General features: G+C 69.2%; 54 protein-coding genes and 1 pseudogene (1 of these 55 only partly in view). 30 read left to right on the top strand and 25 right to left on the bottom strand.

The window, feature by feature from the left end:
- Positions 1–208, bottom strand: the 5' portion of a protein-coding gene (locus ABD908_RS03280) for an LLM class flavin-dependent oxidoreductase (protein ID WP_344990788.1). It extends 692 nt beyond the left edge of the window; only the first 208 of its 900 coding nucleotides appear in the window; the start codon lies at positions 206–208; the stop codon falls past the left edge of the window.
- Positions 209–415: 207 nt separating this feature from the next.
- On the opposite strand from ABD908_RS03280, the gene ABD908_RS03275 reads away from it, so the two are divergent.
- Complete coding sequence (locus tag ABD908_RS03275; RefSeq protein WP_344990785.1) at positions 416–1,420, top strand: aldo/keto reductase; 1,005 nt, start codon at positions 416–418, stop codon at positions 1,418–1,420.
- A gap of 71 nt (positions 1,421–1,491) precedes the next feature.
- On the opposite strand, the gene ABD908_RS03270 is transcribed toward ABD908_RS03275, so the two are convergent.
- Positions 1,492–1,746, bottom strand: coding sequence for a helix-turn-helix domain-containing protein (locus ABD908_RS03270; protein ID WP_344990880.1), 255 nt, complete (start codon positions 1,744–1,746; stop codon positions 1,492–1,494).
- A 38-nt stretch (positions 1,747–1,784) separates the two neighbouring features.
- Between ABD908_RS03270 and map the strand changes: the two genes are divergently transcribed.
- Positions 1,785–2,552: a type I methionyl aminopeptidase gene (gene map / locus ABD908_RS03265; protein WP_344990782.1), complete on the top strand. Its 768-nt coding sequence runs from the start codon at positions 1,785–1,787 to the stop codon at positions 2,550–2,552.
- 76 nt (positions 2,553–2,628) lie between these two features.
- Positions 2,629–3,201 (top strand): TetR/AcrR family transcriptional regulator, encoded by a 573-nt coding sequence (locus tag ABD908_RS03260; RefSeq protein WP_344990779.1) that lies wholly within the window; start codon positions 2,629–2,631, stop codon positions 3,199–3,201.
- A gap of 66 nt (positions 3,202–3,267) precedes the next feature.
- Here the strand turns inward: ABD908_RS03260 and ABD908_RS03255 are convergent, their stop codons facing one another.
- Positions 3,268–4,152: a class I SAM-dependent methyltransferase gene (locus ABD908_RS03255; RefSeq protein ID WP_344990877.1), complete on the bottom strand. Its 885-nt coding sequence runs from the start codon at positions 4,150–4,152 to the stop codon at positions 3,268–3,270.
- An 82-nt stretch (positions 4,153–4,234) separates the two neighbouring features.
- Positions 4,235–4,831 (bottom strand): TetR/AcrR family transcriptional regulator, encoded by a 597-nt coding sequence (locus tag ABD908_RS03250; RefSeq protein ID WP_344990776.1) that lies wholly within the window; start codon positions 4,829–4,831, stop codon positions 4,235–4,237.
- 123 nt (positions 4,832–4,954) lie between these two features.
- On the opposite strand from ABD908_RS03250, the gene ABD908_RS03245 reads away from it, so the two are divergent.
- The 3 genes from ABD908_RS03245 to ABD908_RS03235 all read left to right on the top strand — a co-directional run bounded on the left by ABD908_RS03245 (position 4,955) and on the right by ABD908_RS03235 (position 7,048).
- Positions 4,955–6,115 (top strand): serine hydrolase domain-containing protein, encoded by a 1,161-nt coding sequence (locus ABD908_RS03245; protein WP_344990773.1) that lies wholly within the window; start codon positions 4,955–4,957, stop codon positions 6,113–6,115.
- 402 nt (positions 6,116–6,517) lie between these two features.
- On the top strand, positions 6,518–6,673 hold the full coding sequence (locus ABD908_RS03240) for a DUF6131 family protein (RefSeq protein ID WP_344990770.1): 156 nt from the start codon (positions 6,518–6,520) through the stop codon (positions 6,671–6,673).
- A gap of 156 nt (positions 6,674–6,829) precedes the next feature.
- The gene (locus tag ABD908_RS03235; RefSeq protein WP_344990874.1) at positions 6,830–7,048 is read left to right on the top strand and encodes a hypothetical protein; all 219 of its coding nucleotides are present in this window, start codon (positions 6,830–6,832) and stop codon (positions 7,046–7,048) included.
- A 978-nt stretch (positions 7,049–8,026) separates the two neighbouring features.
- Here ABD908_RS03235 and ABD908_RS03230 read toward each other — a convergent pair.
- The 5 genes from ABD908_RS03230 to ABD908_RS03210 are packed head-to-tail and all read right to left on the bottom strand — an operon-like array spanning position 8,027 to position 12,558.
- Complete coding sequence (locus tag ABD908_RS03230) at positions 8,027–9,205, bottom strand: THUMP-like domain-containing protein (protein WP_344990767.1); 1,179 nt, start codon at positions 9,203–9,205, stop codon at positions 8,027–8,029.
- A gap of 3 nt (positions 9,206–9,208) precedes the next feature.
- The gene (locus ABD908_RS03225; protein WP_344990764.1) at positions 9,209–10,171 is read right to left on the bottom strand and encodes a class I SAM-dependent methyltransferase; all 963 of its coding nucleotides are present in this window, start codon (positions 10,169–10,171) and stop codon (positions 9,209–9,211) included.
- Between the two features lie 11 nt (positions 10,172–10,182).
- On the bottom strand, positions 10,183–10,971 hold the full coding sequence (locus ABD908_RS03220; protein WP_344990761.1) for an enoyl-CoA hydratase/isomerase family protein: 789 nt from the start codon (positions 10,969–10,971) through the stop codon (positions 10,183–10,185).
- Positions 10,972–10,981: 10 nt separating this feature from the next.
- Positions 10,982–11,719, bottom strand: a complete 738-nt coding sequence (locus tag ABD908_RS03215) for an NUDIX hydrolase (RefSeq protein ID WP_344990758.1) — start codon at positions 11,717–11,719, stop codon at positions 10,982–10,984.
- Entirely contained in the window at positions 11,716–12,558 is an 843-nt protein-coding gene (locus tag ABD908_RS03210; protein WP_344990755.1) for an ABC transporter ATP-binding protein, read from the bottom strand. Before ABD908_RS03210 ends, ABD908_RS03215 begins: the two co-directional genes overlap by 4 nt.
- A gap of 97 nt (positions 12,559–12,655) precedes the next feature.
- Here ABD908_RS03210 and glgX point away from each other — a divergent pair, with 97 nt between their 5' ends.
- Positions 12,656–14,830, top strand: a complete 2,175-nt coding sequence (gene glgX / locus ABD908_RS03205) for a glycogen debranching protein GlgX (protein WP_344990752.1) — start codon at positions 12,656–12,658, stop codon at positions 14,828–14,830.
- A gap of 175 nt (positions 14,831–15,005) precedes the next feature.
- On the opposite strand, the gene serB is transcribed toward glgX, so the two are convergent.
- Entirely contained in the window at positions 15,006–16,229 is a 1,224-nt protein-coding gene (gene serB / locus ABD908_RS03200; protein ID WP_385924074.1) for a phosphoserine phosphatase SerB, read from the bottom strand.
- Positions 16,230–16,388: 159 nt separating this feature from the next.
- Complete coding sequence (ctaD, locus tag ABD908_RS03195; protein ID WP_344990746.1) at positions 16,389–18,110, bottom strand: aa3-type cytochrome oxidase subunit I; 1,722 nt, start codon at positions 18,108–18,110, stop codon at positions 16,389–16,391.
- A gap of 303 nt (positions 18,111–18,413) precedes the next feature.
- On the opposite strand from ctaD, the gene ABD908_RS03190 reads away from it, so the two are divergent.
- The 5 genes from ABD908_RS03190 to ABD908_RS03170 all read left to right on the top strand — a co-directional run bounded on the left by ABD908_RS03190 (position 18,414) and on the right by ABD908_RS03170 (position 23,896).
- Positions 18,414–19,379, top strand: coding sequence for a TroA family protein (locus tag ABD908_RS03190; RefSeq protein WP_344990743.1), 966 nt, complete (start codon positions 18,414–18,416; stop codon positions 19,377–19,379).
- Positions 19,380–19,620: 241 nt separating this feature from the next.
- Positions 19,621–20,607 (top strand): AurF N-oxygenase family protein, encoded by a 987-nt coding sequence (locus tag ABD908_RS03185; protein WP_344990871.1) that lies wholly within the window; start codon positions 19,621–19,623, stop codon positions 20,605–20,607.
- A gap of 90 nt (positions 20,608–20,697) precedes the next feature.
- Positions 20,698–22,233: an FAD-dependent oxidoreductase gene (locus tag ABD908_RS03180; RefSeq protein ID WP_344990740.1), complete on the top strand. Its 1,536-nt coding sequence runs from the start codon at positions 20,698–20,700 to the stop codon at positions 22,231–22,233.
- Positions 22,234–22,262: 29 nt separating this feature from the next.
- Positions 22,263–23,207 (top strand): non-homologous end-joining DNA ligase, encoded by a 945-nt coding sequence (gene ligD, locus ABD908_RS03175; RefSeq protein ID WP_344990737.1) that lies wholly within the window; start codon positions 22,263–22,265, stop codon positions 23,205–23,207.
- A 197-nt stretch (positions 23,208–23,404) separates the two neighbouring features.
- On the top strand, positions 23,405–23,896 hold the full coding sequence (locus tag ABD908_RS03170) for a beta-class carbonic anhydrase (protein ID WP_344990734.1): 492 nt from the start codon (positions 23,405–23,407) through the stop codon (positions 23,894–23,896).
- On the opposite strand, the gene nrdF is transcribed toward ABD908_RS03170, so the two are convergent.
- On the bottom strand, positions 23,893–24,897 hold the full coding sequence (gene nrdF, locus ABD908_RS03165) for a class 1b ribonucleoside-diphosphate reductase subunit beta (protein ID WP_344990731.1): 1,005 nt from the start codon (positions 24,895–24,897) through the stop codon (positions 23,893–23,895). The genes ABD908_RS03170 and nrdF overlap by 4 nt on opposite strands.
- Before the next feature lie 128 nt (positions 24,898–25,025).
- On the bottom strand, positions 25,026–25,775 hold the full coding sequence (locus ABD908_RS03160) for a maleylpyruvate isomerase family mycothiol-dependent enzyme (RefSeq protein WP_344990728.1): 750 nt from the start codon (positions 25,773–25,775) through the stop codon (positions 25,026–25,028).
- Between the two features lie 38 nt (positions 25,776–25,813).
- Here ABD908_RS03160 and ABD908_RS03155 point away from each other — a divergent pair, with 38 nt between their 5' ends.
- Together ABD908_RS03155 and ABD908_RS03150 are read left to right on the top strand one after the other, a co-directional pair.
- The gene (locus tag ABD908_RS03155) at positions 25,814–26,440 is read left to right on the top strand and encodes an LON peptidase substrate-binding domain-containing protein (protein WP_344990725.1); all 627 of its coding nucleotides are present in this window, start codon (positions 25,814–25,816) and stop codon (positions 26,438–26,440) included.
- A 29-nt stretch (positions 26,441–26,469) separates the two neighbouring features.
- Positions 26,470–27,387 (top strand): uridine phosphorylase, encoded by a 918-nt coding sequence (locus ABD908_RS03150; RefSeq protein ID WP_344990722.1) that lies wholly within the window; start codon positions 26,470–26,472, stop codon positions 27,385–27,387.
- A 48-nt stretch (positions 27,388–27,435) separates the two neighbouring features.
- Here ABD908_RS03150 and ABD908_RS03145 read toward each other — a convergent pair whose 3' ends face one another.
- Entirely contained in the window at positions 27,436–28,335 is a 900-nt protein-coding gene (locus ABD908_RS03145) for a DUF5995 family protein (RefSeq protein ID WP_344990719.1), read from the bottom strand.
- A 192-nt stretch (positions 28,336–28,527) separates the two neighbouring features.
- On the opposite strand from ABD908_RS03145, the gene ABD908_RS03140 reads away from it, so the two are divergent.
- The 4 genes from ABD908_RS03140 to dhaL are packed head-to-tail and all read left to right on the top strand — an operon-like array spanning position 28,528 to position 32,617.
- Positions 28,528–29,523: a zinc-dependent alcohol dehydrogenase gene (locus ABD908_RS03140; RefSeq protein ID WP_344990716.1), complete on the top strand. Its 996-nt coding sequence runs from the start codon at positions 28,528–28,530 to the stop codon at positions 29,521–29,523.
- Between the two features lie 34 nt (positions 29,524–29,557).
- Complete coding sequence (locus ABD908_RS03135; RefSeq protein WP_344990713.1) at positions 29,558–30,901, top strand: MFS transporter; 1,344 nt, start codon at positions 29,558–29,560, stop codon at positions 30,899–30,901.
- Positions 30,901–31,899 carry a dihydroxyacetone kinase subunit DhaK gene (locus ABD908_RS03130; protein WP_344990710.1) on the top strand — a complete coding sequence of 333 codons (999 nt, stop codon included), beginning with the start codon at positions 30,901–30,903 and terminating at the stop codon, positions 31,897–31,899. Before ABD908_RS03135 ends, ABD908_RS03130 begins: the two co-directional genes overlap by 1 nt.
- A gap of 13 nt (positions 31,900–31,912) precedes the next feature.
- Positions 31,913–32,617: a dihydroxyacetone kinase subunit DhaL gene (dhaL, locus tag ABD908_RS03125; protein WP_344990707.1), complete on the top strand. Its 705-nt coding sequence runs from the start codon at positions 31,913–31,915 to the stop codon at positions 32,615–32,617.
- Positions 32,618–32,671: 54 nt separating this feature from the next.
- On the opposite strand, the gene ABD908_RS03120 is transcribed toward dhaL, so the two are convergent.
- Entirely contained in the window at positions 32,672–33,451 is a 780-nt protein-coding gene (locus ABD908_RS03120) for a GntR family transcriptional regulator (protein ID WP_344990704.1), read from the bottom strand.
- 243 nt (positions 33,452–33,694) lie between these two features.
- On the opposite strand from ABD908_RS03120, the gene ABD908_RS03115 reads away from it, so the two are divergent.
- From ABD908_RS03115 to ABD908_RS03075, 9 genes are all read left to right on the top strand, one after another.
- Positions 33,695–34,477: a class I fructose-bisphosphate aldolase gene (locus tag ABD908_RS03115; protein WP_344990701.1), complete on the top strand. Its 783-nt coding sequence runs from the start codon at positions 33,695–33,697 to the stop codon at positions 34,475–34,477.
- Positions 34,478–34,516: 39 nt separating this feature from the next.
- Complete coding sequence (locus ABD908_RS03110; RefSeq protein ID WP_344990698.1) at positions 34,517–35,866, top strand: FGGY-family carbohydrate kinase; 1,350 nt, start codon at positions 34,517–34,519, stop codon at positions 35,864–35,866.
- 74 nt (positions 35,867–35,940) lie between these two features.
- Positions 35,941–37,092: a TetR/AcrR family transcriptional regulator gene (locus tag ABD908_RS03105; protein WP_344990696.1), complete on the top strand. Its 1,152-nt coding sequence runs from the start codon at positions 35,941–35,943 to the stop codon at positions 37,090–37,092.
- A 94-nt stretch (positions 37,093–37,186) separates the two neighbouring features.
- Positions 37,187–38,380: a lipid-transfer protein gene (locus ABD908_RS03100; RefSeq protein ID WP_344990693.1), complete on the top strand. Its 1,194-nt coding sequence runs from the start codon at positions 37,187–37,189 to the stop codon at positions 38,378–38,380.
- Positions 38,377–38,841 (top strand): MaoC family dehydratase N-terminal domain-containing protein, encoded by a 465-nt coding sequence (locus ABD908_RS03095; protein ID WP_344990690.1) that lies wholly within the window; start codon positions 38,377–38,379, stop codon positions 38,839–38,841. The genes ABD908_RS03100 and ABD908_RS03095 overlap by 4 nt, the downstream gene beginning before the upstream one ends.
- The gene (locus ABD908_RS03090; protein ID WP_344990687.1) at positions 38,838–39,248 is read left to right on the top strand and encodes a MaoC/PaaZ C-terminal domain-containing protein; all 411 of its coding nucleotides are present in this window, start codon (positions 38,838–38,840) and stop codon (positions 39,246–39,248) included. The genes ABD908_RS03095 and ABD908_RS03090 overlap by 4 nt, the downstream gene beginning before the upstream one ends.
- A 42-nt stretch (positions 39,249–39,290) precedes the next feature.
- Positions 39,291–40,118, top strand: coding sequence for an SDR family NAD(P)-dependent oxidoreductase (locus ABD908_RS03085; protein WP_344990684.1), 828 nt, complete (start codon positions 39,291–39,293; stop codon positions 40,116–40,118).
- A gap of 5 nt (positions 40,119–40,123) precedes the next feature.
- On the top strand, positions 40,124–41,281 hold the full coding sequence (locus ABD908_RS03080) for an acyl-CoA dehydrogenase family protein (protein ID WP_344990681.1): 1,158 nt from the start codon (positions 40,124–40,126) through the stop codon (positions 41,279–41,281).
- A gap of 38 nt (positions 41,282–41,319) precedes the next feature.
- Positions 41,320–42,840: a long-chain-fatty-acid--CoA ligase gene (locus ABD908_RS03075; protein WP_344990679.1), complete on the top strand. Its 1,521-nt coding sequence runs from the start codon at positions 41,320–41,322 to the stop codon at positions 42,838–42,840.
- Positions 42,841–43,055: 215 nt separating this feature from the next.
- On the opposite strand, the gene ABD908_RS03070 is transcribed toward ABD908_RS03075, so the two are convergent.
- On the bottom strand, positions 43,056–43,355 hold the full coding sequence (locus tag ABD908_RS03070; protein WP_344990676.1) for a hypothetical protein: 300 nt from the start codon (positions 43,353–43,355) through the stop codon (positions 43,056–43,058).
- 270 nt (positions 43,356–43,625) lie between these two features.
- Entirely contained in the window at positions 43,626–44,198 is a 573-nt protein-coding gene (locus ABD908_RS03065; RefSeq protein WP_344990673.1) for a hypothetical protein, read from the bottom strand.
- Positions 44,199–44,533: 335 nt separating this feature from the next.
- Between ABD908_RS03065 and ABD908_RS03060 the strand changes: the two genes are divergently transcribed.
- A complete protein-coding gene (locus tag ABD908_RS03060; protein ID WP_344990670.1) occupies positions 44,534–45,736 on the top strand; it encodes an iron-containing alcohol dehydrogenase in 1,203 nt (400 codons plus the stop codon).
- A gap of 107 nt (positions 45,737–45,843) precedes the next feature.
- Here ABD908_RS03060 and ABD908_RS03055 read toward each other — a convergent pair whose 3' ends face one another.
- Positions 45,844–46,461: a TetR family transcriptional regulator gene (locus tag ABD908_RS03055; RefSeq protein ID WP_344990667.1), complete on the bottom strand. Its 618-nt coding sequence runs from the start codon at positions 46,459–46,461 to the stop codon at positions 45,844–45,846.
- Positions 46,462–46,588: 127 nt separating this feature from the next.
- Between ABD908_RS03055 and ABD908_RS03045 the strand changes: the two are divergent.
- A pseudogene (locus ABD908_RS03045) lies at positions 46,589–47,403 on the top strand (SDR family NAD(P)-dependent oxidoreductase).
- A 356-nt stretch (positions 47,404–47,759) separates the two neighbouring features.
- On the opposite strand, the gene ABD908_RS03040 reads toward ABD908_RS03045, so the two are convergent.
- The 6 genes from ABD908_RS03040 to ABD908_RS03015 form a co-directional block, all read right to left on the bottom strand.
- Positions 47,760–48,101: a site-specific integrase gene (locus tag ABD908_RS03040; RefSeq protein WP_344990660.1), complete on the bottom strand. Its 342-nt coding sequence runs from the start codon at positions 48,099–48,101 to the stop codon at positions 47,760–47,762.
- A gap of 243 nt (positions 48,102–48,344) precedes the next feature.
- The gene (locus ABD908_RS03035; RefSeq protein ID WP_344990658.1) at positions 48,345–48,767 is read right to left on the bottom strand and encodes a hypothetical protein; all 423 of its coding nucleotides are present in this window, start codon (positions 48,765–48,767) and stop codon (positions 48,345–48,347) included.
- Between the two features lie 325 nt (positions 48,768–49,092).
- Entirely contained in the window at positions 49,093–51,276 is a 2,184-nt protein-coding gene (gene nrdE, locus ABD908_RS03030) for a class 1b ribonucleoside-diphosphate reductase subunit alpha (RefSeq protein ID WP_344990655.1), read from the bottom strand.
- 39 nt (positions 51,277–51,315) lie between these two features.
- Positions 51,316–51,777 carry a class Ib ribonucleoside-diphosphate reductase assembly flavoprotein NrdI gene (gene nrdI / locus ABD908_RS03025; RefSeq protein ID WP_344990652.1) on the bottom strand — a complete coding sequence of 154 codons (462 nt, stop codon included), beginning with the start codon at positions 51,775–51,777 and terminating at the stop codon, positions 51,316–51,318.
- Positions 51,774–52,025 (bottom strand): glutaredoxin-like protein NrdH, encoded by a 252-nt coding sequence (nrdH, locus tag ABD908_RS03020; protein WP_344990649.1) that lies wholly within the window; start codon positions 52,023–52,025, stop codon positions 51,774–51,776. Before nrdH ends, nrdI begins: the two co-directional genes overlap by 4 nt.
- A gap of 425 nt (positions 52,026–52,450) precedes the next feature.
- Positions 52,451–52,996 carry an NADPH-dependent FMN reductase gene (locus ABD908_RS03015; protein WP_344990646.1) on the bottom strand — a complete coding sequence of 182 codons (546 nt, stop codon included), beginning with the start codon at positions 52,994–52,996 and terminating at the stop codon, positions 52,451–52,453.
- A 136-nt stretch (positions 52,997–53,132) separates the two neighbouring features.
- On the opposite strand from ABD908_RS03015, the gene ABD908_RS03010 reads away from it, so the two are divergent.
- Positions 53,133–53,738: a TetR/AcrR family transcriptional regulator gene (locus ABD908_RS03010; RefSeq protein WP_344990643.1), complete on the top strand. Its 606-nt coding sequence runs from the start codon at positions 53,133–53,135 to the stop codon at positions 53,736–53,738.
- A gap of 21 nt (positions 53,739–53,759) precedes the next feature.
- Here ABD908_RS03010 and ABD908_RS03005 read toward each other — a convergent pair whose 3' ends face one another.
- On the bottom strand, positions 53,760–54,662 hold the full coding sequence (locus tag ABD908_RS03005) for an SDR family oxidoreductase (protein ID WP_344990641.1): 903 nt from the start codon (positions 54,660–54,662) through the stop codon (positions 53,760–53,762).
- Positions 54,663–56,013: the final 1,351 nt, after the last annotated feature.

The following is a 56,013-nucleotide window of genomic DNA, read 5'->3' as shown; positions in this document are numbered from 1 at the left end:
CGGCGACCGTGGGGTCGATACCGTCGGCCGACACGTGCGGCCGTGCGTCGAAGACGAGGTCCGCGCCGAGGACCACCGCGTCCGCCACCGCCTCCAGTCGCTGCGCCGACCTGGGAAGTTCCGCCGCGTGCTGCGGCGCGAGGAGTTCGGCGAGTGCCGCCCTGGATATCACGACCAGGACCGGCGGTCGTTCGTTCGGGATAGTCATCCCCCGACAGTGCGGCCATATCGGCGCGCGAACAAGCAACCGCCGCTACATGATCTGTGAAGCTCCCGGCCACCTGAGCCACCGGGCCGCGGTAAGAAGATCTGAAGGAATCCCGTAGCGCCGGTGCCTGGTTCCGCTGCGCGGGACGGCGGAGAGTGTGTGGGGGCGTAGCCCCTGGGGCACATCGACACGCGAGGAGAGCACCACATGACTGAGACCGCACAGCAGCGGCGACTGGGCGCGAGCGGCCCCCTGGTATCACCGATCGGGCTGGGGTTCATGAGCTTTCGTACCGGCTCGGGGCCGGACGATCAGCGGCAGGCGACCGCTGTGGTCGACGCGGCGCTGGACTCCGGCATCACCTTCTTCGACACCGCCGACGTGTACGGCCCCGAGCACAGCGAGATCCTGCTCGGCCGCGCCATCCGGGGTCGTCGCGATCGGGTCGTGCTCGCCACCAAATTCGGCAACGCCCTCGACCGGGACTCGAATCCCGGTCACCGTCGGATCGACGGCCGCCCGGAGTACATCCGCACCGCCATCGAGGCGTCGCTGCGCCGGCTGGGCGTCGACCACGTCGACCTCTACTACCAGCATCGCGTGGACCCGACGGTGCCGATCGAGGACACCGTCGGCGCGCTCGCCGAGCTGGTGGCGGCGGGTAAGGTCCTGCACCTCGGCCTGTCCGAGCCCGGTCCGCAGACGATCCGCCGCGCGCACGCGGTGCACCCGATCGCCGCGATCCAGAGCGAGTGGTCGGTGTTCACCCGCGACATCGAGACCGATACCGTCCCCGTCGCGCGCGAGCTCGGCATCGCGCTGGTTCCGTACTCGCCCCTCGGGCGGGCCTGGCTCACCGGCGCGGTCCACTCCCGGGGCGACGTCAGCGGCCAGCGCACCGCGCATCCCCGCTTCGCCGAGGAGAACTTCGCCACCAACCACGCCCTCGCGGAGGAGGTCTCCGCCCTGGCCGCCGCACTCGGGGTCCGACCCTCGCAGGTCGCGCTCGCGTGGCTGCTGGGCCGGGGCGACGACGTGATCCCCATCCCCGGCACGCGACACCCGGAGTACGTGCGGGAGAACGCCGGCGCCGTCGGGATCCGGCTCACCGAGGACCAGCAGGAGCGGCTCGGCAAGCTCGCCGAGCAGGTCGCGGGTGAACGGTCGATCCGGCCCGAGAGCCTCGGCACGGAGGCGCCGCCGAAGGCCTGACAGCCGCCGGCCCGAGAATTCGAGACCGAAGCGATGCGTGCGCGATGCGCTGGTCAGGGTGTGCGACGGCATTACGCGGGGACGCTGCGCGAGTACTCCTGCGCCAGCGCGTCGACCGAGATCCCGAGGGCCGCGGCCAGGGCGACGACGGTGCCGAACGCCGGGGACGGCAGGCGGCCGGCCTCGATCTTGCGCAGCGTCTCCGGGGAGATCGCCGCCGCCCGCGCGACGTCGTCGAGCGACCGCTCGCCGCGAGTTCGCCGCAGCTCGCCGCCGAGGCGGCGGCCGGCCTCGATCTGCTCGTCGGTCAGGGGCTTGCGCACCATCATGCGATCCACCATACCCAGTCTGGTATAAAAATACCGTGATGGAGCTGAAGACCGCCGCCGAGATCGAGAAGATGCGCACCACCGGTGCTTTCATCGCCGAGCTGCTCGACGCTCTCACCTCGCGGGCGAAGGTGGGCGTCAACGTCCTCGACCTCGAGGACCACGCGCGCGGGATGATCGCGGCCCGCGGCGCCGAGTCGTGCTACTGGGACTACGCGCCGTCGTTCGGCAGCGGCCCGTTCCGCAACGTCACCTGCCTGTCGGTCAACGACGCCTGCCTGCACGGGCTTCCGCGCGATCACGTGCTCGCCGACAGCGACGTGCTGTCCGTGGACATCGCCGTGTCGATCGACGGATGGGTCGCCGACGCGGCGCGCACCGTCATCGTCGGCACCCCGCGGCCCGAGGACGCCCGGCTCATCGCGACCACCGAGGCCGCACTGGACGCGGCCATCGCCGCCGCGCGGCCCGGGAACCGGCTGGGCGACGTGTCGCACGCGATCGGCCGGGTCGCCGAGGCTGCGGGCTACACCGTGAACCTGCAGTTCGGGGGCCACGGCCTGGGCCACACGATGCACGAGGACCCGCACGTGCCGAACAACGGGCGGCCGGGCCGCGGGCTGAAGCTGGTGCCCGGCATGACCTTCGCGCTCGAGCCGTGGCTGTGCGCCACCACGGACAGGATCGTCTTCGACGACGACGGCTGGACCATCCGCTCCGCCGACGGCTCGCGCACCTCGCACAGCGAGCACACCGTCGCGATCACCGACGACGGTGCCCGGGTGCTCACGCTGCCCCGGTGACCGGAAACGACGACGATCTGTAGCGGGCGACCGGTGTCATATCTGTTTGGTAGTTATTAATTGGTAACTTGTCGGCATGGCTGAACGGATGAGCGGGACCGCACGGCGAGCCCAGGTGCGGGACATCGCAGCTCGGGAGTTCGCCGCACACGGGCTGCACGGGGCCTCGACCGAGGCGATAGCGAGAGAAGCGGGAATCACGCAGGCGTACGTCTTCCGGATGTTCGGAACGAAGAAGGCCCTGTTCCTAGAGCTGGTCCGAGGGGCGTTCGAACGACTCAGCGACGCGATGCGAGACGCGGGCGAAGGGAGATCCGGCCTGGAGGCGCTCTCGGCGATGGGTACCCGGTACTTCGACTCGCTTGCCGACCAGACCGGATTGCTGTTGCAGCTTCAGGGCTTCGCCGCATGCGGGGACCCGGAGGTCGGGGACGCGGTGCGCGCGTGCTTCGCACGGCTGTGGGACACGACCGAGGGCGGTACCGGGCTCGAGCCGCTGACCGTGAAGTCCTTCCTCGCGTTCGGGATGCTCCTCAACGCCACTGCCGCGATGGACGTCGAGCACGTCGATGCGGCGTGGGCCGATGGCGTCCGTACCCGGGTCCAGTCCGGATTGTTCGCGCACATCACCTCCGAGACGAACCGATGACCGCACGGTTCATTCCGCGACGCACGTCGGAACCCGCGCGACTCGCCGGTCGGCAGTGCGCAGCAGTCACTGGCCGCCGGCGCGGAGGATGCGGCTCGCGCGTAGCGCGTGGGGGGTCTCGTTCTGGAATTCCGCTGGTCCGTCGATGAAACCGTCGATGAGCTGCGCAGCGGAGTGGTCCTCGATCACCGTCAGCCCCAGTGCGCGGAGCTGCGCAGCGATGTCGGTCGGTGCGAAGTAGCTCAACCAGGGCTCACCGGCGGCGGCCACGCGGGCTTCGCGTTCCTGTAGCTGCTCACGCTCCTCGTCGTCCTCTGCCGGTTGCAGGTAGTCGAAGACCACCTCACTCGGCTGAGCCTGGGTGGCGATGTAGCTCAACGTCGTTCGCACGGCGACCGGGGTCAGATAGAACACCACGCCAAGCCAGACGAACACCGCCGGATCAGTGCGACTGAATCCGGCAGACGCTAATCCCGTTGCCAGAGTATCGGTTTCGAAATCCACGGGGACAAAGGTCAGTGACTGCGGGATCTCGATCCCGGACTCGGCGAGGCGATCACGTTTCCATGCCTGGGTGGCGGGATGGTCCACTTCGAAGACCCGCAGACCGGGGTGCGGATTGCGATAGGCGAAGGTGTCCAACCCCGCCCCTAGGATCACGACCTGCCGTACGCCCACAGCAGCAACCGCCGCTATCCGATCTTCGGCGAACCGTGCACGAGCGGCGAAGAACAGACGGCGCGGCCGATACGTGGCGCCGCTACCGGGTCGATCCTCGGTCGGCGCCGCCCGGTCGGCCAGCTCGTCGGTGGTGACACCGAGCAGCGATGCCACCACCGGGTCGGTGAGGATGCGAGGATCGTCGGCGACCTGGTGATACGCACGTCCGTATGCCGTCGCCAGCGCAGTGCGACTCGGTCCGCCGCGATCAAGGCGCCGTCCGTCGCTCATCATGCCAGGGATGCTACACGACACTAGTTAGTAACTAGTAACCAATAACTCAGATTGCCGGCGCCGCCGCGGCCCGCAGCGGCTATCCGCCGCGTGCAGGTCTGGGCGCCCGCGGCTCACGGGCCGGCAGGCCGCGCAGCAGAGCCTCGAGGAACAGGTCGAACCGGGGTTCCGCGGCCCCCAGCTGCAGCGGGTTCTCATGGCCGGCAAGCCAACCGACCATCGAGCTGATGAAGATGTACCAGCTCTGCTCCGCCAGCTCGTCGCCCACTCCCGCGTCGATGAACGCCGCGACCATCTCGCCCCGCATCCGCTCGAAGGCACCGGGTGTGTGGCGGTGCGGTCGCGACAGGTGGGTGGCATACCCCGGGGCCGCTAGGTATTGATCGTGCATCGCCCAGCCGACGGCGGCGAGCCAGCTCCGCCATCGCCGCGGGCTGCGGGTGCCGGCCGCGCCGAGGACCCGCTCGATCATCACCTCGTTGACCAGGTCGAAGAGCTCGTCGCGGTCACGGACCCACCAGTACAGGGCGCTGTGTGTGACGCCGAGCCGAGCCGCGAGGTCGCGCATCGTCAGCGCATCGAGGTTCTCGGCCGCGAACGCCGCATCGACGATGCGCTCGCGGCTGATCTGGGTGGGACGACCGCGCCCGCGCCTGACCCGCCCGTCGTCTGCCATGGCTGCGACTATACGAAGCTCTGGACACACATTTATTGACCATTGGATGATAAATACCTACGCTGCAGGAAGAGCATCGCTGCCGGCACATCCGCCGCAGCGGCCGACCCTGTGGAGGGCGAGATGACCGATGGGAACGTCGTCAACGGCACGGTGGAGGCCGGGTTCGACTCGGTACGTGAGGAATTCGCGGCGGCGGCCGCAAGCGAAGGGGTGGGCGGGCTGTCCGCCCAACTGGTTGCCTACCACCACGGTCGACCGGTCGTCGACTTGTGGTGCGGACCGGAGGTCACCGGCGATTCGCTGCTCGGTATCTACTCGGCCGGCAAGGGCGCGGCCCACCTGGTCGTCGCCACGCTGGTGCAGGACGGTGTGCTCGATCTCGATCAACGGGTGTGCCACTACTGGCCGGAGTTCGCCGTGCATGGCAAGGACGATCTATCGCTGCGCGAGCTCATGTCCCACCGCTCGGGGCTGGTCGGCGCCGACGGCGGATTCACCGTGGCGCAGCTCGCCGACGACCACGTCGTGGCGCAGCGGTTGGGCGCGCAGCGCCCGTACTGGCGGCCGGGTAGCACCTTCGGCTACCACGCACTGGTCATCGCCGCCCTCACCGGCGAGGTCGTGCGGCGTGCCACCGGGAAGACCATCGGCGAACACTTCACCGAGCGGATCCGGGTGCCGCACGGCGTCGACCTGTACTTCGGCCTGCCCGAAGACAAGGAGCACCTGTTCTTGTCCGCGGAGCCGCCGGTACAGACACCGGAGCGGCTCGCGGCGGCGACAGCCGCGCTGACCCCACCGAACAGCATCAACGGCATCGCCTTCAACCGCAACCACCCGGACAATCCGCCGGTGTGGCAGCTGCCGAACATCGCGGTGGTCCGGCGGATGGGCCCCGCGTCGTTCGGTGCGGTCGCGTCCGCGCGCGGCCTGGCGAGGATGTACGCGGTGGCCATCGGCGCCGTCTGCGGCGCCGCACCCCTGCTCACGCCCGACACCGCCGCGACATTCGGCCAGATCCAGTCGACGGGCCACGACATGGTCCTCCGCCAGCACAAGTCGTTCGCGGTGGGCTTCCACGCCACCTCCGAGGTGTATCCGGTGCTCGCGCAGGGCGCGTTCGGGCACAGCGGCGCGGGCGGTCAGCAGGCCTTCGCCGATCCACGCAACGGCCTCGCCTACGCGTACAGCCGCCGTCGGACGCCGCACCCAGCCGCCCCGGCGCCGGAGAACGACCGCATCATCGCCCGACTGGTGCAGAGCGCCCAGCGGTTCGACTAGACGTCGGCTGGGCGCGCCGTCCCGTAACGCGTTCTTCCGCTTGGGATTCCGCCTCTTCGCTCGATACCGTCGTCGTCGCAGTCCGCACACCATCTGCTTGTCAACAGCGTTAAGCATCACCGTTGACCAACAGTGTTGACATGCGCTGCGGACAAGCGTTGAATAATACCTATAGCGCATCGTTTTACGAGGGTCTCGCACGACGACGAGCGGCACGGGGCGCGGGCCGCGGCTGAGACTGCGCCCATATCCGGCCGGTCACCCGGTCCGGAGGTTCACATCGCAATCGTTCGACGGAGTTCGACGAAGGGGGTGCCTTCACACACTGACCGATCGAGGCCGCGTCCGCGATCATCATTCATTCTTCAACCAATCATGTACAGACACTGAAATGGAGTCACCATGATCGTCCTCGGAATAATACTCCTCATCGTCGGATTCGTGTTCAAGATAGCGATCGTCTGGACCATTGGGATCGTCGCCCTGATCATCGGTCTGGTCCTGCTGGCACTGGGCTCGTTCGGCCACGCCGTCGGCGGGCGCCGACACTACTACTGATCCCAGACCCCACCGCTGGATCCACTGCGTGCCGCCCACCGGACGACATCAGCGCACAGCAGAAGTTAGGAAATAGAAATGCGTTATGAAAACAGTCGTGGGATGGGCTACGGAGGCGGGGGGTATGGCCGCCGAGGCGGCTATGCGGGAAGGAATGTGATCGGGGTGATATCGGTACTGGTGCTCGCCTGGCTGATCATCGGCGCGATCGCCGCCGGCCAACGTGGATATTTCACACATGCCGCGCAGAACTGTGCCAGTAGTGCCACCACCGCGATGACAGTGATCGCGGGGCCGTTGAACTACATGGGCACCAACCCCAAGGTGGCGGGTTGCGATATCCCGCATCCCAGCATGCCGCAACCCAGCCGATAACGATCATCAGCAATCACCGGCGCCCGCTGTGACGCCGAAGATGCCTGCTCCAGACATGTCTAAGGAGCCATAATTGCTACCACTTCCATAATCCTCATCGTTGCGATCGCGGTGGTGGTGGTCGCCGCACTCATCGCCGACCCCGCGGTGACCCGACGCAGACGCGCAGAACACCACCGGGTCGAGGCCACCGAGATCCGCGAGCGGGCCGGCGGGCAAGCGCACCTGGTGGCGCGGCGCGAAGCCCTCGCCACCGAGACCGCAGCCCGGGCCCGGGCCGCCCCGGCACAAGCCGACGTGAGGGGCCGCGGAGGCGTCGGGCCTGGCCCACCGCGCAGCCGAACAACGTGGTCAGGCGGTCGCCTCGCGGACCGAGGTGAACCGCGAGTTCGCGCGGGCCGACACGATCGACCCCGACACCGAGTCGGCCGACGCATCCCGCCAGTAGCGGGACGGGCCGGTGTCGACACCGTACCGAGCTCCGACCTCGGCGCCCCGAGCTCACCCTTCGATCACCTAGTCACCGGACACCTGCGCACCATCGACTTCTCCCGCAGGCACGGCCGGCGGGAGAAGTCCGTCCGTCGACGTCTGTCGAGCGGCCTGTCCCACGACCCCTGCTCGCCGGACAGCGGCAACCAGTCGCCGTCACCGGGACGAGGGCCTTCATCCTGACCGCCTTCCCGACGCTCACCTGTATCGAGGTCGACCGGGCCCTCGGATCGACGGCCGGCCGCAACACAGTGGGTCAGCTGCGGCACGAGGGGACCGTCATCGGACTGCACACGGCGCGGCGATTCCTCTACCCGGCGTTCCAGTTCGACATACAGCGGCACCGGGTACGACCGGTGGTCGCCCGACGTCCAACGCCATGATCGACGCCGCACGCGACCTCTGGGGCGCTGCCTCGTGGTGGCTGACCGCACCTACCTCTGAGGCGCGTCGGACCGACGGGCCGGCGCTACGCACCGGCCTCGCCTACGCGTACAGCCGCTCGGCGCGGGTGGGGCGGCAGACCCACGCCGTCACGCCGCGGCCGATCCGCGCGATGACAACCGAATATGCCTCTCCCCCATCGAGTTTCAGTCGCCTACGCAGCACGTCCGGATCGATTGCGGCGCCCCGCGTGAGGATCTCGACGGTGCCGGCGCCGCGCGCCCGCAGCGCCGCGCGCAGCGCCTTCTCGGAGTACTTCAGCTCGTCGAGCACCGCGAAGCCGCGGACACCCGCCGGCACCGAGTCGCCGGACAGATAGGCGATCCGGGGGTCGAGCTGCCACAGGCCGTGCCGGAATCCGTAGTGCCGCACCAGGCCCGCGCGGATCACGGCACCGTCGGGCTCGATCAGGAACCGTCCGGCCGGGGCGACCGGCACGTCGTCGGGCTCTGCCGAGGTGATCTCGAAACCGTTGCCGCCCAGCACCGTCGCCCTACGCAGCCCGCACGCGGCGATCGGCCCCGCCCACAGGCACGCCTCGCGCACTCCCCCGTCGAGGGAGACCAACTCGACCTCGCCTCCGAAATCCACATCGCCGCAGCCGTTTCGATACAGCCTCTCGTAGTCGATGCCGGGTGCGGTCTTGACTGCCAGGGAGCGGCCGCGATAGGCGTCGAGCAAGGCGCTCAACGGCGGCAGCATCTGCTCGGGGTCGACGATGCGCCGTCCACCGGCCCGGCGGGCGGGGTCGGCGATCACGACCTCGGCGGTCGACGACGGGGCGAGAGCATCGGCCCGGAAGACCAACGCGCCCGGGCAGTTCCGGCCGGCGATCGCCGCCCGGATCGGGTCCAGGTCGCTGCCGAGGACCGCCGGGCAGCGGGCCAGCAGGGCGCGCAGCTCCGCTCCGACGGAGCAGGTCACGTCGTGCACCGACAGCCCCGCCAGGCGGTCCGCCCGGTGCATGGCGACGGCCGATGGGGTCGCCTGCTGCAGCGATTCCGAGTCCAGCAGCCAGGTCTCGGGGTCGTCGAGCTTGCCGACGGCGCGCCGCCGGGCCCGCACCAGTTCGACGGCCGCACGGGCGCCCTCGCCGTGCGCCCGGCGCAACGCAGCGACGTCTGCGAGCAGGGTCCGATCGGACAGGGAACGGGCGGCCGCATCGTGGGCCGCCCGCTGGCCCGCCGAGGATGTGAGGAACGCCAGGTCACCGGCGTCCATGCCCTACGCGGGCTTGGTGCCGGTGACGGCCAGGTTGTAGAAGAACCGGCGGGGCACGACGCGCCGCAGCACGTTCTCGTCGAGCGCCGAAAGCGTCTTCCAGCCGCCGTACGCGAATCCGGCCCAGCCGAAGCCGAGCTTGCCCTCGGGGACCGCGGCCTCGAAGGTGCGCACCGGCCAGCCGAGGAACGCCGCCGAGAACTCCTCGGTGGTCACCCTCGCGTCCACCGCGCCGGCGCGCCGGGCCATGGCCTCCATCCGGTCCGGGTCGAAGGTGTGGATGTCGACCACGGCCTCCAGCGCCGCCGCGCGCGACGACTCGTCCAGCTCGGCCTGCGGCCGGCGCCACTCCCGCAGGAACGGCAGGCGGGTGACGTTGGTGGTGATCTCCCACGTGATCCGCCCCAGCCACCGGGCGTAGAAGTCGCCCACGGTGGTGGGCTCGCCCGCGAAGACGAACCGGCCGCCCGGCTTGAGGACGCGCAGCACCTCGCGCAGGGACTGCTCCACATCGGGGATGTGGTGCAGCACCGCGTGCCCGACGACGAGGTCGAAGGTGTCGTCCTCGTACGGGATGGTCTCGGCGTCGGCCACGCGCCCGTCGACGTCGAGCCCGAGGCCCTCGCCGTTGCGCAGCGCCACCTTGACCATGCCCGGCGAGAGGTCGGTGACCGACCCCTTCTTGGCGATCCCGCCCTGCATGAGGTTCAGCAGGAAGAAGCCGGTGCCGCAGCCCAACTCCAGCGCGCGTTCGTACGGCTCCTCGTTATCGGCTCCTACGGCTCCCACGAACCGGTCGCGCGCGTACGTGATGCACCGCTCGTCGTAGCTGATGTGCCACTTGTCGTCGTAGGTCTCGGCCTCCCAGTCGTGGTAGAGGACCTGCGCGAGCTTGGTGTCCTGGTACGCCGCCGCGACCTCGTCCGCGCTCGCGTGCGGGTTGGGTGCCGGTTGTTCGTCGGTCATAGAGGCCAACCTTACCGCCCGGTGAACTTCGCCTTCCCGGGTCCGTTCTCGATGAACGAGGTCATGCCGATGACGCGGTCGTCGGTGGCGAAGAGACCCGCGAACAAGTGACGCTCGATCGCCAGTCCGTTCTCGAGGTCCACCTCGAGCCCTTGATCGATCGCCAGCTTGGCAGCACGGATCGCCTGCGACGCGCCGCCGGTGAACTTCTTCGCCCAGGTCAGCGCCGCGTAGTACACCTGGTCGGGCGCCACGACCTCGTCGACCAGCCCGATCGACAGGGCCTCCTCGGCGCCCACGAACCGGCCGGTGAACACGATGTCCTTGGCCTTCGCGGGGCCCACCAACCGCGCCAGGCGCTGGGTACCGCCGCCGCCCGGAATCACGCCGAGCAGCACCTCGGGGGTACCCACCTTCACGTTGTCCCCGGCGATCCGCCGGTCGCACGCGAGCGCGAGCTCGAGGCCGCCACCCAGTGCGTAGCCGGTGATCGCGGCCACCGTCGGCTTCTGGATCAGGGCGGGCGCGGCGATGCCGTACTGCAGTTCCTGGGCCGCACCGCTCATGTCCGCGTAGGACATGCCCTGCATCTCCTTGATGTCGGCGCCGGCGGCGAACACCTTCTCGCCGCCGTACACGATGACGGCCTTGATGTCGGCCCGCGAGTTCGCCTCACGCGACACCTCGACCAGCTCGGACTGCAGCTGCCGGTTGAGGGCGTTCATCGGCGGCCGGGCCAGCCGGATGGTGCCCACGCCGGGGTGCTCGTCGGAGGTCTCGAGGGTCACGAACTCATTCATGGCCGTCACGTTACCGGGCGTCCGGAGCGCCGCTCACCGCGTCGTGTCGGACGCGCGCGGCGATGTACTCGGCGCAGCCGGGGAATATCCGCTCGTCCTCGGACTGCCCGTCGGCGAGCTCGACCGGACCCGGGTCGGCCCCCTCGGCCGCCCACCCGAGCGCATCCTCGGCCGTCTCGAATCCGCACAGCGTGTGCAGCACGGAGAACGTCGGCGCCATCAACTCGTGGGCACCCGCCTCGTACGCGGCGATCGCGTCCGCGGGCCGCGCCCAGCGCGCCGCGACGGCCTCGGTGGTGCGCATGTCGGCCTCCTGGCCGGCGGGCAGCGCGATCAGGAAGAACATCGTGTCGTAGCGGCGGGTACGGCCCGGCGGAGTGATCCAGCGGGCCACCGGTACCAGGTGGTCGGTGTCGAGCCGCAGCCCCTCCGCGGCCAACAGGTCGGACAGCCGCAGCTCGTGGGCCTCCACCGCGGCCCGCTCCGCCTGATAACCCGACGCCCGGACCGGGCCGTCGGCCAGCAGCACCCCGCACTCCTCGAACGTCTCCCGCGCGGCCGTGACTCGCAGGTCACCGTCGTCGGCGGGGTCGAGGCCGCCCCCGGGGAACACCGTCATGCCGCCGGCGAAGGCCATGCCGCGCGAACGCCGGAGCAGGAACACCTCCAGCCCGTCCCGCCCGGTGCGCAGCAGGACGACGGTGGCCGCCGGCTTGATCGCGGGCGCGCCGGCACCGTCGCCACTCACTGCTGCAGCCTCCGTCGGCCGGGCCTGGCCGCACGGCGCGCGAAGTACCGCTTGCCCGACCGCTCGAGCACGATCCGCTGGCTGAACGTCTCGGACAGCGCCTCCGCGGTGAGCACGTCGCCGAGCAGGCCCTGGGTCACCACTTCGCCCTCCCGCAGCATCATCGCGTGGGTGAAGCCGGGCGGGATCTCCTCGACGTGGTGCGTGACCAGGACGATCGCGGGGGCGTCCGGGTCCTCGGCAAGAGTGCTCAGCCGTGCCACGAGCTCCTCCCGGCCGCCCAGGTCGAGACCGGCGGCCGGCTCGTCCAGCAGCATCAGCTCCGGATCGGTCATGAGCGCCCGGGAGATCAGCACCCGCTTGCGCTCGCCCTCCGAGAGAGTGCCGTAGCGGCGGTTGGCGAGGTGCTCCGCGCCCATCGACTCGAGCATGTCCACGGCACGCGCGATATCGATGTCGTCGTACTGCTCGCGCCACCGGCCGAGGACGGAGTAGCCCGCCGAGACGACGAGGTCGGTGACCAACTCCTCGTCGGGCACCCGGGTCGCGAGAGCGGCGGACGAGACACCGATGCGCGAGCGGAGCTCGGAGACGACGGCGCGTCCCATCACCTCGCCCAGGATGTGCGCGGTGCCGCTGCTGGGGAACACGTCGCCGGACGCCAGACGCATCAGCGAGGTCTTGCCGGCCCCGTTGGGACCGAGGATCACCCACCGCTCGTCGAGCTCGACCTTCCAGTCGACGGGACCCACCAGGTTCCGGCCGTCGCGTCGAAGCGTGACGGAATCGAAGTCGACCAATAGATCCGGATCGGGCGCAGCGGAATCGGGTTCGGACACGCTGTATATCCTGCCGCATGAGGCGCGCTCCGGACGGTAGGACCCAGGTGTCCGGCCCGCCGCACACCACGCGGCCCGGGAAGGCAGGATTAGGCACGTGTCCATCGACGAGAGCATTGCGACGCAGACGACGGCCAGCCGCGGATCGGCGGCGCCGCTCGGTGCCACACCCCGACCGGGCGGGGTGAACTTCGCGGTGCACGCCCCACGCGCGACCACGGTGTGGGTCTGCATCATCGACGATCCCGACGGGGAGGATCCCCGCGGCGCTGTCGAACGGCGAATCCCGTTGCCCTCGCTGACTTCCGGGATCCACCACGGCTTCGTGGCCGGGCTCGCGGCCGGCACCCGCTACTGCCTGCGCGCCGACGGACCGTGGGAACCGCGCCACGGCCTCCGATTCAACCCCTACAAGGCACTGATCGACCCCTACGCGCGGCGGATCGAGGGCCGGCAGGGCGACGCCGAGGCGCTGCTGCCGTACGCCGACGGCGACGCGTTCGGCGAGCCGTCGACGGTGGACTCGCTCGGCCACGTGCCGCTCTCGGTGGTCGCGGCCGGGCCCGAGGCGCCGCCCGAGCCCGGACCGGGTGTGCCGTGGGAGCGCACCGTCGTCTACGAGCTGCACGTCGGCAGCTTCACCGCGCGCCACCCCGGCGTACCGCCCGAGCATCGCGGCACCTACCTGGGGCTGGCCGCCGAGCCGGTGCTCGCCCACCTGCACCGGATCGGTGTGACCGCCGTCGAGTTGCTGCCGGTGCAGGCGTGCCTCACCGAGCCGGGCGTGCGCGCCCGGGGTATGCGCAACCACTGGGGCTACTCGACGGGCGCATATCTCGCCCCCGATCCCCGGTTCGCCGCCCGGCCGGGCGCCGAGATCGACGAGTTCGCGGCGATGGTGTCCGCGCTGCACTCGGCGGGCATCGAGGTGCTGATGGACGTCGTGTACAACCACACCGCCGAGTCGGGGGTCGACGGCCCGTCGCTGTCGCTGCGCGGCCTCGACGCCCCCGGCTACTACCTGCTCGACGGCGACGGTCGGGACATCGACTACACCGGCTGCGGCAACACGGTGGACTGTGCGTCACCCGCGGCGGTGCGCCTGGTGCTCGACAGCCTGCGCCACTGGGCGACCGAGTTCGCGGTGGACGGCTTCCGCTTCGACCTCGCGAGCGTGCTGGGCCGGGGCCGCATGGTGACCGGCACGCAGGGGCCCGTGATCCCGTTCGATCGCCGCGCGCCGCTGCTGTCGGCGATCGCCGCCGACCCCGTCCTGGGCGCGCGCAAGCTGATCGCCGAGCCGTGGGACGCCACCGGCGAGGGGTACCAGGTGGGCGGCTTCGGCGTCGCGTGGTCCGAGTGGAACGACCGCTACCGCGACACCGTCCGCGGCTTCTGGTCCGGGGCGGCGACCATCGGGGACCTCGCTTCCCGGGTCTCGGGCAGCCAGGACCTGTTCCAGCTGTCGGGACGGTCGCCGTTCGCGTCCGTCAACTTCGTCACCGCGCACGACGGGTTCACCGCCCGGGACGCCGTGAGCTACCTGCGCAAACACAACGAGGCCAACGGCGAACGCGGCCGCGACGGCACCGACAACAACCGCTCCGTCAACCACGGCTTCGAGGGCCGCACCACCGACCCCGTCATCGTCGGCGCGCGGCAGCGGCACGTGCGGGGCATGCTGGCCACGCTGCTGCTGTCCACGGGCACGCCCATGCTGCTGGCCGGTGACGAGCTGTATCACACGCAGTTCGGCAACAACAACGCCTACTGCGTACCCGAGGACGCCTCCGCCGCCGACGCCTTCGCGATCGACTGGGACAGCGCCGACGCCGCCCTCACGACCTTCGTCGCGCGCCTGACGGCGGTGCGGCGCAACGCGCCGGTGCTGCGGCAGCACGAGTTCTTCGACGGGCGGCTCACGGCCGACAACGAGCCCGACCTCGCCTGGTTCGACGCGGACGGCGGGGAGGTCCCACCCGACGAGTGGCAGGCCGGCGCGCAGGTGACGCTGCAGGCGTGGGTCGACGGCAGCGACGTCCGCTCCCCCAGCCACGACCCCGGCGTACCCGACGGGAACGCCCTCGTCGTCTGGCACTCGGGCGGGCCCGCCACCGTGGTACTCGGCGCGCCGGAGCAGTGCACCCACGGCTGGGAGCTGGTGCTGGATTCCGCGCAACCGACGGGCGCGCCCGCCGGCCCCACCACGTACGCCGCCCGCGCGACCATCGAGTTGGACGGTCCGACGGTGCTGGTGTTCCGCGAGCCCTGAGCGCGGCGCGGCGCAGCCTGCACGTTCAGCCGCTCACCAGCGGTGCGTCGGCTGACCGAATGTCCGGACGCTCACCGCAGGGTCTCGTAGGTCGGACCGTCGGTAAGCATCGGCACTGCTGGTAGGCGGCTGCACCGTCGGTAGGCGACCGACCCGGCCCTCGATCCGAGCTTCGCTAGTCGATCGGCACCCGCCGCAGGTGTCCGTCCTCGGCGTCGGCGGCCTCGATCTCGTCGCGGGTGATGCCGAGGAAGAACAGCACGGCGTCCAGATAGGGGTACGAGAGCGCCGCATCCGCGACCTCGCGCAACGCGGGTTTGGCGTTGAAGGCGATGCCCAGCCCGGCGGTCGAGAGCATGTCGATGTCGTTGGCACCGTCGCCGACCGCCACCGTCAGCTCCAGCGGGACAGCGGCGGCGGCGGCGAACTCACGCAGTGCACGGGCCTTGGCGGCCCGGTCGACCACGTCGCCCACGACGTGGCCCGTAAGGCGGCCGTCGGCCACCTCGAGCCGGTTGGCCCGCACGAAGTCGAGCTCGAGCTCGGCCGCAAGCGGCTCGATCACCGCGGTGAAGCCGCCGGACACGACACCGCAGCGGTAGCCGAGGCGCTTGAGCGTGCGGATCGTGGTGCGCGCCCCGGGGGTCAGCTGGAGATTCGCGGCCACCTCGTCGATGACGGTGGCGGGCAGCCCGGCCAGCGCCGCGACCCGGCGGTGCAGTGATTCGGTGAAGTCGATCTCGCCCCGCATCGCGGCCGCAGTGACAGCGGCGACCTCGGCCTCCCGGCCGGCGTGCGCGGCCAGCATCTCGATCACCTCGCCCTGCACCAGGGTGGAGTCGACGTCGAACACGACGAGCCGCTTCGAGCGGCGCGCGATGCCGGCCCGGCCGACGGCGATGTCGACGCCCTGCGCCTTGCCGACGGCGGCGAGCTCGGACCGGAGCCGAGAGTCGTCGGCGGCGCCGTCGGCCGGGACGGTGACCAGCAGCTCCAGGCCGGTCACGGGGTAGTCGGCGATGCCGGCGATCGACTCGATGTTCACCCTGCCCGCGGCCAGCGCGGACGCGACGGCCGACAGCGCGCGGGCGGTGATGGGCGCGCCGAGCACGACAACGGCGTGGGTCGGCGCCGCCGGCCGGGTCGGCGGCTCGGCGGTGATCTCGACGGCCACGTTCATCCCGACCGAGGTCATGGCCTGCTCGACCAGCTCCTGCACGTGCTCGGGGTCGCCGTGCGCGTCGGCGAGCACGCCGAGGGTCAACTGGCCGCGGATCACGACCTGCTCGACGTCGAGGATGCTGAGGTCGTTCTTCGCCAGGACGCCGAACAGGACCGAGCTGACGCCCGGGCGGTCGTCACCGGTCACGGTGATCAGGATCGTTGCCACGGGGCACAAGCCTAAGCGGGCTGCGGGCACCGGGTGCACGCGCCCCGCCAGCGTCGCTGCCCCATGCCAGGGCTGCGGCGCGAAGCCGCAGCGCGGCTCCGGAGAACGCCGACAGCGGCGCCTCCCGGGTGGGAGACGCCGCCGTCGACGGGGTCTGTCGCGGGTGCGCTAGTGCTTCGCACCCTCGGGCTTGTTATGGCCCGGCCCGACGTGCAACTCGTCGCGCATCCGCTCGATCATGTGCGGATAGTGCAGCTCGAACGCGGGGCGCTCGGAGCGGATGCGGGGCAGCTCGGTGAAGTTGTGGCGCGGCGGCGGGCAGCTGGTGGCCCACTCGAGGCTGTTGCCGAAGCCCCACGGGTCGTCGACCGTGACGACCTCGCCGAACCGGTAGCTGCGGAAGACGTTCCAGATGAACGGCAGCGTCGAGGCGCCGAGGATGAACGCGCCGACCGTCGAGATCCGGTTGAGGTCGGTGAAGCCGTCCGATGCGAGGTAGTCGGCGTAGCGACGGGGCATGCCCATCGCGCCCAACCAGTGCTGCACGAGGAACGTCATGTGGAAGCCGACGAACGTCAGCCAGAAGTGCCACTTGCCGAGCTTCTCGTCCATCATGCGGCCGGTCATCTTGGGGAACCAGAAATAGATACCGGCGTAGGTGGCGAACACGATGGTGCCGAACAGCACGTAGTGGAAGTGCGCGACCACGAAGTAGGTGTCAGACACCGCGAAGTCGATCGGGGGCGAGGCCAGGAGCACGCCGGTGAGGCCACCGAAGAGGAACGTCACGATGAAGCCGATGGAGAACAGCATCGGTGTCTCGAACGTTATGTGACCTCGCCACATGGTGCCGATCCAGTTGAAGAACTTCACACCCGTGGGCACGGCTATCAGGAATGTCATGAAGCTGAAGAACGGCAGCAGGACCGCGCCCGTGGCGTACATGTGATGCGCCCACACCGCGACCGAGAGCGCCGCGATGCCCAGGGTGGCGTACACCAGGCCGTTGTAGCCGAAGACGGGCTTACGGCTGAACACCGGGAAGATCTCGGACACGATCCCGAAGAACGGTAGCGCGATGATGTACACCTCTGGATGACCGAAGAACCAGAAGAGGTGCTGCCACAAGATCACGCCGCCGTTGGCCGGGTCGTATATGTGGGCACCGAACGCGCGGTCGACCTCCAGCCCCATCAGGGCGGCGGTCAGCAGCGGGAAGGCCAGCAGGATCAGGATCGAGGTCACCAGGATGTTCCAGGTGAAGATCGGCATCCGGAACATCGTCATACCGGGGGCCCGCATGCAGATCACGGTGGTCACCATGTTGACAGCGCCGAGGATGGTGCCGAGACCACCGACACCCAGGCCGAGGATCCACAGGTCGGCGCCCGGGCCGGGCGAGTGCAGTGCGTCGGTGAGCGGCGTGTACGCCGTCCAGCCGAAGTCGGCGGCACCACCCGGGGTGATGAAGCCGGAGATCGCGATGCACGCGCCGAACACGAACAGCCAGTAGCCGAAGGCGTTGAGACGCGGGAACGCGACGTCGGGGGCACCGATCTGCAGGGGCAGCACGAAGTTCGCGAAGCCGATCACGATCGGGGTCGCGTACAGCAGCAGCATCACGGTGCCGTGCATCGTGAACAGCTGATTGAACTGCTCCGTCGAGAGGAACTGCAGGCCCGGCTCGGCGAGCTCGGCGCGCATGAGCAGCGCCATAAGGCCGCCGATCAGGAAGAAGCCGAAGCACGTGACGATGTACATGATGCCCAGCGTCTTGTGATCGGTCGTCGTGACCAGCTTGTAGATGAACGACCCCTTGGGCCCCGTCCGCTGCGGGTACGGACGCTCGGCAGTCAACTGGACTGCCGGACGATTCGCTTGCGCGGTCACTGATTCCTCCTGCCGTGTGGCCGGTCGGCCTGCCGTCGACGACGCGCAGGCCAGTGGCCCGTTCTCCAACCCTCAGGTCTGAAGCGAACGATCCGCTCCTGGATGAGGATAAACCCTCGACCCGACAGATGTCCGCGTGGTCCTACGTTGCGTCGTAATCACTTGCGGCTTCCGTCGGAGACATCGTGTGCCACTCCCGTCGGCGACACTGTGCGAACCCCGACATCGACCGTGACTGCTAGCGTGACCCATCGGCCGCAGGGGCAGTGCAGGTGAGTGGGTCGGGCAGTGAGGAGTCGGGTCGTGGGTAGTCACACCGAGGCAGCGCGCGGCCGCCTCTGGACGGCGACGGCGGCACTGGCGACCGCGGCCACGGTGGCGGCGACGGTGACCGCATGTGGCGGCGACGCACCGATCGAGCGCCCGATGTCGTCCGTCGTGACCACGACGACGCGCATCGCCTCCGCCGACATCATCGGCCTGGACCGTGACCCCGATGCCGCGTGCGCGGCCCCCACCCACTCGACCGCGGCGCCCGCCCGGATCATCGTGGCCGACCCGGACCTGCTCGATGCACTGTGCGCGCTGGGCCTGCAGGAGCGCGTCGTCGCGGTCGCGGGCGCGTCACCGTCGTACCTGGGGTCGAAGCTGGCCGCCGTACCGCAGACCACGGGCCCGGCGCGGCCGACCGATCTCGTCCTCGGCACCGCCGGGAGCCGGGCTTGGAACACCCGGCTGGGCCACGCGACCGTGGTGGCCTCCCCGACCGCCGACTGGCGCGTGTCGCTGACCGCGGTGGCCGACGCCGTCCACCTGCCCGCGCAGGGCCGCGCGGTGCTCACCTCCTACGACCAGTCGGTCACGTCCACCGCGACGTCGATCGACGCCGCACACAACACGGTGTCGCTGGTCCGCTTCGACGCCGACTCCAAGGCCTATGCAGAGGGCACCGCCCCGCTGTGCGCGCACGTGCTCGCCGACCTCGGGGTGCTCCGCCCCGCCGCGCAGAACACCCCCACGCCCGTCCGGCTGGCGGGGGACGACTTCTCGGCCGCCGACGGTGACCTCATATACGCGAGCTACGAGGGAACCGCCGGCCAGGCGTACGGAGCGGCGGTCATGGAGTCGAAGCCGTGGCTGGACCTGCGCGCCGTGAGCGCCAAGCGTCAACTCCTGGTGGACGACTCGGTCTGGTACTCGGCGGGCGGTCCGATCGCGGCCGGCGACGTGCTGCACGACGTCTCGGAGAGCATCCGGTCGAGCTCGTAGCCGGCCGCCGCCGTGAGACGTCTCACAGCCGACTCGAACTTACTCAGCAGTCACGTCGGCGACATAAACCTTCCTTCGTGCTTGTTTCTAGTGATAGGCTGACGGCAATTGAATCTCACGCAGCGGCCCTACCTGCACAGAAGATCGACATCGGGGACGCGGCGAGACCACACAGATTGCACGCACGAGAGGAAAGTCTCTGATGGCTCTCATGAACATCACCAAGCGGCCGCTGACCCACATGGGGCGGATGCGCGGGCGGTCGTTCCCCGGCCAGCACGAGTACGAGCAGACCCTGTACGACCTCTCCGAGGCGTCGGTGCACCGCAACTTCGACCCCTACATCGACATCGACTGGGACTCCCCCGAGCTGGCCGTCGTCCCGGACGACGCGCGCTGGGTGTGTAACGACCGCTTCGACCCGATCGGGCGCAACGAGTGGTACCAGGCACAGCCGCTGGAGAAGCAGATCGCCATCGGGATGTGGCGCCAGGCGAACGTGGCCAAGGTCGGGCTCCAGTTCGAGTCGATCCTGATCCGCGGCATCATGCAGTACACCGCAGCCCAGCCGAACGACTCCATCGAGTTCCGCTACGCGACCCACGAGGCCAAGGAGGAGTGCAACCACACCCTCATGTTCCAGGAGTTCGTCAACCGGACGGGCATGGACGTCCCCGGCGGTCCGTGGTGGTTCCGCCGCCTGTCCCCGATCATCCCGCTGTTCTCCACCATCGCGCCGTTGATCTTCTACATGGGCGTGCTGGCCGGCGAGGAGCCGATCGACCACCTGCAGAAGCAGTTCCTGCGCTCGGGCGACACGCAGCACCCCGCCATGACCCGGATCATGCAGATCCACGTCGCCGAGGAGGCGCGACACATCTCCTTCGCGCACCAGCTGCTCGAGCGCCGCATCCCCACCCGCGGCAAGTTCCCGCAGTTCCTGCTGTCGCTGGCCATGCCGATCGTCATGCGCGTCCTGCTGGGCGCGATCATGGTCCCGCCGCGCGAGTTCTGGGAGACCTTCGACATCCCCCGGTCGGTCAAGAAGGACATCTTCTGGCGCTCCCCCGAGTCCAAGGCGGCCCGGGTGGAGACCTTCGGCGACGTTCGGATGCTGGCCGAGCGTTGCGACCTGATGAACCCCTTCTCGCGGGTACTCTGGCGGGTGCTCGGCATCTCGGGCCGCAGCTCGCGGTTCCGCAGTGAGCCGTCCTACTCGGCGCAATAGGTCAGCCCGCTCGACACGTCCTTCGTCCCGGCCCGGCCGGACCCGCATCGGCGGGGCCGACCGGGCCGAGTGCTATCACTGGAAGAGCCCATGCCTCACGTCATCACACAGTCCTGTTGCAGCGATGCGTCCTGCACGTTCGCCTGCCCGGTCAACTGCATCCACCCGACGCCGGACGAGCCCGGCTTCGCCACGGCGGAGATGCTCTACGTCGACCCGACCTCGTGCGTCGATTGCGGTGCGTGCGTGACCGCGTGCCCCGTCGAGGCGATCGGCCCGGCACACCGCCTCCCCGAGGAGCACCGGGTCTACATCGAGATCAACCGGGTGCTGTCCGCGGCCGACCCCGCCAACGCAGAGCTCACGAACCCCGATCCCGGCAGCCGCTCCCGGCCGCCGATGGCGCACGCCGTGCCGCCCAAGCGGCTGCGGGTGGCCGACGGTGACGAGGTGAGCGTCGGCATCGTCGGATCCGGCCCGGCCGCGATGTACGCCGCGGACGAGCTGCTGCGCTACGGCAACGTCACCGTCGACGTCTACGAGAAGCTGTCGGTGCCCTACGGCCTCGCCCGCTTCGGCGTCGCCCCGGACCACACGCGCACCCGTAAGGTGGCCGAGCTGTTCGACGTGGTCTCGAAGGACCCGCGCTTCCGGCTCCACCTGAACACCGCGGTGGGCACCGACGTCACCGTCGAGCAGCTGCGCGAGCGGCACGACGCGGTGCTGGTCGCGGCCGGCGCCAGTGCGGACCGCAAGATGGGGATCCCCGGCGAGGATCTGCCCGGCGTCGGCAGCGCCACCGACTTCGTGGCCTGGTACAACGGGCGCCCCGACCATTCCGGCGACGAGTTCGACCTGTCCCACAAGCGCGTCGTGATCGTCGGCAACGGCAATGTCGCGCTCGATGCCGCGCGGATCCTCACCGCCAGCCGGGACGAGTTGGTCGGCAAGGACATGTCGCAGTCCGCCCTGGCCCGGCTCCGCGAGTCGGAGGTCGAGGAGGTGGTGATCGTGGCCCGCCGCGGCCCCGAGTACTCCGCCTTCACGCTGCCCGAGATCCTCGGGCTGACGGAGGAGCGCACCGTCACCGTCGAACCCGACCCAGAGGTGGCCGAGTCGCTGGCCGCCGGGTCCGACTCCCCACTCACGTCCCACAAGCTGACGCTGCTCGAGTCGCTGCCCACCACACCGCAGTCGGCGGGTCCCGGCCCGGCGGTCCGCCTGCGCTACCTCACCACCCCCGTGGCGATCGACGCCGACGGTGACGGGCTGGTCCTGCGCGCCCGGCACACGACCACCGGCGAGGACATCGAGATCCCGACCGGGCTGGTGCTGACCTCGGTCGGCTACAAGGGCCGGCCGGTGCCGGGCCTGCCGTTCGACGAGCAGCGCGGGGTGCTGCCCAACAAGAGCGGGCGGGTGGTGGGCGACGACGGTGCGCCACTGCCCGGCGTGTACGTGACCGGCTGGATCAAGCGCGGCCCGAACGGCTTCATCGGCACCAACAAGACCGACTCGCAGGAGACCGTGGCGGCGATCGCCGCCGACGTGGCGCTGGGGATCGTGCGCTCGCGTCCCGCGCCGGCGCATCGCGGCGGCCGGCTCGCCCGACTGTTGCGGGGCTGATCGGCCGCGCCGCGGATTAGGCTCGGCGCATGGGAGCCGAACACGGCGAGCCGGTCGAACTCACGGTGGGCACTCGTACGGTGCGGGTGAGCAGCCCCGAGCGGGTGTACTTCCCCGCGGTCGGCGCGACGAAGCTCGACGTGGCGCGCTATTACGAGGCCGTGGGCGACGGGATCGTGCGAGCGCTCCGCGAGCGCCCGACGATGCTGCACCGCTACCCGAAGGGCGTCACCGGGCCCAAGGTGCACCAGAAGCGGATCCCCGCGGGCGCGCCGGACTGGCTGGAGACGGTCGAGATCTACTTCCCGCGGTACGGGCGCACCGCCGACGAGGTGGTGGTGACCGAGCTCGCGACGGTGATCTGGGCGGCGCAGATGTCCACCGTGGAGTTCCACCCGTGGAACTCGCGGCGGGCCGACACCGAGCGCCCGGACGAGTGGCGGATCGACCTCGACCCGATGCCGGACTGCCCGTGGACCCGCGTGCAGCAGGTGGCCCAGGTCAGCCGAGAGGTATTGGTGGACCTGGGGATCCGCGGTTTCCCGAAGACCTCGGGTGGCGACGGGCTGCACGTGTACGTGCGGATAGAGCCGCGCTGGGGGTTCGGCGAGGTGCGCCGTGCCGCTCTCGCCTTCGCGCGCGAGGTGCAGCGGCGCGCGCCCGACGACGTGACGACGGCGTGGTGGCGCAAGGACCGCGACCCGTCGGCCGTGTTCGTGGACTTCAACCAGAACACCCGCGACCACACCATCGCGTGCGCCTACTCGCTGCGCGGTACCGAGCAGGCCACCGTGTCGGCGCCGTTGGCGTGGGACGAGGTGCCCGACGCCCACCCGCTGGACTTCACTATCTTGACTGTGCCGCAACGGTTCTCGGAGATCGGCGACCCGGCGGCCGCGATCGACGACGTGTACTACTCACTCGAGGAGTTGCTGGAGTGGGCCGACCGGGACGGGTTACCGGCCGCCGATTAGCGCACCGCCAGCCCACGCCGGTTCGAGCCGGACGGCTCCGCAAATCGACTCCGGTACCGTAGCGAGGGCTCTATGCGAGCCCGCGCCGGTGTCCGGGTCGTTCTGCAGAGCAGCCGCGCAGCGGGGATCGGCGAACCCATCGGATCAGCACGAGCCGAACCGTGTGCCGACGTGGCGGCGCAGCACACCATGAACCCATGACCGTCACCGACGAACTGCTCGCCAACAACGCCGCATACGCCACACACTTCCGAGGCCCGCTCCCCCTGCCGCCGTCCAAGCACGTCGCCGTGCTCGCGTGCATGGACGCCCGCCTCGACGTCTACCGCGTGCTGGGCCTGAACGAAGGTGAGGCACACGTGATCCGCAATGCGGGTGGCGTGGTCACCGAGGACGAGATCCGGTCGCTCGCGATCAGCCAGCGGCTGCTCGGCACCACCGAGATCATCCTCATCCATCACACCGACTGCGGCATGCTGACGTTCACCGACGACGCCTTCAAGGCCGACATCCTCGCAGACACCGGCGTGAAGCCGGCCTGGGCCGCGGAGGCCTTCGACGATATCGAGGCCGACGTGCGCCAGTCACTCCGCCGGATCGAGTCGAGCCGCTTCATCACCGCGACCACGTCGCTGCGCGGCTTCGTCTTCGACGTCGCGACGGGTCGGCTGAGCGAGGTGACCGCCTAGAAGTCCCAGTCCTCGTCCTCGGTGTTGACGGCCTTGCCGATCACGTAGCTCGAGCCCGAGCCCGAGAAGAAGTCGTGGTTCTCGTCGGCGTTCGGAGACAGCGCCGACAGGATCGCAGGGTTCACATCGGTCTCGTCCTTGGGGAACATCGCCTCGTAGCCCAGGTTCATCAGGGCCTTGTTGGCGTTGTACCGCAGGAACTTCTTGACGTCCTCGGACAGACCGACCTCGTCGTACAGTGCCTCGGTGTAGTCGGTCTCGTTGTCGTACAGCTCGAACAGCAGCTCGAAGGTGTAGTCCTTGAGCTCCTGGCGGCGCTGCGCCGGCTGGGTCTCGAGACCGCGCTGGTACTTGTAGCCGATGTAGTAGCCGTGCACCGCCTCGTCGCGGATGATCAGGCGGATCATGTCGGCGGTGTTGGTCAGCTTGGCGCGGCTGGACCAGTACATCGGCAGGTAGAAGCCGCTGTAGAAGAGGAACGACTCGAGCAGCGTCGAAGCCACCTTGCGCTTGAGCGGGTCGTCGCCGCGGTAGTAGTCCATGACGATCCGCGCCTTGCGCTGTAGGTGCTCGTTCTCCTCCGACCAGCGGAAGGCGTCGTCGATCTCGCGGGTGCTGCATAGGGTCGAGAAGATCGAGCTGTAGCTCTTGGCGTGTACGGACTCCATGAACGCGATGTTGGTGAGCACCGCCTCCTCGTGCGCCGTGGTCGCGTCGGGGATCAGGCTGACGGCACCCACCGTGCCCTGGATCGTGTCCAGCAGCGTCAGGCCGGTGAAGACCCGCATCGTCAGCTGCTTCTCGTAGCCGGTGAGCGTGCCCCACGACGGGATGTCGTTGGACACCGGCACCTTCTCCGGCAGCCAGAAGTTGCCGGTGAGCCGATCCCAGACCTCCGCGTCCTTCTCGTCCGGGACGCGATTCCAGTTGATCGCCGAGACCCGGCTGACCAGCTTGATCGGCGCGCCGTCGGCCGGGCTGTGGGCGGTGGATTCGGTCATGACACCTCGATCTGAAGCAAGACGAATTCGGCCTCACCGACACTACCCGTTGGGGCACCGCATCCCGCTAACCCCAGGATGTGGTGTCGAGCGCGTGTTGGGCGTGTCGCCGTCGCGTGTCGCCGCGCCTACGTGACGCGGATCGCCTCGATCAGGGCCTCCGGGACCTCCGCGTCGCCGTGCACCGCGAGCGCGGCGAGCGGCACCCGCCGCCACACCGCGAGCACCAGATCGGAGGCGGTTCCGCGGACCGCGGCGTCGCCCTTCGCGTGTCCCCGCGACACGGCGATCCCGTCCCGATGCAGCTCGAACAGCCATTCCGCGTCCGGGACATCGGTGCCGTGCAGGTGGACCGTGCGCCCGATCACCTCGTCCGGCAGTCCGGCGCTGCGCGCGAGGAAGCGGGGCACGAACACCTGTGTCCACTCCTCCACGCCGTCGACGGCGAGCGCGGCCGGCACCGGAGCGGCGCCGGCAGGGGTGGCGTTCTGCAGGTCCCATCGGTGCACGGCCGCCTCATGGGCCTGGCGCCGGAACCAGAACGCGGCGGTGGTCCGCCCGGCGAACCCCCGCGCGGGCGCGTCGGGGTCCTGCGCCCGCAGCGTCGCCAGCAGTTCGTCGAGGCGCGCGCGGTACCAGCCGGTGACGGCGGCACCGTCGGGCACGTCCGAGGCGTCCATCGCGAACCGCTCCCGCGAATCGGGTCCGGCGGCGATGAACGTTGCGGCCCAACGGTGTACCGCGCCCAGGTGGACGATCAGGTCGCGCACCGTCCAACCCGGGGTGGTGGGGACATCCAGCTCGAGGTGGTCGGGATCGGTGGCGGCGACCAGCGCGCCGTCGGCCTCGAGGGAGGCCAGCCACTCCTGCGGGGTCATGCCCGCGAGCGTAGTCGCGATGCGGCATGCTGGAGGCGATGACCGAACTGCCGATGTTTCCGCTGGGTGCCACGCTGCTACCCGGGGAGTCGCTGCCGCTGCGGGTGTTCGAGCCGCGGTATCAGGCACTGGTACAACGATGCCTCGCGACCGACCGGCGGTTCGGCGTGGTGCTGATCGAGCGCGGCAGCGAGGTCGGCGGCGGCGACGTCCGCAGCGATGTGGGCACCGTCGCCGAGATCGTCGATCACGCCGCCACCGGGGCGGGCCGTTACTCCCTGGAGTGCCGCGGCGTGGCCCGGATCCGCATCGCCGCTTGGCTTCCCGACGACCCGTATCCCCGGGCCGACGTCGAGCCCTGGCCGGACGCCGGCGTCGACGGTGACTGGCGCGCCGCGCGCGACGGTGTGATCGAGGCCCGCGAGCGGCTCCTCGACCTGTGGCGTGAACTCGCGAAGCGCGCCGGCCGGCGGGCGACGCCGCCGCCACCGCTCGCGCTGCCCGACGACCCGTCGGAGTGTTCCTTCACCCTCGCCACCGCGCTGCCCCTGTCCGAGGCCGACCGCTATCGCGCACTCGGCGCAGCGGGTCCGGTCGAGCGCGCGGGGGTGCTGACGGACGCCGCGGAGGACGTCGCCGCCGCCCTCCGATTCCGCCTGCAGTAGCGCCATCCGACCAGTCGCGGGAGACCGCCTTGAAGGACGAGAAGTTGAAAGACGAGAACATCAACCACGCATTCCTCGACGGAGTGCTCGACGGCAGCCACGAGGATGTCTACTACCACTTCGGCGTGGCGTCCTCGGACCCGATCCTGCGCGGTCTCCGCGACGTGCAGGCCATCGTCACGGCCGGTTCCGCGGGACGCATCGTGGAGTTCGCCGACCGGTGGAGCCGGCTCAACGGCGGGTCGGAGATCGTGGCGTTCCCGAAGGAGGACCGGTTCGTCACGCGCTACACCGCGGGGGTGCTGTTCGCGTCCCACGGGATGGGGATGCCCAGCGCATCGATCGCGTTCCAGGAGCTCATGCGCATGCTGTTCCTCCTCAAGCGCGGCGATCTCGACGCGATGGACGAGGTGTTCTGGTGTCGCGTCGGCACCAGTGGTGGCGTGGGGCTGCCCGCCGGCACCGTCGTGGTGTCCTCCGAGGGGTTGATGGCGGACCTGAAGCCGTATCGACTGCTGCGCGGCGGCGACGGCGAGTACTGGTTCGACGGGCACTTCCCCACCGCCACGTCCGACGCGATCATCGCCGCCAATGCGGGCATCGACGGCCTCAGCGTCGTGTCCGGCAGGACCGTCGCAGGCAACGACTTCTTCCTCGAGCAGTTCCGGCTCGACGGTGCCGTATGCCTCGAGACGGCGGAGACCAAGAACGCGTGGCTCGCGTGGCTCGACGCGAACGGAGTCCGCAACATCGAGATGGAGGGGGCGATGATCGCCGGATACCTCAACCACTGGGGCTTTCCCCGGTTCGCGATGATCTGCTGCACTCTGCTGAACCGCCTCGAGGGCGATCAGGTGACGGCCACCTCGGAGCAGCTCGACAAGTTCAGTGCGGACTCGGGCGTGGCGCTGTTCAACTACCTCCGGGCACACCTGCTCGGCGCGTGACGGGTCGGCGGCCCGGCACTGCGGACGCCGCCCGGTGGAAGGCCGCGGTCAGCCCGCAGCGGGTGTACCGAGGCCGCCGAGGCCGCTGAGGACATCGAACGCGACTTCGCCCGTCCGCCAGAGGGCGAGGATCTCGTCGTCCACGGCGGGATGCGCTCCGGGCTGCTCCAGCGCGAGCCCGTTCGCGAATGTCAGGGTGTTATACCCGTCGTCGGCCGCACGCAGGAGGAGGTTCGACGCGACCCCCGCACCCACCACCCGGTCGAGTCCACGCCCGAAGAAGTAGAACTGCCACAGACCCCACAGGTCGGCGCCGTAGATCCGTCGACTCCGCGCCGGGATCACGTCTCCGTTCTCGGCGATCGTGTCGACGATCCGATAGAAGTCGTGGGCGTCGGTGGGTCGGCTTCCGGCATCTGCGACGGTGTAGGCGAGGTCGGCGGTGATATGCGCGTTGTAGCCGGCCATCGCGACCCGGCCGGGGGGCAGATCGCATCTGGTCGCGAGAGTGAAGTAGTTCGCCCACCACGGCGGCACCGGTCGGCCGGTCCACTCCGCATGAACCACCCGCAGCCAGCGCGATACCAAGCCGATCGACAGGGTCTTCGCGTACCGCGGGGAGTCCAGATCGTGCTCGTCGTGCTGGACCGGTGTGATGGCGTCGGCGATCACCCCGTCCAGCCCGACGGCGAACAGACCGCGCCAGTCACGGTGCCGCGCAAGGATATTCGCGATATCGCGTTGTCGCGCGGTCAGATCGTCCAATGTCGCGAACGTGGGCGCCGACGATGTGCCGCGCAGGTCCGACCGCGCGATGATCCGCTGGTCCTCCGCGCTCGACAGCGGCGAACCGCAGAACCTCGAGCCGGCCGCATACGCGGGCGACGCGTAGACCGCGACGACGGTCGCGACAGCGGCGGTGATCGCTCCGATCCGCCGCGTGATCATGGACGGAGCGTACGCGCGCCGGACCGGAGAGGGCGGGTTCTCGACCAGGCCGGTCAGGGGCGATCGCTCCACTTTGTACGTACAGTACGTATGGGGTAGACCATACGTACAAATTCTTGTAAGCTGTGTCACAGCGCTTCGGGAGATGTTCGACGGTCGAGCACATGGTCGGGTGCAGGAGTGAGGGGCGCGATGCGCGCTGTAGTGCTGGACGGCAGGGGCGGTCACGAGTTGGTCGACATCGCCAGGCCGTCCGCGTCGGCCGGCGAGCTGGTGATCGCACCCGGCGCCGTCGGCGTGTGCGGGACCGACCTGCATCTCGTCGTCGGCGACTACCCGCACGGTCGATTCCCGGTCGTCCCGGGCCACGAGTTCGCGGGGCGCATCGTCGAGGTCGGCGACGGGGTGACCGACTTCTCGGTGGGCCAGACGGTGGCGGTCGACCCGAACGTGTCCTGCGGCGAATGTATCGACTGCACCACCGGCGCCCCGAACCTGTGCGATCACATCGTGCCGGTCGGAGTCGAGTCGGACGGCGCGTGCGCCCAGTTCGTCAGCGTCCCGAGCACGATCACCTACCCGGTACCGGAGGGGATGAGCGACGCGGCAGCGGCGTTGATCGAGCCGCTCGCCTGCGTGCTGCACGCGCTGGATCGGTCACCGTCGCTCACCGGCAAGCGGATCGCGGTCTACGGCGCGGGGTCGATCGGCCTGATGACCGTGATCGTCGCCCGCGAGCAGGGTGCCGCCGAGATCCACGTGGTCGAACCGAGCCCGGCACGACGGGCGGCCGCCCTCGATCTCGGGGCCGACAGCGCGGTGGACCCGGCGACCGGCGTCGACGCCCGCAGCGTCGACATCGCCATCGAGGCCAGCGGACATCCGTCCGCGGTCTCCGCAGCGATCGACGCCCTCGACAAGCGCGGCACGCTCCTGCAGATGGGGGTCGTCAGCTCGGAACAGACCATCCCGTTACGCCCTTACGACCTGTTCGACAGGGAGCTGACCTTCGTCGGCTCCCAGTCGTTGGCGAACTCGTTCCCCGCCGCGGTCGAGATGATGCCACGCATCGCCGACACCGCCGAGCGACTCGTCACGCACACCTTCTCGCTCGCGGAGTTCGGCGAGGCCATCGCGGCCGCGCACAGCGACTCCGCCCTCAAAGTCCACCTCCTCCCCAACGCCTGACCCCCTCCCCAACGCCTGAAACGGACCACCCACAGTGACCACCAACATCTCCTCCGGCGGGCGCTTCGCGGCCCTCGTCGAGCGCATCGGCATCCCGCCCGCGCTGTTCTTCGGTTTCGTCGGCCTGCTGTTCTTCATGATCGGCGACGGTGTCGAATCCGGGTACATCTCCCCGTATCTCACCCACAACGGCGCGGGCACCGAATCCCGCGCCGCGATCATCATCAGCGTCTACGGCCTGCTCGTGACCCTCGGCTCGTGGCTGTCGGGAGCACTCTCGGAGACCTGGGGTCCCCGACGGGTGATGTGGATCGGCCTCGGGATCTGGGCGACGTTCGAGATCCTGTTCCTCGCCGTCGCATTGAACTCGCACAGCTACGTGCTGATCCTGGTCACCTACGGCCTCCGGGGCCTCGGTTACCCGTTGTTCGCCTACGGATTCCTGGTCTGGGTGCTAGCCGCCAGTCCCGCGCGCCGGCTCGGCTCCGCGGTCGGGTGGTTCTACTTCGCGTTCACCGGTGGACTGCCGACGCTGGGTTCCCTGCTCGCCAGCGGTACCCAGCCGGTCATCGGCGAGTACGCCACCTTCTGGGTGTCGTTGTGCGTCGTCATCGCCGGTGGCCTGCTGGCCATCACCGGGTTGCGCGCCGCGCCGGGCGGTGCCCGGCTGGCAGCGCCCACCACGACCACCCGCGGTAGCCTGTTCGCGAGCATCGCGATCGCCTTCCAGCGCCCGCGGGTCGGTATCGGTTGCATCATCCGGATCATCAACACCGCACCGCAGTTCGGGTTCCTGGTGTTCCTCCCCACGGTGTTCTCCGACGACCTGCACTACGGCACCAGCGGATGGCTGCGGCTGGTGTTCCTCATCGGATTCTCGAACATCTTCGCGAACCTGTTCTTCGGTGTGATCAGCGACAAGATCGGGTGGCATCGCACCCTGCGGGTGTTCGGCTGCCTCGGCTGCGCCGTGACCAGCGCGATGTTCTACTTCCTGCCGCAGACGGTCCATGCGTACTGGATCGCGGCCCTGTGCGCCTGCCTCTACGGAATCACCCTGGCCGGATTCACGCCGATCTCGGTCCTGATGTCCCTCATCGCGCCGGAGAACAAGGGCAACGCGATCGCCGTCCTCAACCTGGGCGCCGGCGCTGCGACGTTCGTCGGCCCGCTGATCGTGGCGATCTTCCTCGACCTGATCGGCGCCGGCGGTGTGACCCTGATCTTCACCGCGCTCTATGTGGTGGCCGCGGTGTGCGTCCGGTGGCTCACACTGCCTCCCGAATCGCAGGAGATCGTCGAGAAGGGCTTGAGCCTCAACGACATCGACGTGGCGACCCACCACGTCCGCGACGCTGCGACCGAAAGCGGTAAGTGATGCGTCGGCAGATCGTCAACGACCCCACCGACGTCGTCGACGAGGCGCTGGAGGGGCTCGCGCTGAGCAACCCCACCCTGGTCGAGTACCGGCGGGAGCACTCGCTCGTGACCCGCGCGGTCCCGGCCCGCGGCAAGGTCGGCCTCGTCTCCGGCGGCGGCTCGGGACACGAGCCCCTGCACGCGGGGCTGGTCGGGCTGGGGATGCTCGACGTCGCCGTCGCCGGCGCCGTCTTCGCCAGCCCCACCGCTCTCCAGGTGCACGAAGGCACCCTCGCGGCGGACAGCGGGCGCGGAGTGATCCAGATCGTCAAGAACTACACCGGAGACGTCCTCAACTTCACGATCGCGGGCGAGCTCGCGGAGGATCATGCCGTCCAGACCGAGATGGTGCTGGTCGACGACGATCTGGCGACGGACTCGGGCGACGAGGGCGGCCCGGGACGCCGCGGCACGGCCGCCACCGTCGCGGTGGAGAAGATCGCCGGTGCGTGCGCCGAGGCCGGCGGCGACCTCGCCGCGGTCGCCGGCGTCGCTCGACGGGTGGCGCGGAACTCGCGCTCGATGAGCCTCGCGCTCGCTGCGGGCACGCATCCGGGGCAGACTCGTCCCGCATTCGACCTCGGCGACGACGAGATCGAGCTGGGCGTGGGCATCCACGGCGAGCGCGGAATCGCCAGAGTGCCGTTCGCCTCCGCCGACGCCCTGACCGCCGAGCTGGTCGAGCCGCTGATCTCGGCCCTGCAGCTGCATCGCGGGTCCGAGGTGATCGCGATCGTCAACGGCCTCGGAACCGCGTACCCCCTGGAGTTGAACATCGTCGCCCGGTCGGTGCACCGTCTACTCGCCGGCCGTGGGATCGCTGTGGCACGCACCCTGGCCGGGACGTATGTCTCGTCCTTGGACATGCACGGCTTCTCCGTCACACTGACCCCCGCCGACGCCGACCTGCTGCCCCTCTGGGACGCACCGGTCCGTACCCCGGCCCTGACCTGGTGAGGAACCGATGACCATGAACACACCAGCACCGACGAACACCCTCCCCGACGCGTTCGGCCGGGACTGGGTCACGGCGATGATCCACACGGTGCTCGGCACCGGCAGCAGCAGCGACGGCGCCGCCACAGCACTCGGAGAGCTCGACCGCCGTGCCGGCGACGGCGACTTCGGCACCAATCTCACGTCGGCCTTCACCCGGGTCACCGACGAGGTCTCGGGGTCGAACCCGCACACCTACACCGCGTGGCTCACGGCGGTGTCGCGCGGCTTCCTCGGCACCGGCGGCACCAGTGGCCCCCTGTTCGGCATGTTCTTCCGTGACCTGGCCCGATGCACCGACTCGCCGTCGCCGACCGTCGCCGAACTGGCCGACGGCCTGACGCGCGGCGTGGCGACCGTGCAGCGGTACGGCAAGGCCGCGGTGGGGCACAAGACGATGGTCGACGCACTCGCTCCCGCAAGCGAGACGCTGCGCGCGCAGGTCGTGTCCGACCAGCCCGGCACGGACGCCCTCGCCGCGGCTGCGGCCGCGGCGAAGGACGGTGCGCTGAGCACGCGCGACATCACCGCCCGCCGGGGCCGCGCCTCGTACGTCGGCGACGTGGCGAAGGGTGTCCTCGACCCGGGTGCGGTCGCCGCAGCCCTGATGATCCAGTGCGCCGCCCAGGCAGCCGAGGGGAATGCCGGCGCGGTCGACGCGTCCTGGTCGCACAGCTGAGGCGAGCCGGGACACGCTGAGGGGCAGGTGACCCACCTGCCCCTCAGCGCCGCGCTACCGACCCGCCCCGAGATCGACCGAACGGACGTCGACCTCCAGCGGGATCACCCCGCTGCGCACCCACGTGTCGTACACGTCGTACCGGGTGCCTACCGCGGTCCACGACGTCGAGCGGATGTGCAGCATGGGCTCGGTGGTGCCGGTGCCCAGCGCCTTCGCCACCTCGGGCGCCGGATGCGCGGCGCGGACGGTGCGGTGCGCACCGCCGAGCTCGAACCCGGCCTGCGCCAGCAATGTCGTAAGGGACTCCGTCCCGTCGAGGACACCGCCGGCGGCAGCCAGAACCGGGACCAGAACGGGCGGACTGTAGTTCGTGCTGTACAGGGCTGGGGCGCCGTCCAGCGATCTCACCCGCACCAGCTCGAATCCTCGTTGCCGCCCATCCGGTAACTGCAGAGCACGGGCGATGTCGTCGGGCAGATCTACCGCACCGGATCGCAGCACCCGGGTGGTGACCGCGCGATGCTGATGCCCCACCGCGTTCTCGAGGAAACCCTCTCTGCCCTGGATCATCCAGCCGACGTCGTCGGTGGGCGCACTGGCGAACACCCCGCGATTGGGGATCCGCTGCACGGTGCCGCGCGACTGCAGATAGCGCAACGACTGACGGACCGTCGCCCGCGAGAGCCCGAAGGCGAGACACAGCTCGTTCTCGCTGGGCAGCCGCTCGCCGCGCGCTATGACACCCGTGGCGATGCGCTGCTCGAGGAGCGCCGCGAGCTGCTGGTAGTAGGGGACCTCCGACTGTCGGTCGATCGCCTCGTCGCCGCTCATCCGGTCCCTCCTCGTGGGTGTCGACGCCGTGCGGTCCTCAGCGCCCGGGCGGATATTCGAACCGATCCTATGCGCGGAACGGACACATCGTCTGCGACATGAATGCCGCGTCGCACGATCCCCGATCCCTCCTCGCGGTCGTCGCGCCGGCCGGGCCACTTGCCGTTCTGTGACTCAGCCCATATAGTACTTACTGTACGGACAGTACGTACAATTCAGAACCCGAGGGAACGGAAATACACAATGAGCATGGAATACCGGATGCGGCGCACCCTGCCGAGCAACCGCGCGGCGATCATCCTGCCCGTCGACCACGGGCTGATCTTCGACCGCATCGAAGGTCTGGAGACGCCGTCTGCGCCGTTCCCCGCGTGGGCCGACTCCGACGTGACCGGGTTCATGATGACGCCCGGGCAGGTCAAGCAGACCGAGAAGTTCTTCGCGGCGCGTCCGCATCTGACCCGGGTGCTGACCATCGACACCTACTACGACTTCGCCGTCCTCGACGGCGGCGGAGTGCACGAGCTGATCACCACCGTCGAGGAGGCCGTGCGGATGGGCGTCGACGCGGTGAAGATGCTGTTCCCGTGGAACATGTCCCGCGCGCAGCAGGCCGCCCTGTGCCACCGCGTCGGCACGGTGATCGCGGCCTGCGAGGCCTGGGACATCCCACTGGTGCTCGAGCCCGTGCTGATCGGTGCGCCCCGGTCCGAGGAGACCATCGCCGAGGAGGAGCGGGTCGCCCGGATCGCGTACGACCTCGGCGCCCACATCATCAAGATCGCGTTTCCCGGTGAGGAGCGCACCGCCCGCCTGGTCGAGGAGCTGAAGGTGCCGCTGGTGATCGCGGGCGGCCCGAAGACCGGCGAGGTGTCGGACACCGTCGACGCGGTCGCGGGCACCCTGCGCGCCGGTGCCCGCGGTGTCATCGTGGGCCGGGGCATCTGGCAGCGCGACCCCGCCGACGGTGCCCGCGCCCTGAAGGAGATCGCCGCCCTCACGCGCGCCGTCAGCTTCGCCGACTGACCCACCCGGATCACCCAGCAGAATCAGGAAGACACGAGCATGAGCACAGGCCGGGACGGACGTGCGCCGGTGGTGTGCGGTGTGGATATCGGCAGCACCAACACCAAGGTCGTCGCGGTCGACCCCGCCGGCCTGGTCGTCGCCCGAGCGCGCCGCGCGACGCCCCGGCAGGCGGCTCACCCCACCGTCGACGCCCGCCGGCTGTTCGATGCGATCGAGGACATGATCGTCGAGGTCTGCGCCGACGTCTACGCCGTCCACGCGGTCTGCGTCGCCGGCGTCGGGGAGGACGGCATGCTCGTCGACGAAGAACTCGCGCCCCTCACCCCCGCGCTGGCCTGGTTCGACCCGCGCCGCGCGGACGTCTTCGCCGAGTTGGCACCTCGGCTCGCCGACCACACCGGGCTGTGCACGGACGACGACCCCGCGCGCACGCTCGTGGGCTGGCGGTGGGCGATGGACCAGCCGGGCGCGGCACGAGCGAGAGCGTGGCTCTCGCTCACCGACTACGCGCCCGCCGCGTGGACCGGAAGAGCCTTCCTCAGTGACACACTCGCTGCCCGCACCGCCGCGTGGGACGGACGCGACCGCAGCTGGATCGACGCCCGGGTGCGGCTCGGGCTCGGCCGGGTCGACCTGTTGCCGCCCGTCGTGCACGCCGGGGCGATCCTCGGCGAGCTCCGGTCCGGGCGGCTCGAGAGCGCCGGGGTCCTCGCCGGCCACGTCGCGGTCGTCGCCGGCGGGCACGACCACCCGATCGGCGGATGGGGCGTGGACCTGGTATCCCCCGGCGCCGTCCTCGACTCGATGGGGACGGCCGAGGTCGTCGTCGCCCAGGCTCCCCGGCCGGGTATCGCCCACCGTCGAGATCTCGACGTGGCGCCCGGCATCCGATCGACCGGAACCACCGTGCTCAGCGTCCAGGAGCTCGCCCGCAACGTCGAATGGGCCACCGCCAGCAGCCCCGAGCTGGCCACCCATCTGCGTGCCCTCATCGCCGGCGACCTGGACCCGGACGTGCACATCTACGAGGCTGCGTTCATCCCCGGTGAACGCGGAGGGGCGGCACCACGCTTCACCGCGGACGCGCCCACCTCGCCGCTGTCGCGCGCCTCGGCGGTCCTGGGCGGTCTCGCCCGCATCGGCCTGGCGGCGCAACGCACCGTCGCGGCCTGCCTCCCCGGCAACCCCGCGATCTACGCGGCCGGTGGGTGGTCGCGCTCCCCGGGCTGGGTCCAAGCCAAACGCGAAGTCACCGGCGCAGAGGTGATCGTGGTCCCCGAACCACAGGTGACCGGCACCGCCGCGGCGCTGCTCGCCGCCACCGCTGTGGACTGGGCCCCCGACCCGGGCCTGGCGATGGGGCTCGAGGCGCGCGCGAGCGCCTGAGACGCCGCTCCGCCGACGGCCGCCGAAATCCGGGCCTAGTCTTAACCGACGTTCACATACCTCGGGAGGCGCCCATGGATACCAGCCCGGCCACCGTCCGACGTCGGCCGAAGAACCGCAAGGAGCAGATCCTCGAGTCCGCTCGCGCGCTGATCGTGGAGCTCGGGTACCGCAACGTGTCGATGGCGCAGATCGCCGACCGGGTCGGCATCACCGCGGGCGCGCTGTATCGCCACTTCGCCAACAAGTCGGTGCTGCTGGCAGCGGTCATCGAGGATGGATTCGCCGACGTCACACCGGAGTTCGGCCCACGCGTGCGCCTCGCCGAGGCCCTCGGCGAGAGCTGCGAACTCGCGGCCACGCACCGGGATGTGGGCGCGCTGTGGTGGCGCGAGGCGCGCAACCTCCCGGACGACCTGCAGGACACGATGCGCCACCGCCTGCGAGAGATCAATCGCCGGTATGCCGAGCTCATCGAGATCGACCGGCCGAACCTGCGAGACGGACAGGCCGAGGAGCTCGCGTGGGGGGTGCAGGCGGTTCTCGCGAGCCCGAGCTCGCACACGTCACGCATCCCCGACGCCCAGTTCGCCGCACTCCTGACCGCTGCCTGCACAGCGCTGTGCGCGGTCGAACTCGACGCGCCGACACCGCTGCCCGCACGACCCGCATCGCGACTCGAGCCGGTCTCCATGCGCGAGAGCCTGCTCGGGCACGCCATCGTCCTGTTCGGTGAGCGCGGGTACGAGGCGACGGGGCTGGACGACATCGGTACCGCCGCCGGTGTGTCGGGCCCCAACCTGTACAGCTATTTCGACAGCAAGGCGGACATCCTCCAGGCCGCCGTCGAACGAGGCACGAGCGCACTGTGGCTGCTGTTGCACGCGGTGTTGCGCGAGAACGAGAAGCCGCAGCCCGCGCTCGCCGATCTGGTCCGCGGATACGTCGAATTGGCTTTGAACCGAACTGTTCTGACGTCTCTCCTGCAGAGCGAGCAGGCGACCCTGCCGACCGTCGCGCGCGCCCGACAACGCGAATACGTCGCCGAGTGGGTCGCGTTGCTCCGTGCCTGCCGGCCGAACCTCGACGAGACCCCGACGCGGGTGCTCGTGCACACGGCACTGAGCGTCGTGCACACCCTCGCGCGCATCGAGCACCTGCCCGCGAACGCATCCTTTCCCGCCGATGTCACCGCGATCGCGCTGGCGGTGCTGTTCGCGCGCTGACCGCCCCGCCCAACACCCGACGACGGCTTCCCCCTTCCCAATGAAGTGAATATCCGTTAAGGTGTTTTACATCACCCCAACGGAGAGGATGGCGATGACCACCGATGTTCACATAGCCGGCGTGGGGATGATCCCCTTCACAAAACCCGGCAGGAGCGCCAGCTACGCGGAGATGGGCGAGTCGGCCGCGCGCGCCGCACTCGCCGACTCCGGGCTGGCGTACAGCCTCGTGCAGCAGGCCTATGTCGGCTATGTATACGGCGACTCAACTTCCGGGCAGGCGGCACTCTACGGTCTGGGCCAGACCGGGATCCCGATCGTCAACGTCAACAACAACTGCTCGACCGGGTCCTCGGCGCTGTGGCTGGCCCGGCAGGCGGTCGCGAGCGGCACCGTCGACTGCGCCCTCGCGCTCGGCTTCGAGCAGATGGTGCCCGGCGCTCTCGGGTCGGTGTTCACCGACCGTCCCGGCCCCATGTCGCGGCAGGAGGCGATCCGGGACGAGCTGCAGGGTACCGACCCGATGGCGCCTATGGCGGCGCAGTTCTTCGGCGGTGCCGGTCAGGCCTACGTCGACGAGTTCGGGATCGACCCGGCCGTCTTCGCCGAGATCTCGGTGAAGGCCCGCAGGCATGCCGCGAACAACCCCAATGCGGTGTTCCGCGACCCGGTCACCGTCGATGAGGTCCTCGCGTCCCCGACCATCTACGGCCCCCTGACCCGCCTGCAGTGCTGCCCACCGACCTGCGGCGCGGCCGCCGCGGTGGTCTGCAGCCCCGAGTTCGCGCGCCGGCACGGGCTGAACGCCGACGTGGTGATCCGGGCGCAGTCCCTGACCACCGACGGCGTGAGCACCTTCGAGTCGAGGGACATGCGCCAGGTCATCGGCTACGACATGGCCGTCGCGGCCGCGAATAATGTGTACGAGGCGGCCGGCATCGGCCCCGAGGACATCCACGTGGTCGAACTGCACGACTGCTTCACCACGAACGAGTTCCTCACGTACGAGGCGCTCTCACTCACCCCGGCGGGCACCGCCGAGAAGTTCATCCGCGACGGCGACAACACCTACGGGGGCCGGGTGGTCACGAATCCGTCGGGCGGCCTGCTGTCGAAGGGACACCCCCTCGGCGCGACCGGCCTCGCACAGTGCGCGGAGCTGGTGTGGCAATTGCGTGGGCAGGCCGGAGCGCGGCAGGTCGACGGTGTCGACCTCGCACTGCAGCACAACCTCGGGCTCGGCGGCGCGTGCGTGGTCACGCTCTACCAGAAGGTGGACGCGCGATGAGCCTGGACCGGGCCGCGATCGGGCGCGAGTTCGCCCCCGTGTCACTGCTCGTCACCCGCAGCCGGTTGCGCGACTTCGCGGAGGCCACCGGCCAACTCGACCCGGTGTACACCGACGTCGACGCCGCGAAGCGGGCCGGGCACCGCGACCTTCCGGTGCCGCCGACGTTCCTGTTCGGAATCGAGCTCGAAGCGCCGAACCCGTTCGCCTTCCTCGCGGACCTCGGTGTCGACCTGCGCACGGTACTGCACGGCGAGCAGCAGTTCGACTATCACCGGATGTGTTATGCCGGCGACGAATTGACGGCGACAAGCCGAATCACCGACATCTACGAGAAGAAGGGCGGACTGCTCGAGTTCATCGTCAAGGAGACCACGGTGATCGACCAGGACGGCGCCCGCATCGCGGAGATGCGCAGCGTCACCGTCGTACAGAACCGCCCCGGGAAGGACCCGTCGTGACCACGTTCGACCCCGAGGTCGGCGCCGAACTGCCGCCGCTGGCCATCGCCCCCATCTCCCGCACCTCCCTCGCCCTGTTCGCGGGCGCGTCCGGCGATCACAACCCGATCCACATCGACCTGGACGTCGCCAGAAGCGCCGGCCTGGGCGACGTCTTCGCACAGGGCATGCTGTCGATGGCCTACCTCGGCCGACTGCTCACCGACCTCGTGCCACAGCAGCGACTGCGCTCCTATCGGGTGCGGTTCGCGGCCATCACCCCGGTCCACGCCCGGCCCACCTGCACCGCCACCGTGACGTCGATCGACGAGCTGAACGGCGAACGGCTGGCCACGCTCGGCCTCGAGGTCGTGCTCGACGACGGCACGGTCACGCTGCTCGGCGAGGCCGTCGTCGCACTCGACTGATCATCCACTCCCCCTCCCACCCCGAAGGAATACCGAGACATCATGGGAAAGCTCGACGGAAAGACCGCCATCGTCAGCGGATCGGGACGCGGCATCGGCCGCTCCATCGCCCGTACCCTCGCGCGTGAAGGCGCCAACGTGGTCGTCAACGACCTCGACGCCGACCCCGCGCAGGCCGTGGTCGACGAGATCACCGCCGCCGGTGGCACGGCGGTCGTGTGCGCGGGAAACGTCACCGCACCCGACTTCGGCGAACGGTTCGTCGGCACGGCCACCGGGGAGTTCGGCGGCCTGGACATCATCATCAACAACGCCGGCTACACGTGGGACACCGTCATCCAGAAGATGGGCGACGACCAGTGGGACGCCATCCTCGACGTCCACCTCAAGGCGCCGTTCCGGATCCTTCGGGCCGCGCAGCCGGTGATCAGCAAGGCTGCCAAGGCAGAGAAGGAGGCGGGCACGCCGGTACACCGCAAGGTGGTCAACATCTCTTCCATCGCCGGTCTGTACGGCAACGCCGGGCAGGTCAACTACTCGTCGGCGAAGGCTGGCATCGTCGGCATGACCCGCACCCTCGCCAAGGAGTGGGGCCGCTACAACGTCAACGTGAACGCGGTCGCGTTCGGCTTCATCGAGACCCGCCTCACCGAGGTCGCCGCCGACGGTGACGCGACCATCGACATCGAGGGCCGCGAGATCCGGGTCGGGATCAACCCGCAGCTGCTCGCAGCGATGAAGGCGATGATCCCGCTCGGTCGCCCGGGTACCCCGGACGAGGCCGCCGGCTCGGTCGTGATGCTCACCTACCCCGAGTCCGACTACGTCAGCGGCCAGATCGTGGTCACCGGCGGCGGATTCGAGGGATAACAGACATGTCCGTCACCGCCTCCTACATCTCCCCCTGGCGCGATTCCGACATCGTCGCGCTCGGTGAGCTCGCCGACGGGTTCTTCGAGCGGGAGCTCACCGAGCACCGACAGCGATGGGAGCAGCAGCACTACGTCGACCGCGACGTCTGGATCAAGGCCGGCGCGCTCGGGCTGCTGTGCTGCTCCATCCCCGAGGAGTACGGGGGCGGCGGAGGGACGTTCGCCCACGACCTCGCCGTCGTCGAGGCACAGGCCCGTGCGCTGGACACCGGCTTCGGCAACTCCGTCCACAGCGGCATCGTCGCGCACTACATCCTCGCCTACGGAACCGAGGACCAGCGTCGTCGCTGGCTTCCCGGGATGGCCACCGGGCACACGATCGCTGCTGTCGCGATGACCGAGCCCGGTGCCGGTTCGGACCTGAAGAACATCAAGACCACAGCCGTTCGAGACGGCGACCACTACGTGATCAACGGCGCGAAGACGTTCATCTCCAACGGATCCCAGGCGGACCTGGTCGTCGTGGTCGCCAAGACCGATCCGACCGGCGGGGCGAAGGGCATCTCGCTGCTCGTCGTCGAGACCACCGACTGCCCGGGATTCACCCGGGGCCGGATACTCGACAAAGTCGGTCAGCACGGCGCCGACACCTCCGAGCTGTCGTTCCAGAACGTGCGGGTGCCCGTTGCGAACCTGCTCGGCGGCGTCGAGGGTCGCGGCTTCGGTCAGCTGATGACCCAGCTGGCTCAGGAGCGCCTGCTCATCGGAGTCACCGCGGTCACGACGATGGAGGCCGCGGTCTCGGAGACGGTGCAGTACACGAAGTCACGAAATGCATTCGGGCAGAGCATCTTCGATTTCCAGAACACCAAGTTCACCCTCGCCGAGTGCCACACGGTCACGAGCGCGGCGCGGGTGTTCATCGACTCGTGCATCGAACGGCACCTGCGCGGGCACCTCGACGCCACGACGGCGGCGATGGCCAAGTGGTGGCTCACCGAGCAGCAGTGCCAGGTGATCGACCGCTGCGTCCAACTGTTCGGCGGCTATGGCTACATGCGCGAATACCCCATCGCCCGCATGTACGCCGACGCACGGGTCCAGAAGATCTACGGCGGATCAAACGAGGTCATGAAAGACCTTGTCGCGCCGTCACTTTGAGCCGAACCCGTCACCATCATCGTCATTGAGGACCCGTCATGTATCTCACGCAATCGCTGCACCGCTGCCTGCAGCAGAGCCCCCACGCGACCGCAACCGTCTGCGGTGATCGCACGGTCACGTACGCCGACACCTACCACCGGGTGGCGGCGCTCGCGGGCGGGCTGCGCGAACTCGGCGTCGCCTCGGGCGACCGCGTCGCCATCCTGGCGCTGAACTCCGACGGCTACCTCCAGACGATCCTGGCCGTCGCATGGGCCGACGCGGTCATCGTGCCGGTCAACACCCGGTGGAGTATCAAGGAGATCGCCTATTCGCTGGTCGAGGCAGACGTCCGAGTCCTGGTCGTCGACGACGCATTCAGCGCCCTCGTGCCGTCGCTGTCCGAACTGTGCCCGAACCTGTCGTCGATCGTCCACGCCGGGGACGGCGCCGCCCCCGGCGGAATGCTGTCGTACGAGACGCTCATCGCCACGTCGACTCCCGTGCCCGACGCGCACCGCAGCGGCGACTCCCTGGCGGGGATCTTCTACACGGGCGGTACCACCGGCTTCCCGAAGGGGGTGATGCTGAGCCACCGGAACCTGTTCGTGTCCGCCACCGGGTGCGCGGCCATCGGCACCTGGACCACCGGCGGGACGGTCCTGCACGCCGCGCCGATGTTCCACCTCGCCGACCTCGCCTCCGTCATCGCACACCTGATGCTCGGCGGCACTCACGTGATGATTCCCGCGTTCAACCCGATCGCCACGCTCAGGGCGATCGCCGACCACGCCGTCACGGACGCCCTGCTGGTCCCCACGATGATCCAGATGGCGGTCGACCATCCGCGCAGATCGGACTTCGACCTGTCGAGTCTGCGCACCATCGTCTACGGCGCATCACCCGCGTCCGAAGCCCTGCTCTCTCGCGCCCGCGACGCGTTCCCTGCGGCGAGATTCATTCAGGCGTACGGCATGACCGAACTGTCCCCGGTCGCCACCCTGCTGCTCGACGAGGATCACGACCATCCCGTCCGGCGCCGATCCGCGGGGCGCGCCGCCCCGCACGCGCTGGTCAAGATCGTGGATCCGGACGGGGACGAGGTCCCGCTCGGTGAGTTCGGGGAGATCGTGGTCTCCGGGGACCACGTCATGCTCGGCTACTGGAAAAAGCCGAACGAGACCGCCGCCGCGATCCGCGACGGATGGATGCACACCGGCGACGGCGGCACCATGGACTCCGACGGCTACGTCTTCGTCGCCGACCGAATCAAGGACATGATCATCTCGGGTGGCGAGAACGTCTACTCCATCGAGGTGGAGAACGTCATCGCCAAACACCCCGCGGTCGCCCAGTGCGCGGTGATCGGCGTCCCGGACGAACAGTGGGGTGAGCGCGTCCACGCCGTCGTGATCCTCGCCCCCGGCGCGACGCTGACGCTCGAGGAACTGCGTGAGCACAGCAAGCGGGAGATCGCCGGTTACAAGGTGCCCCGCAGCCTCGCGATCGTCGACGGCCTACCGATGTCCGGGGCGGGGAAGATCCTCAAGCGCGAGCTCCGGAAGGTCTTCGCGTGACGCACCGGAGGTGCTGACGAGCGGTGTGGCTGTGCGAGACCGGGGCCTGGCCCCCGATCGTACGTGCACAGCGCGAACCCGGTGGGCGTCGAGTGGCTCGTCGGCATGGTCGAGCGGTACGGGCCGGGCGTGCGGCCGGTAGCGACTTCTACCCGATCAGTGGTCGACGACGCCATCAGCCGGCACACCGCGGTGTCTCAGTTCGGCGCCCTGCGCTACTCGGCGTCGCCGATGAGCTCCAGGCGCTGGTTCACCCGAGCCAGCGCCTCGTCGAAGACCTCCACCTTCTCGCCACGTCGTTCGTTGGCCGGCTGGGCGGCGCCGCGAGCACCCTCGGCTTCCACGCGTGCCGCACCCTGACGCCGCAGCAGGCTGAAGTTCTTCTCCCGCGCTCTCCTGAGCCGACTCTGTAGATCCCGCAGCGACTTCTCGTCCAGGCGCTCGAGGACGTGCGGATCGGTCTCGTCGATCAACGAGTTCTCCTGCTGGGTCAGGTTCACATGCTGGTTGCTCATCCTTGATTCATAGCGTGCGCCGCCCACTCCGCGTGGCGAACCGCCGGACGGCACGCCGAATCGTCACCCACAGGCAGCTTCACGTTCACATCGTCAGACGGCTGAGGACGCGAATTCCAGGAGCCGCTCCCGGATCTGCCTGGGAACCACATGGAGAGCCAGCCCGAACCATCGACGTGAGCACGACGATCGACGGGTCTACGCGGCTTCGGTCACCGCGTGGCTTCCACGTTCCGCCCGGTGCTCGCGTTCGGCAGCCGGCCCGTCCGCTCACGACGTGGTGCTGGCGGTGGGCCCCAGGGTGAAGCTCTTGACCGTGGTGCCCGACGAGGTGACGGCGGTGACGGTGCAGCGGGTTCTGGCGGCGTCGACAGCGCAGGTGCCCGACCAGATGTCGTCGGTGTAGGTGAGGCTGCTGCCCGCCCGCAGCGCAGGGAAGCCGGATGCGCTGATCGGTTCGGTGGTCACCCCGTTGTCGCCGACATTCTGCGCGGTCAAGAACGACGACCGCGACGAGGTGGAGAACCCGGCCGCTCCGCCGGTGTTGATCGATGCCAGGTCGGCGCGGCCGACCCCGGCCAGTGCACCGAAGCACTGCGCGTAGGCGAACTCGCCTCGGGAGATCACCACGATCCGACAGAGCAGACCGCTCGGAGAGGTGAACTGGACGCCCGCACCGCCGTAGGTGCTGTACGTCTGGAACGGCTTCGGGTCGACCGCGTGATAGCCGGAGTAGCCGGGCGGTGCCGCCGCGGCGGAGGGGGCGACGGTGCCGACCAACGCGCTCGCCGCGGCCGCGCAGAGTAGGGCTCGAACGACAGCAGTGGGCGGTCGGGAAGTCATGCCGGTCAGGCTACGGGAATCCGCGACCCGGGACGGGTGAAGGCGCAGCGTCGCAGGTCTTTCTCAGCGCGGCCGCGGCGCCGGCCGACAAGCCACGGCGGACCTGTTCGCGACGCGGGATCAGGGACCCCGGAGTGCGGAGACATCCAGTCGAGTTCCCCGACCCGACACGGCACGATATATAAACAGCATAATATATATTGCACCAACGATATGGACCCCACATACCGGGCACCCCGGTAGCGTGCACGCTGGTCGCCTCGCCCGCGGCGTCCTACCGGACCGCGGGCCCCGCGACGACCTCACCAATCGGAGAAACCTGTACAGGAGAATCCATGTCGCAACTCGGCGTACTTCGTCTGCCGCGGACCATCGATTTCGGAGTGCTCGCACGGCACACCCTCACTCTGGCGGTGACGTCGTACGGCGACCGCGCGTTGATCGTCGTCGACCCGTTCCTCGCGACCACGGCCGAATTCGAGGATGCGGTGAGCAGGCTTCGAGATGTGGGAGTCGGGGTCGAGATTCAGTCCGGCATCGAGCCCGAGCTCCCGGTCGAGACGCTCCACTCGGCGGCCGACTCGGCGAAGAAGTTCGGTCCCGACGTCATCGTCGGGTGGGGCGGCGGAAGCGCGCTGGACGCCGCGAAGCTGATCGCATTGCTCGCCGCGCACGGCGGGACGTTGCTCGAGTACTACGGCGAGAACCGTGTACCGGGACCGGTGGTGCCGCTGATCGCCGTTCCCACGACCGCTGGTACCGGTTCGGAGGCCACTCCGGTCGCCGTGGTCGCAGACTCGAACAAGGCGCTGAAGATCGGCGTATCCAGCCCTCACCTCATCCCCAGCGTGGCGATCGTCGACCCCGAGTTGACGATCGGGGCGCCCCCCAAGGTGACGGCCTACTCGGGTATCGACGCACTCGTCCACGCCGTCGAGTCGTATACCGCGAGGAGCCTCGACGTGAACCTGGCGGAGACGATGCCGGTCTCGGTCGGGCAGAACCGCCTCAGTGACCCGCTGTCGCTCGAGGCGGCCCGACTCATCGGGCCCGCACTCGAGACCGCAGTCGCCCGCCCCGGCGATATCGAGGCGCGCACGGCGATGGCTCGCGGAAGCCTGCTTGCCGGAATGGCCTTCGGCAGCACCGGAGTCCACCTCTCGCACGCGATCCAGTACCCGCTCGGAGCACTCACCCACACCCCGCACGGTCTGGGGACGGGCATGATGCTGCCGTACGTGATGGAGGTCTGTGCTCCCGTGGTTCCGGACCGCCTCGCCGAGATCGGCGAAGCCCTCGGTGTCGGAGCGGACGGCGCCGAGGCGATCAACCGCGTTGCGGAGATCGGTGAGCGGATCGGACTTCCGAGGAAGCTCTCCGAGATCGGGATCCAAGCCTCCGACCTGCCGCAGATCGCGGAACTCACCCTCGAATCCCGCCGCCTCACGAACATTGCTCCGCTGCCGGTCGACCTGGCACTCATCGCCCGCATCCTCGAGGCCGCGTTCGAGGGCGACCGAACCCTGCTCCGCTCCTGAAATAGAGGATGCCGCGGGTCGCTCCGTGCGACGGCCCGGCGGAGACCGTCGTCCGCGCGTATGGGGCGGTCGCGAGCACGCCGCGGCCCTGCACGCCCCCTCATCCTTCAATCCGAGATCGCCGCGACGAGGAGTGCACGAGCCCGCGACCAGTGGACGGAATGCTCCGGTTCGATCTCCAACGAGGCCATGACGACAAGGCCGCGCATGGTGGCGACGCAGGTGAGGATCCAATCGGCGAAGTCTGCGCGAGCGGCCAACTCGGGGAGCACCTGCGCGGCGATTCCGACCGTCAGCGCGTGCGCATACTCGGTCGCGGCCGTGACACCTCGACTCAGCGCGGGGTCGGTTCGCGCGGCGACGATCAACTCGGTCACGACGTGGGCGATAGGTAGGTTGTGGACCTCCCACAGCATGTCGAGCACCCGTTCGCAACGCTCGAGCACACTGTCGGGCAGAGTGGCGGAGCGTTCCAGAGCCTGCTCGACCAGTTCGGCCGCCAACTTGAGGAGCGCAGCCTCAACCAACGCCGCCTTGGTCGGGAAGTGGTGCTGCAGCGCCCCTTGGCTCACGCCGGCACGTCGTGCGACCGCACGGACGGACGTGCCGGCGTAGCCGCATTCCTGCAGGATCGCGATGGCCGCCTCGAGAACCGCTGCGCGCGACGCTGTCGGATTCCGCGCTGCCCCGCGGGTCCCTGCATCTGCGCGGACAGTGTCTGCCATACCGACAGCGTGCCACACCACGACGGCCACCAAGTCGATGACTTGACATCACCTGCCGTGCACGCAACACTCCAAGTCGTTGACTTCTCCAAGCCGGACGGGTCGAAGCGCACGAGGGGGATCGTCAATGGTCGACAGGTTGACGGGCAAGGTCGTGGCCATCACCGGAGCCGGTCAAGGGATCGGCGCCGACGTCGCGCGACGGCTCGTCGCCCGAGGCGCCGAGGTGGCACTGCTCGACCGTGTCGCGGAAACGATCGAAGATCTGGCCCGAGAACTCGGGGCGGGCGCCGCCGCGTTCGTCGCCGACGTGACCGACGACGCCCAGGTCACGGATGCGATCAACGCCGCCAGCGCCACTTCGGCCGCCTAGACGTGGTGGTCGCCAATGCGGGTGTGATGGATCCGTCGGCTACCGTCGCGGAGACGACCTCGGCGCAGTTCCGACGGCTGCTCGACGTCAACGTCGTCGGCGTCTTCCACACCGTCCACGCGGCGTTGCCCCACCTCACGGAGTCGCACGGATACGTCCTGTGCGTGTCGTCGGTCGCCGGCCTGATCCCGGTGCCGACGATCGCCTCGTACGTGGCGAGCAAACACGCCGTCGACGGGTTCGCGCGGAGCCTGCGTCTGGAACTGGCGACGGCGGGCGTGGACGTCGGTATCGCGTACTTCGGTGTCATCGACACCCCGATGGCCACGACCGCCATCGCGCACGTAGCGGACGTCTGGGCCGCGATGCCCGGCCCGATCGGACGACCGGCCCCAGTGGGCGACGCAGGGAGGGCGATCGTCGAGGGCATCGCCCGCCGCGCGTCTTCGGTGTACGCGCCGAGCTGGCTCGCCGGAGCGCTCCTGAGCACCCGCGGCGCGGCGGGCATCTTCGAGAGGATCGCACGTCTGCACCCGGCTGTCCGCGCCCTCGTGTCCGCGGACAAGTGAGGAGCTCGACGACGAACACCACCCATCTTGGGGCGATTCACTGGTGCTGCCGTGCAGGGCGACCCTGCGCAGCCGGCTGATGAAGTCCGCGCCCAGCGAAGCGCTCGCCGATAAGGGGCTCGTCACTATCCACGGTGTAGTCGCGGTCTGAATCCGCCTGCCTCCAGCAGTGATCGGGTGCGCTTCGTCGTCGTGCGAGTAGGACATGAAGACGCGCGGTGCGTGTGTGGACTCTGGCAAGTGATGCCATTCTTTCTCGAGGTTCTGAATTCGAAGACGCCTCCGCTGATGCCTCGGCAAGGCGGTCCGCAAGGTACGCGCTCAGCGCGGCTCGCCCGACACCCGTACGCGCTCGGTCAGGTCGGTGACGACTCGATCGCGGTGGCGATCACCGCTGCGTCGAGTACCGCTACTCGCTCATCGACGGGCGTCCCCCGGCCCGATGAACGCAGCGGGTTGACGGCCGGTTCGCTGATACGTCGGGCGAGGGCGGCGTCCGCTCCGCGGGCGGCAACGATGTAACGCTCTGCGGCTTCGGAGGTCCTGTGGCGAAGGAGCTGCTTCATCTCGCCGAGCGTCGCACCCACGACCGCGGCGATCGTGTTCCCGGTCCTGCGGAGGTCGTGCAGCGTCAGGTGTTCGAGGTCGCACGCACCCAGATGGAACCGGCGGTCGAGCGTGACGTACCCACAGGGCATGTCGACAGTGCGCGTAGTCGGGAAGAGCCACCACGGTTCCACTGCCGCCCTTGCCGTTCCATATGCCGCCACAGCGCGGTGTGCAAGTGCGGCGGAACCACCCCGGACTCCGCCTTCCCGTCGCTCGCCTTCGTATCGGGCTCGATCATCGGGGCACCGCCCCGTCCTCCGACCACGTGTCGGCGCAGCTGCAGACGGACGACCGGAGCGAGCGGCGACGCGGTCCGGTCGCTCGGTCCACGGTCACGTCATCGAGCTGCAGGCCGAGGATCTCGCCGGCGCGCAGCCCACGTACCACGCCGCCAGCTGGACAGCCACGGCGAGGTACGTGGGCATCGCGGCCGCGAGTTCGTCCACCTCCGCAGGAGTGGCGGTCTGCGGCTCGCGAGCCGGACGGTCGATGAGCAACCCCGTGATCCGCAGCGGGGACACGTCGATCAGGTTCATGTGCACCGCGGGCTTCAGCATGGCGTGCAGCACCGCGTAGGTGCGGACCCGCTGCGTCGGGGCGCCGGGGCAGAGATGGTTCTCCATGTCCCGGTACCACTGGTCGCAGCGCTCACGGGTGAGTTCGTCGATCGGGATGTCGCCGAGCTCCGGGTTGATGAAGCGGCGCACCCTGGACGCGGAGATCACGCGGTGGTTGTCGCTGGGGATCGTCTCCATCCAGACCTCTGCCAGCTAAGAGACGGTGAGGACCTGGGCGCGAGCGGCGTCGGCCTCCGCCTACTCCGCCGCCGCCTGCTCGGGACTCTTCCATCTGTTCCGCTCGATGTCGGACTGGACGTCGGCGAGCCAGGCCGATGCGGTTCCCGAACTGTCGTGCCATGCCCGCGCCCTCCCGCGTGCCATGTGCCAACTCCCGTGCCACGTACGCGCCACCATCGGTGCCCATTCCTGCTCATCGGGCACAAGAGTTGCTACGCGACCCCCGTAACAAAACACTGGCCAGAGGATGTTTCCCCTGGCCAGCGCATCGTCTAGAACATGCTTACAACATGCAGGACACGCAGCCCTCGACCTCCGTGCCCTCCAGCGCCATCTGCCGCAGGCGGATGTAGTAGAGCGTCTTGATCCCCTTGCGCCAGGCGTAGATCTGGGCGCGGTTGACGTCGCGGGTGGTGGTGGTGTCCTTGAAGAACAGCGTCAGCGACAGGCCCTGGTCCACGTGCTGCGTGGCCGCGGCGTAAGTGTCGATGATCTTCTCGTAGCCGATCTCATACGCGTCCTGGTAGTACTCCAGATTGTCGTTGTCCATGTACGGCGCCGGGTAGTAGACCCGGCCGATCTTGCCCTCCTTGCGGATCTCGATCTTGGCCGCGACCGGGTGGATCGAGCTGGTGGAGTGGTTGATGTAGCTGATCGAACCGGTGGGCGGCACGGCCTGCAGGTTCTGGTTGTAGATGCCGTACTGCTGCACGTCCGCCTTCAGCGCGCGCCAGTCACCGGTCGTGGGGACGTGGATCCCGGCGTCCGCGAACAGCGCCGCCACCTTCTCGGTGGCCGGCTTCCACTCGGCGTCGGTGTACTTGTCGAAGAACTCGCCCGACGCGTACTTGCTGTTCTCGAACCCGCCGAACGCGGTGCCGCGTTCCCGCGCGATGGCGTTCGACGCGCGCAACGCGTGGAACAACACCGTGTAGAAGTAGATGTTCGTGAAGTCGATACCCTCGTCGGACCCGTAGAAGACCCGCTCGCGGGCGAGGTAGCCGTGCAGGTTCATCTGACCCAGGCCGATGGCGTGCGAGAGGTCGTTGCCGTGCTCGATCGACGGCACCGAGGTGATGGACGTCTGATCGGACACCGCGGTGAGGCCGCGGATCGCGGTCTCGATGGTGGCGCCGAAGTCGGGGCTGTCCATCGTCTTGGCGATGTTCAGCGAGCCCAGGTTGCAGGAGATGTCCCGTCCGACATGCGAATACGAGAGGTCGTCGTTGTAGGTCGACGGTGTCGACACCTGCAGGATCTCGGAGCACAGGTTGGAGTGCGTGATCTTGCCCTGCACCGGGTTGGCCCGGTTCACCGTGTCCTCGAACATGATGTACGGGTAGCCCGACTCGAACTGCAGCTCGGCGAGGGTCTGGAAGAACTCGCGCGCCTTGATCTTGGTCTTGCGGATGCGCTTGTCCTCGACCATCTCGTGGTACTTCTCGGTGACGTTCACGTCGGCGAACGGCACGCCGTAGATGCGCTCCACGTCGTAGGGCGAGAACAGGTACATGTCGTCGTTGCGCTTGGCCAGCTCGAACGTGATGTCCGGGATGACGACGCCGAGGCTGAGGGTCTTGATGCGGATCTTCTCATCCGCGTTCTCGCGCTTGGTGTCGAGGAAGCGGTAGATGTCCGGGTGGTGCGCGTGCAGGTACACCGCGCCGGCCCCCTGCCGCGCACCCAACTGATTCGCATAGCTGAACGAGTCCTCGAGCAGCTTCATGATCGGGATGACGCCCGAGCTCTGGTTCTCGATCTTCTTGATCGGCGCCCCGTGCTCGCGGATGTTACTGAGCAGCAGCGCCACGCCGCCGCCGCGCTTGGACAGCTGCAACGCGGAGTTGATCGACCGCCCGATCGACTCCATGTTGTCTTCGATTCGCAGGAGGAAACAACTGACCGGCTCGCCGCGTTGCTTCTTGCCCGAATTGAGGAACGTCGGGGTGGCCGGCTGGAAGCGGCCGTCGAGGATCTCCTCGACGAGGCGGGTGGCGAGGATTTCGTCACCGTCGGCCAGCGTGAGCGCCACCATGCAGACGCGGTCCTCGAAGCGCTCGAGGTACCGCTTCCCGTCGAAGGTCTTGAGCGTGTACGAGGTGTAGTACTTGAACGCACCCAGGAAGGTGGGGAAGCGGAACTTCTTCGCGTAGGCACCGTCGAACAGCCGGCGCAGGAAGTCGCGGCTGTACTTCCCGAGCACCTCGGGCTCGTAGTAGTTCTCCTCGATGAGGTAGTCGAGCTTCTCGTCGAGGTTGTGGAAGAACACGGTGTTCTGGTTCACGTGCTGCAGGAAGTACTGCCGCGCCGCCTCCCGGTCCTTGTCGAACTGGATGCGCCCGTCCCGGTCGTACAGGTTGAGCATCGCGTTGAGCGCGTGGAAGTCCAGCTCGTCGTGGCCCGACGGTGTCGCGTGCACGCCGGAGCGGCTGGCCGATGGTGCGAGTTCTTCGGAGGTGGCGGTCATCGGCCGGTGCATCCTTCGTGTCGGTTTCGTATCGAGAGGTCAGGTGCGGGCGGCGTAGCCGTCCCGGGCACAGAGATCGGCGAGTCCGGTGCGGACGCGGGCGACGTCGTCGGCGGTGCCCATCAACTCGAATCGATAGAGGTAGGGGACGTGGCACTTGCGCGAGATCACATCGCCCGCGTAGCAGAACTCTTCCCCGAAGTTCGTGTTCCCGGCCGCGATCACGCCCTGGATCAGCGAGCGGTTGTGGGTGTCGTTCAGGAATCGGATGACCTGCTTGGGGACGTATCCCCCACCCGACACGGCGGTGGCCTGTCTGCCTCCACCGTACGTCGGGGTGATCAGCACGTAGGGCTCGTCGACGGTGACGGGGGCGTCCGTCCGCGCCACCGGGATGCGCAGGGAGCGCAGGCCCAGCTTCGTCACGAATCGGTGCGTGTTCTCGGACACCGACGAGAAGTAGACGACGAGCGGGGTGGACACGTCGAACGCTGGACTCAAGCGGTAGCGGCCACGGCCGCGAGCGCCTTGATGCGATCGGGCCGGAAGCCCGACCAGTGGGCCTCGCCGACCACGACGACGGGGGCCTGGAGGTAGCCGAGCGCCATGACGTAGTCACGCGCGTCGGGCTCCTCGGTGATGTCGACCACGCGGTAGCTGACACCGACCTTGTCCAGCGCCTTGTACGTCGCGTTGCACTGCACGCACGCGGGCTTGGTGTAGACGGTGATCTCGACGGACTCGCTCACTGAGGGCTCCTTCGCATATCTGACGTCTGGGCGGCCGCACCCTCTCGAAGGTGCTGACCTCAGTATGAACCGGGGGTACGACATGTTCTGCGCGTCGGCCCAGTAGTTCACCTGCGTGAATTCCGCCAGCCCGATCCGCCACCACACAGCATGCGCACCGTCTCCGGCGACGCACCCCTGCGGTGCCCGAAACACTACACCTGGTGTCCGCCCCCGCCTAGCGACACAAGCACTTGCGAACAACATCGATGGAATTTCGCGTCGGTAACACCGTTCTGCATCGTGAATCCCCAGGACACGCCGAGCACGACGACACGCCGATAGCCGACGTAACGATGTAGCCCCGGACAGCCTGCGGACGCCGCAGGCCGGCGACACCCGGATACCCGGGCGCCACCGGCCTGTGGACGTCTCGTGCGTGTCGGTCAGGCCTGCGCCGGCTCGGCGGCCAGGACGTTGCCGATGACGCTGCGCAGCCCGTCGGCGACGGCCGCGTGCTCACGGGGCGATTTGCCCTCGAGCGACGCGACGGTGAACTCGGCGACCGCGCCCTGCGGCACGACGCCACCGGCGATCGTGATGGCGCGCTCGGCGTCACCGAAGGTGGTGTCGAGACGGTGGCCGATGCCGACGATGGCGCTGGGCTTGCCCGTCAGCGAGCTCTCACCGTAGGGGCGCGACGCCCAGTCGATGACGTTCTTCTGCACGGCGCTGATCGTGCCGTTGTTCGGGGGCGCGACGAACAGCAGCGCGTCGGCGGAGGCGATCTGCTCGCGCAACGCGACGGCGGCGGCGGGCGCCTCCGCACCGTCGATGTCCTCGTTGTAGAACGGCACGTCGGCGATCCCCTCGGCGATCGCGACCTCGACGCCCGCGGGGGCGGCGGCCTGAGCGGCGACGGCCAGCTCGCGGTTCAGCGACCCCTTGCGCAGCGAACCGACGATCGCCAGAACCTTCTTGGATTCAGCCATGACTTGAAACTCCTCGACACTTCTGCGGACACGCCGTGCGTCTGCACGGCCTACTTCGTCAAAGCTAACGGACCGTGGTCCGAATGTATTCCGGGCGCGGCGCCGACTCCGTCACCACGCACGGTATCGTGGCGAAATGCCCTCACCGCCGATCGTGCCCCTGGCCGGGCCCGGCTCCAGCGAGCGCCGCGACGCGGTACGCAACCGCGAGCTGCTGCTGGCCGCCGCCGAACGGCTCATCGCCGAGCGTGGGGTCGACGCGGTGAGCATGGACGAGGTCGCCTCCGCGGCCGGCGTCGGCAAGGGCACCGTGTTCCGTCGGTTCGGCTCGCGCGCGGGGCTGCTGCAGGCGCTCCTGGACCGCAGCGAGACCGAGGTGCAGCGGACGTTCATGTTCGGTCCCCCGCCGCTGGGCCCCGGGGGACCACCGCGCGATCGCCTGGTCGCGTACGGGCACGCGCGCCTGCGACTGGTGGCCCGGCACGGAGACGTCCTGGTCGGCGCCGAGCAGGCGACCCGGGACCCGTTCGCCGTCCCCGCGTGGCGGGTGTCGGCGACGCTGGTGCGCTCACTGCTCGCCGAGGCCGGGTTCGACGGTGACCTCGACGTCTGGACCGGCATCCTCATGTCGGCGATGAGCCCGCTGTGGACCACACACCAGCTGCGCGACGTGGGCGTGAGCTTCGACCGCCTCGCAGACGGATGGACCGACCTCGTCCACCGGGCGCTGCGCCTGCCCTGACGACGGGGCCGCACGGCACCGTCACCCCCGGCCCGAGTTCCCCTCCGAGATGCGGGCGAGGTAGGTGAACCTGTCGTTGGCGACCCGCATCGCGATCTCGTAGGGCAGCGCGAACTTGCGCTTGACGAAGTACCCGAACCGGGTGTCGGCCGACGTGAACACCAGGAACCGGTTGTGGCGCACGCCGTCGACGATGCACTGCGCCACCTTCTCGGGCGACACCTTCGGGAATCCGTCGATGCCGCGCCGGACCTTCGGATTCGCGCGGTCGACGCCGTTGATCTCGACGGTATTGACCAGGTTGGTCTCGACGCCGCCCGGGCACACCACGGATACGCCGATGTCGTGCCGTCGCAGGTCGTAGCGCAGCACCTCGGACACGCCCACCAGGCCGAACTTCGCCGCCGCGTACGCCGAGTGCCACGGCAGCGCCAAGAGTCCCGCCGCGGACGAGACATTGACCAGGTGGCCACCGCGCCCGGCGGCGATCATCGGCGGGACGAAGGTCTCGATCACACCGATCGGCCCCATGAGGTTGACGTCGACCGTCTTGCGCCACTGCTCGTGGGTGAGGTTCTCAACGGTGCCCCACACGGAGATGCCGGCGATGTTCATCACCACGTCGAGTGAGCCGAGCGCCTCGTGCACGTCGGCACCGAAGGCGCTGACCGCCTCGTAGTCGGAGATGTCGAACGCGCGGTGGGCGAGCACGGTGCCGCCCTGGGCGGCCACGAAATCGACGACGGCGCCGAGCCCGACCTCGTCGATATCGGTGAGGACGAGCTCGGCGCCGTGGGCCGCGAGCAGTTTGGCGGTGGCGCGGCCGATGCCGCTGGCCGCGCCGGTGACGAGGACCTTCTTCCCCTCCAGGTCCCTCACCGGCGGTGCCATGTGGACGAGTCGGGCGAACGTGGGCAGTGCCATACCGCCCAGCTTGCCAGACCCTGCCACCCGCCTATCGGGTCGCGACCCGGGCCGGCCGGCATCGCTGCGTCGGCCGGGCCGTCGGGCCCCTAGGAGGACAGACCGGGGAGGAGCGAGCTGGCGCCGAGCACCGCCTTGATCACCTGTTGCGCCACGCCGGGTCCCTGCGAGGCCGCCAGCGAGTTGAACGCCTGCGGGTCGGTGAACATCTTCTCGATCAGCTGCTGGCCGGCGGTGCTGGTCACGAACTGCTGCGCCTGCGGCGCCATCTGCTGGATCATCGAGGTCAGCTGGCCACCCGACACGAACGTCGGCATCTGCGGCATCTGCAACGAGCCGAGCCCCGGGATATCGACCGAGGGCGCGGGCTGCGTGACCTGCTGCACCACCTGCTGGACGCCACCGCTCGAGCCACCGCCCAGCATCGGCACGCCGGCCACGATCGGCGAGGTGGTCTGGCCGGTGACGCCCGCGACCGACGGGACGATCGGGGACTGCACCGGGGTCACCGTCGGAACGGTGGCGGTCGGCAAGGAGACACCCGTGCCCGTGCCGGTGGTGCCCGGCGTCGGGATCGTGATCTGCGGGACCGTCGGCACGATCGGATCCTGCTTGATCGGCTTGGCGACCGCACCCGCCGGCGTGACCTTGCCCGTGAGGTACTGGATCAGGCCGTTGGTCAGGGCGACCGCGTACTTGGTCTGGCCGGCCTTGGTCCCGAGCGCGGCGGCATCGTCGGCGTTGTTCAGGTTGCCGAGGTCGATGTACACCTGCGGGATCGACACCAGCGACGGGACGGCGCTCTGCGTCTGGGCGATGCCGTTGGTCCCGCCCAGGTATGTCCCCGGGGTGAAGCCGGCCGCGGCCTCCGCGTTACGGACGATCTCGGCGGCCTTCTGGCCCGCGCCGGACTGCGCGGCGGTCACCGCGGGGTCCGTCACGCCGGCGGCGGGGGTCTCGAGCAGGAAGCCGTGACTCGACGCGTCCTGCGCGACGGTGTCGACGGTGACGGCCACGTCGGCCTTCGACGCGTTGGCGGCCGCCGCCCGGGAGTCGACGCAGCCCGCGAACGAGGCGTCGTCGGCGCGACCGAGCACGACCTTGGCACCCTGGCTCTGCAGCGCGGACTCGACCATGCGGGCGACGTTGTAGTTGATGGTGTGGCCCGCGACGCCACTGGCGGTGGTGGTGGTCGGCGGCAGGCAGGCGGTCGTACCGCCGCGCCCGTTGGGCACCTGCCGCGACAGGTCGGCCTGCACGCCGCCGGCCGAGCCCGCCGCGTCGAGGAATACGGCCTCGCCGGCCAGCGCGCCGCCGGGCTGAGAAGTCGGATCGTAGCCATGTCGTTCTG

Origin of the sequence: Tsukamurella soli (assembly GCF_039541155.1) — a bacterium.
Classification (GTDB): Bacteria; Actinomycetota; Actinomycetes; order Mycobacteriales; family Mycobacteriaceae; genus Tsukamurella; species Tsukamurella soli.
Note: the sequence above shows the minus strand (reverse complement) of the source record. Positions and strands in the feature narration are given on the sequence as shown.

Excerpts from the sequence above, each read along its gene's own strand:
- ABD908_RS03275 (WP_344990785.1), top strand. The coding sequence starts at position 416 with ATGACTGAGACCGCACAGCAGCGGCGACTGGGCGCGAGCGGCCCCCTG.
- ABD908_RS03270 (WP_344990880.1), bottom strand. The coding sequence starts at position 1,746 with ATGGTGCGCAAGCCCCTGACCGACGAGCAGATCGAGGCCGGCCGCCGC.
- ABD908_RS03260 (WP_344990779.1), top strand. The coding sequence starts at position 2,629 with ATGGCTGAACGGATGAGCGGGACCGCACGGCGAGCCCAGGTGCGGGAC.
- ABD908_RS03255 (WP_344990877.1), bottom strand. The coding sequence starts at position 4,152 with ATGAGCGACGGACGGCGCCTTGATCGCGGCGGACCGAGTCGCACTGCG.
- ABD908_RS03250 (WP_344990776.1), bottom strand. The coding sequence starts at position 4,831 with ATGGCAGACGACGGGCGGGTCAGGCGCGGGCGCGGTCGTCCCACCCAG.
- ABD908_RS03245 (WP_344990773.1), top strand. The coding sequence starts at position 4,955 with ATGACCGATGGGAACGTCGTCAACGGCACGGTGGAGGCCGGGTTCGAC.
- ABD908_RS03240 (WP_344990770.1), top strand. The coding sequence starts at position 6,518 with ATGATCGTCCTCGGAATAATACTCCTCATCGTCGGATTCGTGTTCAAG.
- ABD908_RS03230 (WP_344990767.1), bottom strand. The coding sequence starts at position 9,205 with ATGGACGCCGGTGACCTGGCGTTCCTCACATCCTCGGCGGGCCAGCGG.
- ABD908_RS03225 (WP_344990764.1), bottom strand. The coding sequence starts at position 10,171 with ATGACCGACGAACAACCGGCACCCAACCCGCACGCGAGCGCGGACGAG.
- ABD908_RS03220 (WP_344990761.1), bottom strand. The coding sequence starts at position 10,971 with ATGAATGAGTTCGTGACCCTCGAGACCTCCGACGAGCACCCCGGCGTG.
- ABD908_RS03185 (WP_344990871.1), top strand. The coding sequence starts at position 19,621 with ATGGGGCGGATGCGCGGGCGGTCGTTCCCCGGCCAGCACGAGTACGAG.
- ABD908_RS03180 (WP_344990740.1), top strand. The coding sequence starts at position 20,698 with ATGCCTCACGTCATCACACAGTCCTGTTGCAGCGATGCGTCCTGCACG.
- ligD (WP_344990737.1), top strand. The coding sequence starts at position 22,263 with ATGGGAGCCGAACACGGCGAGCCGGTCGAACTCACGGTGGGCACTCGT.
- ABD908_RS03170 (WP_344990734.1), top strand. The coding sequence starts at position 23,405 with ATGACCGTCACCGACGAACTGCTCGCCAACAACGCCGCATACGCCACA.
- nrdF (WP_344990731.1), bottom strand. The coding sequence starts at position 24,897 with ATGACCGAATCCACCGCCCACAGCCCGGCCGACGGCGCGCCGATCAAG.
- ABD908_RS03160 (WP_344990728.1), bottom strand. The coding sequence starts at position 25,775 with ATGACCCCGCAGGAGTGGCTGGCCTCCCTCGAGGCCGACGGCGCGCTG.
- ABD908_RS03155 (WP_344990725.1), top strand. The coding sequence starts at position 25,814 with ATGACCGAACTGCCGATGTTTCCGCTGGGTGCCACGCTGCTACCCGGG.
- ABD908_RS03145 (WP_344990719.1), bottom strand. The coding sequence starts at position 28,335 with ATGATCACGCGGCGGATCGGAGCGATCACCGCCGCTGTCGCGACCGTC.
- ABD908_RS03140 (WP_344990716.1), top strand. The coding sequence starts at position 28,528 with ATGCGCGCTGTAGTGCTGGACGGCAGGGGCGGTCACGAGTTGGTCGAC.
- ABD908_RS03130 (WP_344990710.1), top strand. The coding sequence starts at position 30,901 with ATGCGTCGGCAGATCGTCAACGACCCCACCGACGTCGTCGACGAGGCG.
- dhaL (WP_344990707.1), top strand. The coding sequence starts at position 31,913 with ATGAACACACCAGCACCGACGAACACCCTCCCCGACGCGTTCGGCCGG.
- ABD908_RS03120 (WP_344990704.1), bottom strand. The coding sequence starts at position 33,451 with ATGAGCGGCGACGAGGCGATCGACCGACAGTCGGAGGTCCCCTACTAC.
- ABD908_RS03115 (WP_344990701.1), top strand. The coding sequence starts at position 33,695 with ATGAGCATGGAATACCGGATGCGGCGCACCCTGCCGAGCAACCGCGCG.
- ABD908_RS03110 (WP_344990698.1), top strand. The coding sequence starts at position 34,517 with ATGAGCACAGGCCGGGACGGACGTGCGCCGGTGGTGTGCGGTGTGGAT.
- ABD908_RS03105 (WP_344990696.1), top strand. The coding sequence starts at position 35,941 with ATGGATACCAGCCCGGCCACCGTCCGACGTCGGCCGAAGAACCGCAAG.
- ABD908_RS03100 (WP_344990693.1), top strand. The coding sequence starts at position 37,187 with ATGACCACCGATGTTCACATAGCCGGCGTGGGGATGATCCCCTTCACA.
- ABD908_RS03095 (WP_344990690.1), top strand. The coding sequence starts at position 38,377 with ATGAGCCTGGACCGGGCCGCGATCGGGCGCGAGTTCGCCCCCGTGTCA.
- ABD908_RS03085 (WP_344990684.1), top strand. The coding sequence starts at position 39,291 with ATGGGAAAGCTCGACGGAAAGACCGCCATCGTCAGCGGATCGGGACGC.
- ABD908_RS03080 (WP_344990681.1), top strand. The coding sequence starts at position 40,124 with ATGTCCGTCACCGCCTCCTACATCTCCCCCTGGCGCGATTCCGACATC.
- ABD908_RS03075 (WP_344990679.1), top strand. The coding sequence starts at position 41,320 with ATGTATCTCACGCAATCGCTGCACCGCTGCCTGCAGCAGAGCCCCCAC.
- ABD908_RS03070 (WP_344990676.1), bottom strand. The coding sequence starts at position 43,355 with ATGAGCAACCAGCATGTGAACCTGACCCAGCAGGAGAACTCGTTGATC.
- ABD908_RS03065 (WP_344990673.1), bottom strand. The coding sequence starts at position 44,198 with ATGACTTCCCGACCGCCCACTGCTGTCGTTCGAGCCCTACTCTGCGCG.
- ABD908_RS03060 (WP_344990670.1), top strand. The coding sequence starts at position 44,534 with ATGTCGCAACTCGGCGTACTTCGTCTGCCGCGGACCATCGATTTCGGA.
- ABD908_RS03055 (WP_344990667.1), bottom strand. The coding sequence starts at position 46,461 with ATGGCAGACACTGTCCGCGCAGATGCAGGGACCCGCGGGGCAGCGCGG.
- ABD908_RS03040 (WP_344990660.1), bottom strand. The coding sequence starts at position 48,101 with ATGCCCTGTGGGTACGTCACGCTCGACCGCCGGTTCCATCTGGGTGCG.
- ABD908_RS03035 (WP_344990658.1), bottom strand. The coding sequence starts at position 48,767 with ATGGAGACGATCCCCAGCGACAACCACCGCGTGATCTCCGCGTCCAGG.
- nrdE (WP_344990655.1), bottom strand. The coding sequence starts at position 51,276 with ATGACCGCCACCTCCGAAGAACTCGCACCATCGGCCAGCCGCTCCGGC.
- ABD908_RS03015 (WP_344990646.1), bottom strand. The coding sequence starts at position 52,996 with ATGGCTGAATCCAAGAAGGTTCTGGCGATCGTCGGTTCGCTGCGCAAG.
- ABD908_RS03010 (WP_344990643.1), top strand. The coding sequence starts at position 53,133 with ATGCCCTCACCGCCGATCGTGCCCCTGGCCGGGCCCGGCTCCAGCGAG.
- ABD908_RS03005 (WP_344990641.1), bottom strand. The coding sequence starts at position 54,662 with ATGGCACTGCCCACGTTCGCCCGACTCGTCCACATGGCACCGCCGGTG.